Annotated in this window: 58 protein-coding genes and 4 tRNA genes (1 of these 62 cut by a window edge); 23 read left to right on the top strand and 39 right to left on the bottom strand. The window is 40.5% G+C overall.

Annotated features, from left to right (window positions below):
* The 26 genes from rplP to ACXIUD_RS01785 form a co-directional block, all read right to left on the bottom strand.
* Window positions 1-291, bottom strand: the 5' portion of a protein-coding gene (gene rplP / locus ACXIUD_RS01910) for a 50S ribosomal protein L16 (protein WP_189585965.1). It extends 129 nt beyond the left edge of the window; 291 of the gene's 420 nt are visible here — the first part of the coding sequence; it begins with the start codon at window positions 289-291; its stop codon lies off the left edge, out of view.
* A gap of 23 nt (window positions 292-314) precedes the next feature.
* Window positions 315-1,055, bottom strand: coding sequence for a 30S ribosomal protein S3 (gene rpsC, locus ACXIUD_RS01905; protein ID WP_189585963.1), 741 nt, complete (start codon window positions 1,053-1,055; stop codon window positions 315-317).
* Between the two features lie 13 nt (window positions 1,056-1,068).
* Window positions 1,069-1,455 (bottom strand): 50S ribosomal protein L22, encoded by a 387-nt coding sequence (gene rplV, locus ACXIUD_RS01900; RefSeq protein ID WP_458050928.1) that lies wholly within the window; start codon window positions 1,453-1,455, stop codon window positions 1,069-1,071.
* Between the two features lie 2 nt (window positions 1,456-1,457).
* Entirely contained in the window at window positions 1,458-1,736 is a 279-nt protein-coding gene (rpsS, locus tag ACXIUD_RS01895; RefSeq protein ID WP_009034213.1) for a 30S ribosomal protein S19, read from the bottom strand.
* A gap of 2 nt (window positions 1,737-1,738) precedes the next feature.
* Window positions 1,739-2,563, bottom strand: coding sequence for a 50S ribosomal protein L2 (gene rplB / locus ACXIUD_RS01890; protein ID WP_189585957.1), 825 nt, complete (start codon window positions 2,561-2,563; stop codon window positions 1,739-1,741).
* A 17-nt stretch (window positions 2,564-2,580) separates the two neighbouring features.
* Entirely contained in the window at window positions 2,581-2,868 is a 288-nt protein-coding gene (rplW, locus tag ACXIUD_RS01885; protein ID WP_189585954.1) for a 50S ribosomal protein L23, read from the bottom strand.
* 6 nt (window positions 2,869-2,874) lie between these two features.
* The gene (gene rplD / locus ACXIUD_RS01880) at window positions 2,875-3,501 is read right to left on the bottom strand and encodes a 50S ribosomal protein L4 (RefSeq protein ID WP_458050927.1); all 627 of its coding nucleotides are present in this window, start codon (window positions 3,499-3,501) and stop codon (window positions 2,875-2,877) included.
* Window positions 3,502-3,505: 4 nt separating this feature from the next.
* Complete coding sequence (rplC, locus tag ACXIUD_RS01875) at window positions 3,506-4,138, bottom strand: 50S ribosomal protein L3 (protein ID WP_189585948.1); 633 nt, start codon at window positions 4,136-4,138, stop codon at window positions 3,506-3,508.
* Window positions 4,139-4,386: 248 nt separating this feature from the next.
* The gene (rpsJ, locus tag ACXIUD_RS01870; RefSeq protein ID WP_009183381.1) at window positions 4,387-4,692 is read right to left on the bottom strand and encodes a 30S ribosomal protein S10; all 306 of its coding nucleotides are present in this window, start codon (window positions 4,690-4,692) and stop codon (window positions 4,387-4,389) included.
* Window positions 4,693-4,705: 13 nt separating this feature from the next.
* Window positions 4,706-6,826, bottom strand: coding sequence for an elongation factor G (fusA, locus tag ACXIUD_RS01865; RefSeq protein WP_458050926.1), 2,121 nt, complete (start codon window positions 6,824-6,826; stop codon window positions 4,706-4,708).
* Between the two features lie 6 nt (window positions 6,827-6,832).
* Complete coding sequence (gene rpsG, locus ACXIUD_RS01860; protein WP_189585942.1) at window positions 6,833-7,300, bottom strand: 30S ribosomal protein S7; 468 nt, start codon at window positions 7,298-7,300, stop codon at window positions 6,833-6,835.
* Window positions 7,301-7,319: 19 nt separating this feature from the next.
* Window positions 7,320-7,727, bottom strand: a complete 408-nt coding sequence (rpsL, locus tag ACXIUD_RS01855; protein ID WP_189585939.1) for a 30S ribosomal protein S12 — start codon at window positions 7,725-7,727, stop codon at window positions 7,320-7,322.
* 101 nt (window positions 7,728-7,828) lie between these two features.
* Complete coding sequence (locus ACXIUD_RS01850; protein WP_236139544.1) at window positions 7,829-8,146, bottom strand: DUF3467 domain-containing protein; 318 nt, start codon at window positions 8,144-8,146, stop codon at window positions 7,829-7,831.
* 63 nt (window positions 8,147-8,209) lie between these two features.
* Window positions 8,210-12,520, bottom strand: coding sequence for a DNA-directed RNA polymerase subunit beta' (gene rpoC / locus ACXIUD_RS01845; RefSeq protein WP_458050925.1), 4,311 nt, complete (start codon window positions 12,518-12,520; stop codon window positions 8,210-8,212).
* 47 nt (window positions 12,521-12,567) lie between these two features.
* A complete protein-coding gene (gene rpoB, locus ACXIUD_RS01840) occupies window positions 12,568-16,443 on the bottom strand; it encodes a DNA-directed RNA polymerase subunit beta (protein WP_458050924.1) in 3,876 nt (1,291 codons plus the stop codon).
* Window positions 16,444-16,601: 158 nt separating this feature from the next.
* Window positions 16,602-16,982: a 50S ribosomal protein L7/L12 gene (rplL, locus tag ACXIUD_RS01835; protein ID WP_189585928.1), complete on the bottom strand. Its 381-nt coding sequence runs from the start codon at window positions 16,980-16,982 to the stop codon at window positions 16,602-16,604.
* A 53-nt stretch (window positions 16,983-17,035) separates the two neighbouring features.
* Entirely contained in the window at window positions 17,036-17,572 is a 537-nt protein-coding gene (gene rplJ / locus ACXIUD_RS01830) for a 50S ribosomal protein L10 (protein WP_189585925.1), read from the bottom strand.
* 2 nt (window positions 17,573-17,574) lie between these two features.
* Entirely contained in the window at window positions 17,575-18,273 is a 699-nt protein-coding gene (gene rplA, locus ACXIUD_RS01825; protein WP_458050923.1) for a 50S ribosomal protein L1, read from the bottom strand.
* Between the two features lie 10 nt (window positions 18,274-18,283).
* Window positions 18,284-18,727 carry a 50S ribosomal protein L11 gene (gene rplK, locus ACXIUD_RS01820; protein ID WP_458050922.1) on the bottom strand — a complete coding sequence of 148 codons (444 nt, stop codon included), beginning with the start codon at window positions 18,725-18,727 and terminating at the stop codon, window positions 18,284-18,286.
* A gap of 3 nt (window positions 18,728-18,730) precedes the next feature.
* A complete protein-coding gene (gene nusG / locus ACXIUD_RS01815; RefSeq protein ID WP_189585916.1) occupies window positions 18,731-19,288 on the bottom strand; it encodes a transcription termination/antitermination protein NusG in 558 nt (185 codons plus the stop codon).
* Between the two features lie 17 nt (window positions 19,289-19,305).
* On the bottom strand, window positions 19,306-19,494 hold the full coding sequence (secE, locus tag ACXIUD_RS01810; protein WP_189585913.1) for a preprotein translocase subunit SecE: 189 nt from the start codon (window positions 19,492-19,494) through the stop codon (window positions 19,306-19,308).
* 16 nt (window positions 19,495-19,510) lie between these two features.
* Window positions 19,511-19,581: transfer RNA gene (locus ACXIUD_RS01805), tRNA-Trp, on the bottom strand.
* 112 nt (window positions 19,582-19,693) lie between these two features.
* Window positions 19,694-20,881 carry an elongation factor Tu gene (gene tuf, locus ACXIUD_RS01800; RefSeq protein WP_189585910.1) on the bottom strand — a complete coding sequence of 396 codons (1,188 nt, stop codon included), beginning with the start codon at window positions 20,879-20,881 and terminating at the stop codon, window positions 19,694-19,696.
* A 60-nt stretch (window positions 20,882-20,941) separates the two neighbouring features.
* Window positions 20,942-21,013: transfer RNA gene (locus ACXIUD_RS01795), tRNA-Thr, on the bottom strand.
* Window positions 21,014-21,042: 29 nt separating this feature from the next.
* Window positions 21,043-21,115: transfer RNA gene (locus ACXIUD_RS01790), tRNA-Gly, on the bottom strand.
* A gap of 26 nt (window positions 21,116-21,141) precedes the next feature.
* Window positions 21,142-21,224 (bottom strand) — tRNA-Tyr (locus ACXIUD_RS01785).
* 323 nt (window positions 21,225-21,547) lie between these two features.
* Between ACXIUD_RS01785 and ACXIUD_RS01780 the strand changes: the two genes are divergently transcribed.
* Together ACXIUD_RS01780 and ACXIUD_RS01775 are read left to right on the top strand one after the other, a co-directional pair.
* The gene (locus tag ACXIUD_RS01780) at window positions 21,548-22,312 is read left to right on the top strand and encodes an SDR family NAD(P)-dependent oxidoreductase (RefSeq protein WP_458050921.1); all 765 of its coding nucleotides are present in this window, start codon (window positions 21,548-21,550) and stop codon (window positions 22,310-22,312) included.
* A gap of 6 nt (window positions 22,313-22,318) precedes the next feature.
* Window positions 22,319-23,080 (top strand): M15 family metallopeptidase, encoded by a 762-nt coding sequence (locus tag ACXIUD_RS01775; RefSeq protein WP_458050920.1) that lies wholly within the window; start codon window positions 22,319-22,321, stop codon window positions 23,078-23,080.
* A 113-nt stretch (window positions 23,081-23,193) separates the two neighbouring features.
* On the opposite strand, the gene ACXIUD_RS01770 is transcribed toward ACXIUD_RS01775, so the two are convergent.
* The 3 genes from ACXIUD_RS01770 to ACXIUD_RS01760 form a co-directional block, all read right to left on the bottom strand.
* On the bottom strand, window positions 23,194-24,246 hold the full coding sequence (locus ACXIUD_RS01770; protein WP_458050919.1) for a sensor histidine kinase: 1,053 nt from the start codon (window positions 24,244-24,246) through the stop codon (window positions 23,194-23,196).
* A 3-nt stretch (window positions 24,247-24,249) separates the two neighbouring features.
* Entirely contained in the window at window positions 24,250-24,939 is a 690-nt protein-coding gene (locus ACXIUD_RS01765; protein WP_189579690.1) for a response regulator transcription factor, read from the bottom strand.
* A 149-nt stretch (window positions 24,940-25,088) separates the two neighbouring features.
* The gene (locus tag ACXIUD_RS01760; RefSeq protein ID WP_458050918.1) at window positions 25,089-25,877 is read right to left on the bottom strand and encodes a DUF3108 domain-containing protein; all 789 of its coding nucleotides are present in this window, start codon (window positions 25,875-25,877) and stop codon (window positions 25,089-25,091) included.
* A gap of 162 nt (window positions 25,878-26,039) precedes the next feature.
* Here ACXIUD_RS01760 and recA point away from each other — a divergent pair, with 162 nt between their 5' ends.
* Entirely contained in the window at window positions 26,040-27,071 is a 1,032-nt protein-coding gene (gene recA, locus ACXIUD_RS01755; protein ID WP_458050917.1) for a recombinase RecA, read from the top strand.
* 79 nt (window positions 27,072-27,150) lie between these two features.
* On the opposite strand, the gene ACXIUD_RS01750 is transcribed toward recA, so the two are convergent.
* The gene (locus tag ACXIUD_RS01750) at window positions 27,151-28,395 is read right to left on the bottom strand and encodes an ABC transporter permease (protein ID WP_458050916.1); all 1,245 of its coding nucleotides are present in this window, start codon (window positions 28,393-28,395) and stop codon (window positions 27,151-27,153) included.
* A gap of 127 nt (window positions 28,396-28,522) precedes the next feature.
* Between ACXIUD_RS01750 and queA the strand changes: the two genes are divergently transcribed.
* The 5 genes from queA (at window position 28,523) to ACXIUD_RS01725 (ending at window position 33,094) form a co-directional block, all read left to right on the top strand.
* Entirely contained in the window at window positions 28,523-29,572 is a 1,050-nt protein-coding gene (gene queA / locus ACXIUD_RS01745) for a tRNA preQ1(34) S-adenosylmethionine ribosyltransferase-isomerase QueA (RefSeq protein ID WP_458050915.1), read from the top strand.
* A gap of 109 nt (window positions 29,573-29,681) precedes the next feature.
* Window positions 29,682-30,362, top strand: a complete 681-nt coding sequence (locus ACXIUD_RS01740; protein WP_458050914.1) for a 2-C-methyl-D-erythritol 4-phosphate cytidylyltransferase — start codon at window positions 29,682-29,684, stop codon at window positions 30,360-30,362.
* Between the two features lie 119 nt (window positions 30,363-30,481).
* A complete protein-coding gene (locus tag ACXIUD_RS01735; RefSeq protein ID WP_458050913.1) occupies window positions 30,482-31,279 on the top strand; it encodes a LiaF transmembrane domain-containing protein in 798 nt (265 codons plus the stop codon).
* 65 nt (window positions 31,280-31,344) lie between these two features.
* Window positions 31,345-32,400: a sensor histidine kinase gene (locus tag ACXIUD_RS01730; RefSeq protein WP_458050912.1), complete on the top strand. Its 1,056-nt coding sequence runs from the start codon at window positions 31,345-31,347 to the stop codon at window positions 32,398-32,400.
* The gene (locus ACXIUD_RS01725) at window positions 32,375-33,094 is read left to right on the top strand and encodes a LytR/AlgR family response regulator transcription factor (RefSeq protein WP_458050911.1); all 720 of its coding nucleotides are present in this window, start codon (window positions 32,375-32,377) and stop codon (window positions 33,092-33,094) included. The genes ACXIUD_RS01730 and ACXIUD_RS01725 overlap by 26 nt, the downstream gene beginning before the upstream one ends.
* A gap of 31 nt (window positions 33,095-33,125) precedes the next feature.
* Here the strand turns inward: ACXIUD_RS01725 and ACXIUD_RS01720 are convergent, their stop codons facing one another.
* Entirely contained in the window at window positions 33,126-33,347 is a 222-nt protein-coding gene (locus tag ACXIUD_RS01720; RefSeq protein ID WP_008625540.1) for a DUF2795 domain-containing protein, read from the bottom strand.
* Between the two features lie 76 nt (window positions 33,348-33,423).
* On the bottom strand, window positions 33,424-34,671 hold the full coding sequence (locus tag ACXIUD_RS01715) for a DUF349 domain-containing protein (RefSeq protein ID WP_458050910.1): 1,248 nt from the start codon (window positions 34,669-34,671) through the stop codon (window positions 33,424-33,426).
* A gap of 130 nt (window positions 34,672-34,801) precedes the next feature.
* Here ACXIUD_RS01715 and ettA point away from each other — a divergent pair, with 130 nt between their 5' ends.
* On the top strand, window positions 34,802-36,481 hold the full coding sequence (gene ettA / locus ACXIUD_RS01710) for an energy-dependent translational throttle protein EttA (RefSeq protein WP_458050909.1): 1,680 nt from the start codon (window positions 34,802-34,804) through the stop codon (window positions 36,479-36,481).
* A 177-nt stretch (window positions 36,482-36,658) separates the two neighbouring features.
* Entirely contained in the window at window positions 36,659-36,844 is a 186-nt protein-coding gene (locus ACXIUD_RS01705) for a hypothetical protein (protein ID WP_458050908.1), read from the top strand.
* A gap of 107 nt (window positions 36,845-36,951) precedes the next feature.
* Here ACXIUD_RS01705 and ACXIUD_RS01700 read toward each other — a convergent pair whose 3' ends face one another.
* The 3 genes from ACXIUD_RS01700 to ACXIUD_RS01690 are packed head-to-tail and all read right to left on the bottom strand — an operon-like array spanning window position 36,952 to window position 38,296.
* Entirely contained in the window at window positions 36,952-37,686 is a 735-nt protein-coding gene (locus tag ACXIUD_RS01700) for a hypothetical protein (protein WP_458050907.1), read from the bottom strand.
* A gap of 39 nt (window positions 37,687-37,725) precedes the next feature.
* On the bottom strand, window positions 37,726-37,926 hold the full coding sequence (locus ACXIUD_RS01695) for a helix-turn-helix transcriptional regulator (RefSeq protein ID WP_458050906.1): 201 nt from the start codon (window positions 37,924-37,926) through the stop codon (window positions 37,726-37,728).
* Window positions 37,916-38,296 carry a hypothetical protein gene (locus ACXIUD_RS01690; RefSeq protein WP_458050905.1) on the bottom strand — a complete coding sequence of 127 codons (381 nt, stop codon included), beginning with the start codon at window positions 38,294-38,296 and terminating at the stop codon, window positions 37,916-37,918. Before ACXIUD_RS01690 ends, ACXIUD_RS01695 begins: the two co-directional genes overlap by 11 nt.
* A 187-nt stretch (window positions 38,297-38,483) precedes the next feature.
* Between ACXIUD_RS01690 and ACXIUD_RS01685 the strand changes: the two genes are divergently transcribed.
* A complete protein-coding gene (locus ACXIUD_RS01685) occupies window positions 38,484-38,678 on the top strand; it encodes a hypothetical protein (protein ID WP_458050904.1) in 195 nt (64 codons plus the stop codon).
* A gap of 66 nt (window positions 38,679-38,744) precedes the next feature.
* The gene (locus ACXIUD_RS01680; RefSeq protein WP_458050903.1) at window positions 38,745-40,046 is read left to right on the top strand and encodes a pyridoxal phosphate-dependent aminotransferase; all 1,302 of its coding nucleotides are present in this window, start codon (window positions 38,745-38,747) and stop codon (window positions 40,044-40,046) included.
* Between the two features lie 357 nt (window positions 40,047-40,403).
* Here the strand turns inward: ACXIUD_RS01680 and ACXIUD_RS01675 are convergent, their stop codons facing one another.
* Window positions 40,404-41,384: a zinc dependent phospholipase C family protein gene (locus ACXIUD_RS01675; RefSeq protein WP_458050965.1), complete on the bottom strand. Its 981-nt coding sequence runs from the start codon at window positions 41,382-41,384 to the stop codon at window positions 40,404-40,406.
* A gap of 431 nt (window positions 41,385-41,815) precedes the next feature.
* Between ACXIUD_RS01675 and rpsT the strand changes: the two genes are divergently transcribed.
* From rpsT to ACXIUD_RS01630, 9 genes are all read left to right on the top strand, one after another.
* Window positions 41,816-42,070 (top strand): 30S ribosomal protein S20, encoded by a 255-nt coding sequence (rpsT, locus tag ACXIUD_RS01670; protein ID WP_189582508.1) that lies wholly within the window; start codon window positions 41,816-41,818, stop codon window positions 42,068-42,070.
* Window positions 42,071-42,187: 117 nt separating this feature from the next.
* A complete protein-coding gene (radC, locus tag ACXIUD_RS01665) occupies window positions 42,188-42,886 on the top strand; it encodes a RadC family protein (protein WP_458050902.1) in 699 nt (232 codons plus the stop codon).
* 3 nt (window positions 42,887-42,889) lie between these two features.
* On the top strand, window positions 42,890-43,510 hold the full coding sequence (locus tag ACXIUD_RS01660; protein ID WP_458050901.1) for a DUF1684 domain-containing protein: 621 nt from the start codon (window positions 42,890-42,892) through the stop codon (window positions 43,508-43,510).
* 119 nt (window positions 43,511-43,629) lie between these two features.
* Window positions 43,630-46,041, top strand: a complete 2,412-nt coding sequence (pheT, locus tag ACXIUD_RS01655) for a phenylalanine--tRNA ligase subunit beta (protein ID WP_458050900.1) — start codon at window positions 43,630-43,632, stop codon at window positions 46,039-46,041.
* Between the two features lies 1 nt (window position 46,042).
* Window positions 46,043-46,327: a hypothetical protein gene (locus ACXIUD_RS01650; RefSeq protein WP_458050899.1), complete on the top strand. Its 285-nt coding sequence runs from the start codon at window positions 46,043-46,045 to the stop codon at window positions 46,325-46,327.
* Window position 46,328: 1 nt separating this feature from the next.
* Window positions 46,329-46,613, top strand: coding sequence for a cell division protein ZapA (locus tag ACXIUD_RS01645; RefSeq protein ID WP_458050898.1), 285 nt, complete (start codon window positions 46,329-46,331; stop codon window positions 46,611-46,613).
* Window positions 46,614-46,685: 72 nt separating this feature from the next.
* Window positions 46,686-48,254 (top strand): ribonuclease Y, encoded by a 1,569-nt coding sequence (rny, locus tag ACXIUD_RS01640; protein WP_458050897.1) that lies wholly within the window; start codon window positions 46,686-46,688, stop codon window positions 48,252-48,254.
* Window positions 48,255-48,432: 178 nt separating this feature from the next.
* The gene (locus ACXIUD_RS01635) at window positions 48,433-48,894 is read left to right on the top strand and encodes an antitoxin Xre-like helix-turn-helix domain-containing protein (RefSeq protein ID WP_458050896.1); all 462 of its coding nucleotides are present in this window, start codon (window positions 48,433-48,435) and stop codon (window positions 48,892-48,894) included.
* A gap of 5 nt (window positions 48,895-48,899) precedes the next feature.
* Entirely contained in the window at window positions 48,900-49,355 is a 456-nt protein-coding gene (locus tag ACXIUD_RS01630) for an RES family NAD+ phosphorylase (protein WP_458050895.1), read from the top strand.
* Between the two features lie 16 nt (window positions 49,356-49,371).
* On the opposite strand, the gene ACXIUD_RS01625 is transcribed toward ACXIUD_RS01630, so the two are convergent.
* Together ACXIUD_RS01625 and ACXIUD_RS01620 are read right to left on the bottom strand one after the other, a co-directional pair.
* Window positions 49,372-51,006, bottom strand: a complete 1,635-nt coding sequence (locus ACXIUD_RS01625) for a transcriptional regulator (protein WP_458050894.1) — start codon at window positions 51,004-51,006, stop codon at window positions 49,372-49,374.
* Window positions 51,003-51,410, bottom strand: a complete 408-nt coding sequence (locus ACXIUD_RS01620; protein ID WP_458050893.1) for an EVE domain-containing protein — start codon at window positions 51,408-51,410, stop codon at window positions 51,003-51,005. Before ACXIUD_RS01620 ends, ACXIUD_RS01625 begins: the two co-directional genes overlap by 4 nt.
* A gap of 149 nt (window positions 51,411-51,559) precedes the next feature.
* Here ACXIUD_RS01620 and ACXIUD_RS01615 point away from each other — a divergent pair, with 149 nt between their 5' ends.
* Together ACXIUD_RS01615 and ACXIUD_RS01610 are read left to right on the top strand one after the other, a co-directional pair.
* Window positions 51,560-53,221 carry a PHP domain-containing protein gene (locus ACXIUD_RS01615; protein ID WP_458050964.1) on the top strand — a complete coding sequence of 554 codons (1,662 nt, stop codon included), beginning with the start codon at window positions 51,560-51,562 and terminating at the stop codon, window positions 53,219-53,221.
* On the top strand, window positions 53,218-53,505 hold the full coding sequence (locus ACXIUD_RS01610) for a hypothetical protein (protein WP_458050892.1): 288 nt from the start codon (window positions 53,218-53,220) through the stop codon (window positions 53,503-53,505). The genes ACXIUD_RS01615 and ACXIUD_RS01610 overlap by 4 nt, the downstream gene beginning before the upstream one ends.
* A gap of 164 nt (window positions 53,506-53,669) precedes the next feature.
* Here the strand turns inward: ACXIUD_RS01610 and ACXIUD_RS01605 are convergent, their stop codons facing one another.
* A complete protein-coding gene (locus ACXIUD_RS01605) occupies window positions 53,670-54,809 on the bottom strand; it encodes a 6-bladed beta-propeller (protein WP_458050891.1) in 1,140 nt (379 codons plus the stop codon).
* Window positions 54,810-55,372: the final 563 nt, after the last annotated feature.

Below are 55,372 nucleotides of genomic sequence, written 5' to 3'. Positions count from 1 at the left end.
GATTACTGCAACCCAGTATTCAGGAGCACCTTTACCTTTACCCATACGTACTTCTGCAGGCTTCTTAGTGATTGGTTTGTCAGGGAAAATTCTGATCCAAACCTGACCTTCTCTTTTCATTGCTCTTGTCATGGCAATACGAGCGGCCTCAATCTGACGGGAAGTAATCCAACCTGCCTCTAGGGACTTGATACCAAAGTTACCGAACGAAAGAGTATGACCTCTTTGAGCGATTCCTTTGATTCTGCCCTTATGCATTTTTCTATATTTTGTTCTTTTCGGCTGTAACATGATTTCTCACTAATGGTGATAAATTAGTTATTTCTCTTTCTTCTCTTTGGACCGCCTTCTCTGCGCTTGCCTCTGTTGGCTTGATTACCAGCATTAGACTTGCTCTCAGCAGCACCAATATTAGGAGAAAGGTCTCTCTTTCCGTATACTTCACCCTTGAAGATCCATACTTTGATACCAATGATACCATATACAGTCAAGGCTTCAGATACTGCATAATCGATGTCTGCTCTCAATGTATGTAAAGGAATTCTTCCTTCTTTGTACATCTCAGAACGTGCCATCTCAGCACCACCTAATCTACCGGAAAGTTTGATTTTGATACCTTCAGCACCCACTCTCATGGTAGCAGCAATTGATTGCTTCATCGCTCTTCTGAAGGAAATACGCGCTTGTAATTGTTGTGCGATAGACTCACCAACCAATTTCGCATCCAATTCTGGACGCTTAATTTCAAAGATGTTGATTTGAACATCTTTGTTGGTAAGTTTTTTCAACTCTTCCTTCAATTTATCAACTTCAGCACCACCTTTACCGATTACCACGCCTGGTCTAGCAGTGTGGATAGTCAAGGTGATTCTTTTCAAAGTTCTTTCGATGATAACTTTAGAGATACCTCCTTTTGGAATTCTAGCGTTGACATATTTTCTGATCTGCTGATCCTCATATAGTTTATCAGCGAAATCCTTGCCACCGTACCAGTTAGAGTCCCATCCCTTGATTACACCAAGTCTAAAACCAATTGGGTTGATTTTTTGTCCCATAGTCTGATTTTAATTAGTTGTTTTCTGTTGTTTCTACTTCATCAGCGGTAACACCTGCGTTGACTGCATCAACGATCAAGGTTACATGATTTGATCTTTTACGGATTCTGTGAGCTCTACCTTGTGGGGCAGGTCTTAGTCTTTTCAACATACGACCTTCGTCAACAAAGATAGTTTTCACATATAAATCTGCGTCTTCCAGCTTTACATCTGGGTTTTTCGCTTGCCAATTGGCTACAGCAGAAAGAAGAAGCTTCTCTAACTTAATGGAACCGTGGTTCGGAGTAAACTTCAATATGCTTAGTGCATGTCCTACTCTTTTACCTCTCACGAGGTCAGCTACCAAACGCATTTTGCGTGGAGAAGTAGGAACGTTGTTTAATCTTGCTATTGCTTCCATGATTATCTCTTTCCTTTATCTTTTTTGGCAATGTGACCTCTGAAGTTTCTGGTAGGTGCAAATTCACCCAATTTGTGTCCAACCATGTTGTCAGTTACAAACACTGGGATAAACTTGTTTCCATTATGCACAGCAAAGGTGTGGCCTACGAAATCCGGGGAAATCATTGATCTTCTGGACCAGGTTTTGATCACAGATTTTTTCCCTGATTCGTTCATGACATCCACTTTCTTAGCCAAATGGTGCTCTATATAAGGACCCTTTTTTAATGAACGTGCCATAATTATTTCGTACGTCTACTGATAATGAATTTATTTGAATACTTCTTAGGTGATCTAGTTTTCTTACCTTTAGCAAGTAAGCCTTTTCTAGATCTTGGATGTCCACCGGATGAACGACCCTCACCACCACCCATTGGGTGATCTACTGGGTTCATCGCCACACCTCTGGTTCTAGGTCTTCTTCCCAACCAACGGTTTCTACCGGCTTTACCTAACCTAACATTCATATGGTCAGCATTGGATACAGTACCTACTGTAGCCAAACACGCACCAAGGATTAATCTCATTTCGCCAGATGGTAATTTTACGGTTACGTATTTACCTTCTCTCGCTACAATCTGAGCATAGCCGCCCGCACTACGTGCTAAAGCGCCACCTTTTCCTGGCTTAAGTTCGATGTTATGAACAATTGTACCTAAAGGCATATTGGTCATGTGCATCGCGTTGCCCACTTCTGGAGCAACACTCTCACCGGAAATCACTGTTTGTCCAACTTGCAAACCTTCCGGGGCAATAATGTAGGTTTTGGTACCATCTGTGTAGTACAACAAAGCAATACGAGCGGATCTGTTTGGATCGTACTCTACTGACTTCACTACCGCAGGAATACCAAATTTATTACGCTTAAAATCGATGATTCTAAGTCTTCTCTTGTGACCACCACCGATATAACGGGAGGTCATTTTACCTGCATTATTTCTACCACCTGTCTTTTTCAACGGGGCCAACAAAGATTTCTCTGGCTTTGATGCAGTAATTTCATCAAATACAGGAGCCACTCTAAATCGGGTACCCGGGGTAACAGGCTTTAACTTTTTAACTGCCATTGTTATCTATGATTCAATTAAATTTCTCCGTAAAAATCGATCACTTCACCTTCAGCAACTTTCACGATTGCCTTTTTGTAAGGCTTAGAAAATCCTGAAACTATTTTTGTTTTGGTGTATCTGGTTTTTGGCTTACCTGGCATTCTCAAGGTACGCACCGCTTCCACTTTCACACCGTACATTTTTTCGATGGCTTCTTTAATTTCTGGCTTAGTAGCTGTTTTCTCAACTACAAATCCATAAACGCCTTTTTCGTTCATGGCAGAAATCTTCTCCGTAATCAAAGGTCTCTTTAATATCTGCATGACTTCTTACGATAAAATGTTTTCTAATTTACTTACAGAGCCTTCGCACAATACCAAGCTGTCAGCATTCAACAGCTCATAAGTATTCAAAGAGTCAACCGTTACCACTTTTGCCTTAGGAAGGTTTCTGCTGGATAGGTATACGTTTTTGTTTACTTCTGGAAGTACCAACAAGGTTTTCTTGTCAGCAAGTGAAAGACCATTCAAGAAAGCGATATAGTTTTTAGTTTTTGGAGTATCAAAGCTGACACCTTCCAATACTAACAAGCTATTCTCTTTTACTTTATAAGACAAAGCAGACTTACGAGCCAATTGCTTCAATTTCTTGTTCAATTTGAAGGAATAGTTTCTTGGCTTTGGACCAAATACTCTACCTCCTCCTCTAAACAATGGAGATTTCAAAGAACCTGCTCTGGCACCACCGGTACCTTTTTGCTTTTTAATTTTCTTGGTTGAACCAGCTACCTCATTTCTTTCTTTAGACTTGTGAGTGCCTTGTCTCTGGTTAGCCAAAAATTGTTTGACATCTAGGTAGATCGCGTGATCGTTAGGCTCTATTGCAAAAACCTCATCTGAAAGCGTGATTTTTCTACCTGTATCTTCGCCGTTATGTTTTAATACTGCTAATTCCATTTTCTTACTTCTCTAGAATAACGAAAGAATTTTTTGGACCAGGAACCGAACCACTCACGAGTAGCAAGTTCTTTTCAGGATAGATTTTAAGGACTTTCAGGTTGACAACTTTCACTCTGTCACCACCTGTTCTTCCCGCCATTCTCATACCTTTGAATACTCTTGAAGGCCAAGAACAAGCACCGATAGAACCTGGGTGTCTTTGTCTGTTGTGCTGACCGTGAGTTTGACCACCCACACCGGCAAAACCATGTCTTTTTACAACCCCTTGGAAACCTTTACCTTTGGAAGTACCGATCGCATCTACGAAGTCACCTTCTACGAATACCTCATCAGCAATTACTGATTTACCAAGTTCAACCTGACCTTCGAATTCGACTCTAAAGTCTCTGAATTCAACAACTTTCTGCTTTGGCGTCGTACCGGCCTTTTTAAAATGACCGATCAATGGCTTAGGAGTATTTTTCTCCTTACGCTCACCGAATGCCAATTGAACAGCGTTGTACCCGTCTGTTTCAACATTTTTTACTTGCGTCACTACGCAAGGACCAGCTTCTATTAGCGTGCATGCGACATTACGTCCATCGGCACTGAAAATGCTAGTCATTCCTACTTTTTTACCTATTATTCCAGACATCTTCTGTTATATAATAATCTTGAAACCCAAGAGCTTACGCACAAGGGTGCTTTTTAAGGACTGCAAAGTTATTAATTTAAATTCACCAAGCAAAACCCAACTTCAATATTTTCAATTATTTACCAAAATAAATTTGGTGAAAGCAAACAATTCTTACTCGCTTAACCGAAACTCATCTACAAAAAGCCTCAAAAAACAAAACCTGCAACGAAAACGCTGCAGGTTTCAGTAAGGGATAATGTATACCGTCAGACTTTGATTTCTACATCAACTCCACTAGGAAGTTCAATTTTCATCAAGGCATCAACAGTTTTAGAGCTATTGCTGTAGATGTCAACCAATCTTTTGTACGTACAAAGCTGATATTGATCTCTGGCTTTTTTGTTTACGTGTGGCGACTTCAATACAGTAAATTTCTCCTTCTTAGTAGGCAATGGGATTGGCCCTACTACAATGGCTCCGGTAGCTTTCACCGCCTTTACGATCTTCTCTGATGACTTATCCACCAAGCTGTGATCGTAGGATTTTAATTTTATTCTGATTTTCTGATTCATTTTCTTTCAGGATTTAGGCTTTTTCACCTTTTACTTTCGCAATCACTTGATCAGCGATATTTGATGGAACTGGCTCGTAGTGAGAGAAGGTCAAAGACGCTGTCGCTCTACCAGAAGAGATTGTTCTCAAATCAGTTACATAACCGAATAATTCAGATAATGGAACACTAGCCTTCACAACTGTAGAAGACCCTTTGGTATCCATACCTTTCATCAAACCTCTTCTTCTATTCAAGTCACCCGTAATAGGACCAGTATATTCATCTGGAGTTACTACATCCACCGCCATGATTGGCTCCAATAATTGTGGTCTACACTTCTTAGCAGCTTCTTTGAAACCAAGTCTAGCAGCCAATTCGAAAGACAATGCATCGGAGTCAACATCGTGGTAAGAACCATGGAACAATCTTACCTTCATAGATTCGATTGGGTAACCTGCCAACGGACCGTTTTTCATAGCTTCAGTGAAACCTTTCTGAACTGGAGCAATGAATTCTTTTGGAATAACACCACCCACGATACCGTTAACGAAATCCAATCCTGGCTTGATTTCGCCAGTTTCAGGATCCGCATCCTTAGGACCTAATTCGAATACGATGTCAGCAAATTTACCTTTACCACCCGTCTGCTTCTTGTACACTTCTTTGTGTTCAACAGAACCAAACAAAGCTTCTTTGTAAGCAACCTGAGGAGCACCTTGGTTGATTTCAACCTTAAATTCTCTCTTCAGACGGTCAATGATAATTTCTAGGTGAAGCTCACCCATACCTCTCAAGATAGTCTGACCAGTTTCGTGATCTGTATTTACTTGGAGTGTTGGATCTTCTTCCACCAACTTAGCAATCGCCATACCCAATTTATCAACGTCTGCTTGAGTCTTAGGCTCAATAGCATATCCGATAACCGGCTCAGGGAATACCATTGACTCCAATACTACTTTACGCTTTTCGTCACAAAGAGTATCTCCAGTCTTGATATCTTTAAAACCTACTACCGCACCGATATCACCGGCTTGTAGTCTTGGGATTTGGTTTTGCTTGTTAGCATGCATTTGGAATACCCGGGAGATACGCTCCTTATTGCCAGAACGGCTGTTGAATACGTATGAACCAGACTCCAATACACCTGAATATGCTCTTACGAAACACAATCTACCTACAAATGGGTCAGTTGCGATCTTGAAAGCCAAACCGGTAAATGGTTCGGATTCATCCGGAGCAATTCTTACTTCTTTATTTTCGTCGTTTAGATCAGTTGCGATGATATCATCCTTATCCAATGGAGAAGGTAATAATTCCATCACCAAGTCCAACATGGTTTGTACACCTTTGTTTTTGAAAGATGAACCACATACCATAGGTACGATTTTCATACCGATAGTAGCTTGACGAAGTGCAGCTAAAATTTCAGCTTCTGTGATTGAATTTGGATCCTCGAAGTATTTCTCCATCAAGGTCTCATCAAATTCAGCAACAGACTCTAGCAAGTGCTCTCTCCACTCAGCTACTTCTTCTTCCATGTCTTCTGGAATAGGAATAACTTCATACGTCATCCCCATGTCAGCCTCATTCCAAGTGATCGCACGGTTGTTGATCAAATCAACTACACCCTTGAACTTGTCTTCGGCACCGATCGGAAGCTGCAATGGTACTGCATGGCTTCCCAACATTTCTTTTACTTGTTTACAAACTTCAAGGAAGTTAGCACTGGATCTGTCCATTTTGTTAACGAAACCGATACGGGCTACTTTATAGTTATCAGCTAATCTCCAGTTAGTCTCAGACTGTGGTTCCACACCGTCAACTGCACTGAAAAGGAATACCAAACCATCCAATACTCTCAAAGATCTGTTTACTTCTACGGTGAAGTCAACGTGTCCGGGAGTATCAATGATGTTGATTTGATATTTGTTATCTCTATAATTCCAGAATACTGTAGTGGCAGCTGAAGTGATGGTAATACCTCTCTCCTGCTCTTGAGCCATCCAGTCCATGGTGGCCGCTCCATCGTGCACCTCACCAATTTTGTGGGAAACACCGGAGTAAAAAAGGATACGTTCAGTAGTCGTGGTCTTACCGGCATCAATGTGCGCAGCAATACCAATGTTCCTAGTAAATTTTAAATCTCTTGACATTATCAATTAAAATCTAAAGTGTGAGAATGCTTTATTGGCTTCAGCCATTCTGTGAGTGTCATCTTTTTTCTTAACTGCCGCACCTTCACCTTTGGATGCGGAGATGATTTCACCTGCTAATCTATCCATCATAGTTTTCTCACCCCTTTTTCTGGCATAATTGATCATCCACTTGATGCCTAGGGACAATTTTCTTTCAGGTCTAACTTCCATTGGGACCTGGAACGTAGCACCACCAACTCTACGACTCTTCACCTCTACAGCTGGAGTAATATTGTTAAGCGCTTTTTTCCAAACCTCAAGACCGTTCTCACCTACTTTTTGTTCAACCTTCTCGATTGCATCGTAGAAGATTTTGTAAGCAATACTCTTCTTACCATCTACCATTAGACAGTTAACGAACTTTGTTACCAAAGTATCATTGAACTTCGGATCAGGAAGAATATATCTCTTCTTTGGTTTCGCTTTTCTCATTTCTTTGTAATGTTTTTAATTATTTCTTTTTGCCTGTTGCAGCAGCTGGAGCTCCTGGCTTAGGTCTCTTAGCACCGTACTTGGAGCGACCTTGCTTACGGTCTTTTACTCCTGCAGTATCCAATGCACCTCTGATAATGTGGTAACGTACACCTGGAAGATCCTTCACACGACCACCTCTGATCAATACGATCGAGTGTTCTTGCAAATTGTGACCCTCTCCTGGAATGTAGGCATTCACCTCTTTACCATTCGTCAATCTAACCCTGGCCACTTTTCTCATCGCTGAGTTTGGCTTCTTAGGGGTGGTAGTGTACACTCTGGTACATACACCACGTCTTTGAGGACATGCATCCAAAGCTTTTGACTTGGATTTGGTCTCTAGGACGTTTCTACCTTTTCTTACTAACTGTTGTATAGTAGGCATTAACTGATAGATTTATAAATACTTCCTTTAAACTTGTAAATTTTGGACTGCAAAGGTAGGGAAATCAGTAAAACAAACAAAATTAAGCTGTTATATTTTTACTAAGCCTCCCCAAAGTTCCCCCCAAAATTCATGGGGAATCCTGGTGCTTCCTGTCCTGTGGGTATCTTCCCAAATGCTTCTTCGTACTTGGCAATATTATCTTTTAAAGCTGCAAGTAACCTTTTGGCATGATCGGGGGTCATAATAATTCGTGACTTTACCTTGGCTTTAGGCACACCTGGCATCAAGCGGATAAAGTCAATAACAAATTCTGAATTGGAATGAGCGATCATAGCTAAATTAGAGTAAATACCCTCAGCTACCTCTTCGGTCAACTCTACATCTATTTGTTGATTCGGTTGATTATTTTGATCCATATCAATTAGGGATTAAAAAAGGCCTGTACGTGAATACAGGCCTTTCAATAATTAGACGTTTATTTATTTGACAGCCTCCTTTGATTTTCTCGCTGAACGCTCTCTTTCAGTAGACATACGCTCCATGTCTTCCAAGGAACCAACGATCATGCTTTGGAACTTGCGCTGACCCGTACCTGCAGGGATCAAGTGACCTACAATTACGTTTTCTTTCAGCCCCAATAGTTCATCGCGCTTACCTCTGATAGCTGCCTCGGACAATACTTTCGTAGTTTCCTGGAATGAAGCAGCAGAAATAAAGCTTTCTGTACCCAAAGATGCAGCAGTAATACCTTGTAAGGTTGGCTTAGAAACCGCAGTTTCAGCATCTCTCACTTGTACCAGTTTCAAATCCTTACGCTTCAAGCTGGAGTTCTCATCTCTCAACCTTCTTGCAGTGATGATCATTCCTGGCTTCAAGGTAGAAGAATCTCCTGCATCCATGACAACTTTCTTATCTAGGATATTGTCATTCTCTTCTCTGAATGCCCACTTGTCAACCACTTGATTTTGCAAGAAATTGGTATCACCTGCATCCAAGATCTCCACTTTCTGCATCATTTGACTTACAATTACTTCAATGTGCTTATCGTTAATCTTCACACCTTGTAATCTGTATACCTCCTGAATCTCATTCACCAAGTACTCCTGCACTGCAGTAGGTCCTTTGATGGATAGGATATCATTTGGAGTGATTGCTCCATCAGATAATGGCTCACCAGCTCTGATAAAGTCATTTTCCTGCACAAGAATATGCTTAGAAAGAGAAACCATGTAACGCTTCTTCACACCATCTCTGGATTCAATGAAGATTTCACGGTTACCACGCTTGATACCTCCGTAAGTTACCACACCGTCGATTTCAGAAACCACAGCCGGGTTGGATGGGTTTCTAGCCTCAAACAATTCAGTTACTCGTGGAAGACCACCCGTAATATCTCTTGTCTTACCAACAGAACGAGGGATTTTAACCAAAATTTGTCCAGCTTTTACTTTTTCACCAGCTTCAACTGCTAAGTGAGCACCTACTGGAATATTATATCCTTTAGACTCCTCACCATAGTTTACAACTACCGCAGGGTTTTTGGTTTTATCCTTTGTATCGATGATTACCTTCTCTCTAAAGCCTGTTTGATCATCGGCAACTTCTTTGAATGTGATTCCTTCGATGATTGCATCGAATTCAACTGTACCATCAAACTCCGAAAGGATAACCGCATTATATGGATCCCAAGTACATAACGAATCACCTTTAGTGATTTTCTGTCCATCTTGTACATTCAACACCGCACCGTAAGGAACGTGGTTGGATACAAGTGTTTTACCGGACTTGGCATCGTTGATCTTAATTTCACCAGATCTACCCATAACAATGGATACTTTCTCTCCATCTTTATTGGTAGTCTCAATCCATCTCAATTCTTCTTCAAATTCTACAACCCCGTCAAATTTCGCATTGATGCTTGCTTCAACAGAGATGTTGGAAGCAGTACCACCCACGTGGAATGTTCTCAAGGTCAACTGTGTACCTGGTTCACCAATAGACTGCGCTGCAATGACACCTACAGACTCACCAGACTGTACCATTGCGCCGGTAGCCAAGTTACGTCCATAACACTTCGCACATACACCTCTTCTGGTTTCGCAGGTCAGTACCGATCTGATTTCAACTTCGTCAATAGCTGACTCATCTACTTTCTTAGCAATCTCTTCTGTGATTTCGATTCCTGATGGAATCAATAATTCTTCAGAAATAGGATCGTACACATCATGTACAGATACTCTACCCAAGATTCTTTCAGAAAGTGGCTCTACGATTTCGTCATTGTCTTTCAATGCAGACACTACCAAGCCTCTCAAGGTACCGCAATCTTCCTCAGAGATAATCATATCCTGAGCAACGTCCACCAAACGACGAGTCAAGTAACCCGCATCGGCAGTTTTCAAAGCGGTATCTGCAAGACCTTTACGGGCGCCGTGTGTAGAGATAAAGTACTCCAATACATCCAAACCTTCTTTGAAGTTGGAAAGAATTGGGTTTTCAATGATCTCACCTACGGAACCTTGCAAGTTTTTCTGTGGCTTAGCCATCAAACCTCTCATACCACCCAACTGACGGATTTGTTCTCTCGAACCCCTTGCACCGGAGTGCATCATCATATAGATGGCGTTGAAGCCTTGCTTATCCTCTTCCATTTGCTTCATCAAGATGTTGGTCAAATGGGAGTTGGTTCTGGTCCAAATATCAATTACCTGGTTGTATCGCTCGTTATCTGTGATAAGACCCATGTAGTAGTTGCTGGAGATTTGCTCCACCTCTTCTTTGGCCTTATTTACCAAGACATCTTTATCTTCTGGAATAATAACGTCGTTCAAACCCATGGACAATCCACCTTGATAAGCCATTTGGAAACCTAGATGCTTGATATCATCTAAGAATTGAGCTGTACGGGCAATTCCACAGATTTTTACAACTTCGGAAATGATTTGCTGAAGTTTTTTCTTTGTCAACAATTCATTAACGTATCCTACTTCTTCAGGAACGAATTGGTTAAAGATCAAACGACCTGCAACCGTATCGATGATTTTCTCTTCGATTGTTCCATCTTCGTTTCTGACTTTCACTTTACACTTGATGTGCGCGTGCTTAGAGATTTCACCTTCATTCAAGGCAATAATCACTTCTTCTTCCCCGTAGAAAGTCATTCCTTCACCTGCAACAGGCTCTTCCGGAGTTGACTTTTTACCTTTGGTAACGTAGTAAAGACCCAATACCATGTCTTGAGATGGTACTGTAATCGGCGCTCCGTTGGCAGGGTTTAAGATGTTATGAGCAGATAGCATCAAAGTAGAAGCTTCCAAAATAGCCTCATGTCCTAGTGGAACGTGAACGGCCATTTGGTCACCGTCAAAGTCAGCGTTGAAAGCGGTACACACTAATGGGTGCAACTGAATCGCTTTACCTTCGATCAACTTTGGTTGGAAAGCCTGTATACCTAATCTGTGAAGCGTTGGAGCACGGTTAAGCAACACAGGGTGTCCTTTCAACACGTTTTCCAAGATATCCCACACTACAGGATCTTTTCTATCTACAATTTTCTTAGCGGATTTTACTGTCTTAACAATACCCCTTTCTATCAACTTTCGGATGATGAATGGTTTGAAAAGTTCAGCAGCCATGTTTTTAGGCAGACCGCACTCATGCAGTTTCAATTCTGGACCTACTACGATAACAGAACGACCAGAGTAATCCACACGCTTACCAAGCAAGTTCTGACGGAAACGACCTTGCTTACCTTTCAACATATCAGAAAGGGACTTCAAAGCTCTGTTACCATCTGCTCTTACAGCGTTTACTTTTCTTGAGTTATCGAAAAGGGAGTCTACAGCTTCCTGCAACATCCTTTTTTCATTTCTCAAGATTACTTCTGGAGCTTTGATATCGATTAGACGCTTCAAACGGTTGTTACGGATGATTACCCTTCTGTACAAATCGTTCAAATCGGAAGTAGCAAATCTACCCCCATCCAAAGGAACCAAAGGTCTCAACTCTGGTGGAATCACAGGAACCATACGTACAACCATCCACTCCGGACGGTTTTCAATACGCGTTCTAGCATCTCTGAAAGCTTCAACCACTTTCAATCGCTTCAATGCCTCAGCTTTTCTTTGCTGAGAAGTATCAGTAGCAGCCTGATGTCTTAAACTGTACGAAAGATCATCTAAGTCTAAGCGAGCAAGCAACATTTCGATTGCTTCTGCTCCCATCTTAGCGATGAATTTGTTTGGATCGTCATCGTCAAGCATGTGATTTTCCTTCGGAAGCTTGTCCATGATATCCAAATACTCATCTTCAGTCAAAAAGTCTAGATACTGAACACCGTCCTCAGCCTTGATGCCAGCCTGAACAACAGCATATCTTTCATAATAAACAATTTGATCCAATTTCTTGGTAGGCAAACCTAGCAAGTAACCGATTTTGTTAGGAAGTGACTTGAAGTACCAGATATGCGCTACAGGAACCACCAATTCGATGTGTCCCATACGTTCTCTACGTACTTTCTTCTCAGTCACCTCAACACCACAACGGTCACAGATAATGCCCTTATATCTTATGCGCTTGTACTTACCACAATGACACTCCCAATCTTTCACAGGACCGAAAATACGCTCACAGAACAAACCACCCATTTCAGGCTTGTACGTTCTGTAATTGATTGTTTCGGGCTGCGTTACTTCACCGTGTGAACTATCCAGAATGGATTCTGGAGAGGCCAAACTAATGGTGACTCTGGAGAAGTCGTTGTTTAGTTTTTTATTTTTTCTGAACGCCATAATTGTTGAAGAGTATGTTAAGGGCCTTACGGCCCATTATTTTTGAATTAATCTAAGGTGATTTCAAGAGCCAAGCCTCTCAATTCATGAACCAATACGTTGAATGATTCAGGAATATTCGGCTTCGGAAGGTTTTCACCTTTTACGATAGCCTCATATGCTTTCGCTCTACCTACCACATCATCGGATTTCACGGTCAAGATCTCCTGCAATACGTGGGAAGCACCGAAGGCCTCCAAAGCCCACACTTCCATTTCTCCAAATCGCTGACCACCAAATTGAGCTTTACCACCCAATGGTTGCTGCGTAATCAAGGAGTATGGTCCTATGGATCTTGCGTGCATCTTGTCATCTACCAAGTGACCCAATTTCAACATGTAAGCAATACCTACAGTAACCGGCTGATCAAACATCTTTCCAGACAAACCATCGTATAGATATGTTCTTCCGTAAGCTGGCAAGCCAGCGGCATCCAATTCAGCAGCCACTTCTTCCATAGTCGCACCATCGAAGATTGGAGTAGCATATTTCTTACCTAGTTTGTAACCAGCCCAAGCTAGAACTGTTTCGTAGATCTGACCGATGTTCATTCGGGAAGGTACCCCAAGCGGATTCAATACGATATCCATTGGTGTTCCGTCTTCCAAGAATGGCATATCCTCATCACGTACGATTCTAGCCACAATACCTTTGTTACCGTGACGACCCGCCATCTTATCACCTACTTTTAGCTTACGCTTCTTAGCGATGTATACTTTGGCCAATTGTACGATACCTGCTGGCAATTCATCACCTACCTCCAAGGTAAATTTATCTCTCTTGAATCTACCTGAGATTTCATTTCTAGAGTTCACGTAGTTTTTAACCAACTGCTGAACCAATGAATTTACTCTTGCATCTTCTGTCCAATCATCCAAGATGATATCGGAGATCAAGTTTGCTTCCTCAGGGACGTTATAGTTAGACTCATCTCTGTATGGGTTCTTCGCAGGGAACAAGTTTTGCTCAATGTTCTTCGCATTAAACTTCACACCTTTAGAAATGATCTCATCACCAAATTTATGCCTTACTCCACTGGAAGTCATACCATCCAACAACGTAATCAATTTGTTGATCATGCGAGCACGGATGCCTAGCAAGTCTTTTGCGTACTTGCTCTTCAACTTCTCAACCTCAGCTTTCGCCTTTGCACGTAGATCTTTGTCTTTTTTAGGTCTGGAGAACAATTTGGTCTCAATCACTACACCATTCAAAGATGGAGAAGCTTTCAAAGATGCATCCTTCACATCGCCTGCCTTATCACCGAAAATTGCGCGAAGCAATTTCTCTTCTGGCGTTGGATCAGTCTCTCCTTTTGGAGTGATTTTACCGATGATGATATCGCCTTCTTTTACTTCAGCACCTACACGGATGATACCATTTTCATCCAAGTGCTTCACTGCTTCCTCCGATACGTTCGGGATTTCAGAAGTCAATTCTTCCTCACCTCTCTTGGTATCTCTTACTTCCAATTGGAATTCTTCGATGTGAATAGAAGTGAAGATATCTTCACGTACTACACGCTCGGAGATTACAATCGCATCCTCAAAGTTATATCCTTGCCAAGGCATGTAGGCAACTCTCAAGTTCTTACCCAAGGCAAGTTCACCTTTATTTGTAGAATAACCTTCTACCAATACCTGACCTTTGGTCACACGGTCGCCTTTGAGCACCAACGGCGTCAAGTTGATCGTAGTATCTTGGTTAGTTCTTCTAAATTTGATCAGGTTGTAGGTTTTGTATTCATCACTGAAGTTGACCAACAACTCATCATCTGTCAAGTCATACTTGATGGTGATTTTGTTTGCATCCACATATTCTACCACACCGTCAGCTTCCGCCAATACCAATGCTCTAGAATCTCTCGCAGCTTTACCTTCCAAGCCAGTACCTACATAAGGAGATTCTGGTCTCAATAATGGCACCGCTTGACGTTGCATGTTAGATCCCATCAAAGCTCTGTTCGCATCATCATGTTCCAAGAAAGGAATCAAAGAAGCTGCAACAGATACAATTTGATTTGGTGCTACATCCATATAATTGATCTCTTGTGGAGTCAATACTGGGAAGTCACCCTCCAAACGTGCTTTTACGCGCTCATTAATAAAGTTACCATTGTCATCTAATGGCGCATTTGCTTGAGCAATATTATTATTATCTTCCTCCTCGGCGGTCAAGAATACGATATCGTTAGCATTCATGCTTACTTTTCCACCCTCTACTTTTCTGTAAGGAGTTTCCAAGAAGCCCATGGAGTTAACTTTCGCATGCACACATAAGGAAGAAATCAATCCAATATTTGGACCTTCTGGAGTTTCGATGGTACACAGACGACCGTAGTGTGTGTAGTGTACGTCACGAACCTCGAAACCAGCTCTTTCACGGGAAAGACCGCCTGGACCCAAGGCAGACAATCTTCTCTTATGAGTCAATTCAGCCAATGGGTTGGTCTGATCCATAAATTGAGAAAGCTGATTGGTTCCAAAGAAAGAGTTGATTACAGAAGAAAGTGTACGAGCATTGATCAAGTCTACTGGTTTGAAATCTTCGTTGTCACGTACGTTCATACGTTCACGGATAGTTCTGGACATTCTCGCCAAACCTACACCAAACTGACTATACAGCTGCTCACCTACTGTACGAACCCTTCTATTGGAAAGGTGATCAATATCATCAACTACTGCTTTAGAATTGATCAATCCGATCAAGTACTTCACGATACTGATGATATCCTCGGTAGTCAAAACAATTTTCTCAGGATCAATATCCAATCCTAATTTTTTGTTGATTCTGTAACGACCAACCTCTCCCAAATCATACCGCTTATCGGAGAAGAACAATCCGTGGATTACTTCTCTTGCGGTAGCTTCATCAGGCGCTTCAGTATTTCTCAATTGACGGTAGATTACCTCAACCGCTTCTTTCTCAGAGTTAGAGTTATCTTTTTGAAGCGTATTATAGATAATGGAGAAATCAGCCACATTCACGTCTTCTCTGTGAAGGATGATGGACTTAGCTCCTGAATCTAAAATCAATTCTATATCTTCTTCGGTCAAGATGGAGTCTCTTTCCAATAGAACTTCATTTCTATCAATAGAAACCACCTCACCTGTATCTTCATCTACGAAATCTTCCACCCATGTTTTCAACACACGAGCAGCAAGTTTTCTGCCGGCAATTTTCTTCAAACTTGATTTGTTTGCCTCAATCTCTTCTGAAAGACCAAACAAATCCAAGATTTCTTTATCAGAACCATAACCAATAGCTCTTAAAAGCGTGGTTACTGGGAATTTTTTCTTACGATCAATATATGCATACATGACATTGTTGATATCTGTAGCAAATTCGATCCAACTCCCTTTGAAAGGAATAATTCTGGCAGAATAAAGTTTGGTTCCATTGGTATGCTTGGATTGAGCAAAAAATACACCAGGAGATCTATGCAACTGAGAAACGATTACACGTTCTGCACCATTGATCACGAAAGAACCTTTTTCAGTCATGTAAGGAAGATTACCCAAGAATACTTCTTGTTCGATAGTTTCGAAATCTTCATTATCCTCATCATGACAAAGCAACCTAAGTTTAGCTTTTAAAGGCACTGAGTAAGTCAAGCCTCTATCTATACACTCTTCTACAGAGTATTTTGGTGGATCTACCGCGTAGTCAATAAATTCAAGGGTAAAGTTTTCTCTTGAGTCACTTATTGGAAAGTTCTCAGAAAACACCTTAAATAAACCATCCTGTCTTCTTCTTTCGGCAGGAGTATCCAATTGGAAAAAATCTTTGAAAGATTGTAACTGGATATCTAGGAAATCAGGATAGTCTTTGACTACCTTAATAGATGAGAAACTTTTCCTTTCGGTTTGATTCTGGATAGCCAAGGCAGTTTTTGTTTTAGTGATAATTTTTAACCAAATACGACAATTGTCGCTAGAAATAGTGCAATTTTAATCCTGAGCACAAACAGGAAAAGACCTGACTAAACAAGTCAGGTCTATCCTCATAACCTTAACCTACAATCAGGCAAAGGTTAATCAAATTATTTTACTTCTACTTCAGCTCCAGCTTCTTCTAGAGACTTTTTCAAAGCATCAGCTTCGTCCTTAGCAACGCCTTCTTTCACAGCTTTAGGAGCGCCATCAACTAGTTCTTTTGCTTCTTTCAAACCAAGACCAGTCAATTCTTTCACAAGCTTCACTACTGCTAGTTTCTGAGCACCAGCAGATTTCAAGATAACGTCAAATGAAGTCTTTTCTTCAACTTCAGCAGCAGCACCACCACCAGCTCCAGGAGCAGCAACAGCTACAGCCGCAGCAGCTGGTTCGATACCGTAATCTTCTTTAAGGATATCAGCTAACTCTTTTACCTCTTTTACAGTCAAGTTTACCAACTGATCAGCAAGTTGTTTAAGATCTGCCATTGTATTAAATATTTAAATTGTTGATTTTTTTACTAATTGATTTTATAATTTGATTATTCTCTTTCAGAAAGTGTTTTCACAAGTCCTGCGATAGTATTTGGCCCACTCTGTAGAGCTGAAACCAAGTTGGTCATTGGAGACTGTAGCAAGCCGATAACATCACCAATAAGTTCATTTTTAGACTTAAGGTTCGATAACAACTCTAAATTTTCCTCTCCAACAAATACATCTGAATCGATGTAAGCACCTTTAAATACTGGACGCGTTTCCTTCTTACCACGTTTCTTTCTGAAATCTAAAAGAACTTTTGCAGGAAGATTACCTACCTCTTTTGAAAACAAAATACCGGATGAACCCTTCAATACTTTTGCAGCGAAATCGCTGTAATCGCCTTCTAAGTTTTCCAATGCTTTTGCTATCAAGGTATTTTTGTACACTTTGTACTCAATTCCTTTCTCGTAACAAGTTCTTCTGAAAGCATTAACGTCAGCTACTGAGAATCCTGCTGCATCTGTAATGTAGAAGTAAGGAGTCTCTTTGAACTTCTCGGTAAGACCTTCGATTATTTGTAATTTCTCTTCTCTAGTCATGATTAAATACCTTGAATGCTACCCTTATCTACTTTAACACCAGGAGACATTGTACTTGATAAGTGAATGCTCTTGAAATATGTTCCTTTTGAAGAAGCAGGCTTCAACTTAGAAATAGTGGCGATAAGCTCTTTTACATTGTCCTGAATTTGCTCAGGAGTAAAGGATACTTTACCAATACCGGCGTGGATGATACCAAATTTATCAACTTTGAAATCAATCTTACCAGCTTTAACTTCTTTCACCGCTTTACCAACCTCTAAGGTTACAGTACCTGATTTTGGGTTAGGCATCAAACCTCTTGGACCCAAAACTCTACCTAGTCTACCGACTTTTGCCATAACGTTTGGCATGGTGATGATAACATCAACATCTGTCCAACCACCCTCAATTTTGGCAATAAAATCATCTAGACCAACATAATCTGCACCAGCTTCTTTTGCTTCTTGTTCCTTGTCAGGTGTACAAAGTACAAGTACTTTTACATCCTTACCAGTTCCATGCGGAAGAGCTACCACACCTCTCACCATTTGATCTGCTTTACGAGGATCAACGCCCAAACGAACGTCTACATCCACGGAAGCATCAAACTTAGTCAATGTGATATCTTTTACGATTTGAGAAGCATCCTCTAAGGAGTACTGCTGGCTTGGGTCGTACTTAGAAAGAGCTTCTTTTTGCTTTTTTGTTAACTTAGCCATAGTGTTTTATTTATTCCTCCCAAGGGGCTTTTCCAGAAACAGTGATACCCATACTTCTAGCGGTACCTGCAATCATTTTCATGGCAGATTCCACTTTGAAAGCGTTTAAGTCAGGCATTTTCACTTCAGCAATCTCTTTTACTTGATCCCATGTTACGGAACCTACTTTTTTTCTGTTTGGCTCAGCAGAACCAGCTTTTACTTTCGCAGCCTCAATCAGCATATTAGCAGCTGGAGGAGTTTTTACTACGAACTCAAAAGATTTGTCAGAAAAAACAGTAATCAAGACAGGCAATACCTGACCCATTTTTTCTTGGGTACGGGCATTGAATTGCTTACAGAACTCCATGATGTTCAAACCCTTGGAACCAAGAGCAGGACCTACTGGAGGTGAAGGATTAGCCTGGCCACCTTTCACTTGTAATTTCACATAACCAGTGATTTCCTTAGCCATTTCTTAATCTTGTTTTTCTACTTGTATAAAGTTTAATTCGACTGGAGTATTTCGTCCGAAAATCTTAACCATAACGTTAAGCTTTTTCTTATCTTCAAATACTTCCTCAATTGTACCAGAGAATCCACTAAAGGGACCGTCCATTACTTTTACGGTTTCCCCGACTATAAATGGAGTATCTAATTTCTCAGCAAACTCATCAATCTCCTCAACACGACCTAAGATCCTGTTGACTTCAGATTGTCGTAATGGTTCAGGGGTTTTGGAAGCTCCCCCCTGGTTTGAACCAAGAAATCCGATTACACCCGGTATGCTTGTAATTACGTGATTAGCCTCACCATAAGCAAGATCCGCATGAACCAAAACATAGCCAGGAAAGAAGTTCTTCTCTCTGACTCGTTTTTTTCCATTACGCATTTCGTAAACTTTCTCGGAAGGAATCAAAACCTCGGGAATATAATCCTCGAGTTTGTTGCGGACAATTTCATTATCCAAGTAGGACTTGGCTTTTTTCTCTTGTCCAGCTACCACCCGTAGTACGTACCACTTATGTTCAGCCATCAGTAAATTTTATGCGATTAGAATAAATCGTAAAACCACTTCATCAAATTTTCGAAGCCAAGATCAATTACACCTATAACTAAGGCAAAGATCAATGAGGCTACCAGTACCAAAACAGCACTGTTCTGTAGAAATGAATAAGAAGGCCAAGTGACCTTATTTTTCATCTCATCTATCGATTCTATGACAAAATTTTTAACGTTCATGGTTTTACTCTATTTGCACGGGCAGAGAGATTCGAACTCCCATCAACGGTTTTGGAGACCGCTATTCTGCCATTGAACTATGCCCGTAGATTATTTATAGCCCAAAAGGGACTGCAAAAGTATTGATAATACCTTTAAGAAACAAATGCGATCCCAAAAATTTTCAGGATCGCATTTGAAATTTATGCTTAATTATGGATTAGTCCAAAATTTCAGTTACCTGACCAGCACCTACAGTTCTACCACCTTCACGGATAGCGAAACGTAGACCTTTTTCCAAAGCAACTGCATTTAGCAAGTTCACTTCGATTGTAACGTTATCACCTGGCATAACCATTTCTACGTTCTCAGGAAGTTTGATCTCACCAGTTACGTCAGTAGTTCTTAAATAGAACTGTGGACGGTATTTGTTAAAGAATGGCGTATGACGACCACCTTCTTCTTTAGAAAGTACGTAAACCTCAGCATTGAAGTGAGCGTGTGGCTTCACAGAACCTGGCTTACAAATAATCATACCTCTTCTGATTTGAGACTTTTCAATACCTCTCAACAACAAACCAACGTTGTCACCAGCTTCACCTCTGTCAAGGATCTTACGGAACATTTCAACACCAGTTACGGTTGACTTAAGGCCTTGAGCACCCATACCGATGATATCTACAGGGTCACCAGAGTTGATAACACCTCTTTCAATTCTACCAGTAGCTACAGTACCACGACCAGTGATAGAGAACACATCTTCTACAGGCATCAAGAAATCCTTGTCTACCAAACGCTCAGGAAGTGGAATGTGCGTATCCACAGCATTCATCAATTCCATGATTTTCTCTTCCCACTGAGGCTCACCGTTCAAACCACCAAGGGCAGAACCAGCAATTACAGGAATATTGTCTCCGTCGAAATCATAGAAAGAAAGCAATTCTCTAACTTCCATTTCAACTAGTTCTAATAACTCAGGATCATCAACCATATCCACTTTGTTCAAGAACACAACAAGTGCAGGTACACCTACCTGACGAGCAAGAAGGATGTGCTCTCTTGTTTGTGGCATAGGTCCGTCAGTTGCAGCTACTACTAGAATAGCGCCATCCATCTGAGCAGCACCAGTTACCATGTTCTTAACGTAGTCAGCGTGACCAGGACAGTCTACGTGAGCGTAGTGTCTAGACTCAGTTTGATACTCTACGTGAGAAGTGTTGATTGTGATACCTCTTTCTTTTTCTTCTGGAGCGTTGTCGATAGAAGAGAAATCTCTTAGTTCAGAAAGACCTTTTTTGGCCAATACTGTTGTAATGGCAGCAGTCAAAGTTGTCTTTCCATGGTCTACGTGACCAATCGTACCTACGTTAACGTGTGGTTTGGAACGGTCAAAGGTTGCTTTTGCCATGTGTGAAAATCCTCTGTTTTAGTTAAAGATATAGATAAGTAAATTTTTCTATGTTTTCAGAGCCAACGACGGGATTTGAACCCGTGACCCCTTCCTTACCAAGGAAGTACTCTACCCCTGAGCTACGTCGGCTTAAACTTAGATACGCTATAAAAGCATAGAGCGGGAGACGAGGCTCGAACCCGCGACCTGCAGCTTGGAAGGCTGCCGCTCTACCAACTGAGCTACTCCCGCTTTTAAAATAATCATCAATTATTTTGTGGGGGAAACAGGATTCGAACCTGTGAAGACATAAGTCAACGGATTTACAGTCCGTCCCAGTTGGCCGCTTTGGTATTCCCCCAACTGATTTCGTTAAGATTTCATTGTTTTAGATGTCTTAACGGATGGCAAAATTATACCCTTTTCTTAAACATTCAAAATTCTATCAAAAATTTTCAAATGAATTTTCTCTTAACACTAATAAGTGATACAAAATCAGCTCATTAATTTTTAAAATGCGGGCAAAAACATTCAAAATCAAGACTATTGAATCCACATTTAAGGAACTTCCCTTACGAAAAAGGAAGAATTACAGTGCCACTTTTAAATCCTTCGATATTTTTGTACATTACTTCGTTTATTTTAAATTTTCGTACGCAAATAAATTTCACTAGTCTATATATCATGTCTAGAAAAATCGCACTTATTACAGGAGCAACTTCTGGTATCGGTTGGTCAACTGCCCTATCTCTTGCACAAATCGGTTATAATATCATCGCTACTGGCAGACGTCTCGAACGCCTCCAGGAATTGGAGAAGGAACTCCGATTGGCAGGTACTGATTGCATCAAGCTTTGTTTTGACGTGCGGGATAAAGGCGATGTAAAAGAAGCCTTGGCAACATTGCCCGATCATTGGAAGGCAATAGATGTATTGGTCAACAATGCAGGAAATGCCCATGGACTAGATCCCATCCATCAGGGGAGTTTAGAAGATTGGGATGCAATGGTGGATATCAATGTCAAAGGACTCCTATATGTATCCAAAGAAATCATGCCATGGATGATGGCCCGTCAACAAGGCACTATCGTAAATATTGGTTCTATTGCCGGAAAAGAAGTCTATCCCAATGGCAATGTATATTGTGCTTCCAAACATGCAGTTGATGCTATTACCAATGGTATGCGTATGGATTTAAATCCTTTCGGAATCCGAGTGATCGGCGTTCACCCAGGTTTGGTGGAGACAGAGTTCTCTCTAGTCCGCTTTAAAGGTGATAGCCAGCGTGCCAAAACCGTGTACCAAGGATACCAACCCCTAAGCCCCGAAGATATCGCCGAAACCATCGCTTTTGCAGTAAGCAGGCCTCCGCATGTGGTTTTAGCAGATATTGTTATGCTACCCACAGCGCAAGCTTCAGCCACTGTAATCAAAAAAAACCTTTCCTAAGACCTTATGAAGAATTCTTTCCTTATTATCCCACTTCTTTTCCTAACGGTTATCCTTGCTTGTGAAAGCAAAATGACCGAAACCACCGCCACCGGTGTAGACTTCAATGATTTGGTTAGCATCGGTGATGAGCAGTTTCAAATTATTGATCAAGTGGGAGATCTCGAACAAAGCCTGATTGAGGCAGGCTTGGTGGACGTAGAAGCTGTTATCCCCGGTATTTATGTAGACCTTAAATATTCAACAGAGGATAATTTCTTCGGTCAAGATGTCTATGGAGACCTATATCGTTGTTATGTACAGCCTATCGTCGCTGAGATGTTAAAGAAAGCCCACCAAAAATTGAAAGAAGGTCATCCAGAGCTCACCTTTTTGGTTTATGATGGTGTTCGTCCAGTAAGAGTACAGCAGATTCTATGGGATAACTTAGACAAACCTGACAGCATCAAGCCTTTATACGTAGCGGACCCCAAAATAGGAGGTTTACATAATTATGGAGTGGCTGTAGACCTGACTTTAGCCTATCAAGAGACCGGAGAAGCCCTAGATATGGGTACCCCTTTTGACTTTTTTGGATATCCCGCTTATCCTGACCGTGAACAACAAATGCTCCGTGAAGGCAAAATCAGCCAAGAACACATCTCCAACCGAGAAATCCTCCGCAAAGTCATGAAGCATGGAGGATTTACTGGTATCGGCTCCGAATGGTGGCATTTCAATGCGTTTTCGAGAAAAGAAGCGGCGGAGAAATTCGGACTCGTTCAGTAAGCTTTTCAACAAGCTCAGAGACTAAAGCTAGAACGAGATGCGGGATGAGAGTTTCTATTGATTCTTACCTCTGTCTATTCGACCACAAATCCAATAAAGTGTAAATTAAGATGCTAGCCTCTAACCTCTACTTTTTCCAGGGGCAATTCAAAACTAAATAGCGACCCTTTACCAACTGTACTGCTCACAGAAATCTTACTTTTATGTCCTTCTAAAATATGCTTAACGATCGCTAATCCCAAGCCTGTCCCGCCAGCTTCACGGTTTCTACTTTTCTCAACCCTATAAAATCGCTCAAAAATGCGCTTAATATCTTCCGGTGGAATACCTTTTCCATTATCCTTGATTTCGACGGAAATATGATTCTTATGTGCTTTGAGATTCACCTCTACTTCTCCCCCATCATTATTGTATTTGATGGCATTATAAATCAGATTTTGACAAACACGAAATATCTTATCCTTATCTGCCTTTGTCATAAATTCTTTTTCCTTGTCGTAAAAATAGCGGATCAGCACATCTCTTTTATTCGCCTTTTGTTCTAGCTCTTCAATTACCTCATGCAATAATTCCTTCATGTCAAAAATCTCAAAGTTAAATTTAACCACCCCACTCTCCATTTGGTTAAGGGTAAGAAGATCATGAACGAGTTTATCCAAAGCATTCAAACTCTTGGCTGCACGTTTCAAAAATTTCAAACGGACTGACTTGTCTTCCACTGCACCGTCAAGCAGGGTATGTATGTATCCCAAAGCCGCAAAAATCGGTGTTTTCAATTCATGGGAAATGTCTGCAATAAAATCTTTCCTAAATTCTGCATTCTTTTTTAGCGTCTCAATTTCTTGATTTTTGGCCTGTGCATAGGAATTAATTGTCTTATTGATTCGCTTCAAAGGAGAAATTGATAATCCGTCAAATTTTTCAGAAGCTATGGAGTAATCCTTTTTTTGAATCTTCTCCAATACCGAGTAGATATTGCTGATTTCCTTAAAAATCAAAAACTCCAAGGTAACATTGATCAATATATAAGAGACCGAAAAAGAAATACCACCCGCTACCAATAGTAAGGTAGGAGTGGCACTATCGATTAAGGATATAAACGCAACAGTTAAGGCAGAAATCGCTAATCCTAAAATAAAGGATATCCCTCGGGATGTTGTAAACATAGTTTAATTCAAATCGAACTTATAACCTACTCCTTTCACAGTAGTGATATAGTCTTCGCCAATCTTTTCACGTACTTTTCGTATATGTACATCCACTGTACGGGCTAATACATACACATCTGCACCCCAAATATTCTGCAAGAGATCATCTCTACTGAACACTATATTAGGGTTTTTGGCTAAAAAATACAACAATTCGAATTCTTTCTTAGGCAAGGTGATGATTGTACCACGCTGATCGATGGTATAACTCGTGCGGTCAATAATCAAATCCTTGATCTTGATTTGCGTAAACTCCTGCTCCTTTTTAGATTCTCTGCGGAACAATGCGGCAATCCTACTCATCAATGCTCTTGGCTTGATTGGCTTCGTAATATAATCATCCGCTCCCACATCAAAGGCTGCGACTTCTGAGTATTCTTCCGAACGGGCAGTTAGAAAAATAATAAATGTATTCTTCAAGTCAGGAATTTCCCGCATTTGTCTGCAGGTCTCAACCCCGTCCTGATTGGGCATCATAATATCCAATAAGATAACGTCAGGTACAAACTTGCTAGCAACTTTTACAGCCTTGATTCCATCCTCGGCAGACTCTACTTCGTAGCCTTCCTTTTTCAGGTTATATGTCAGCAAATCGACAATGTCCGGCTCGTCATCGACAACGAGTACTTTCACTTTTGGTTTATCGCTCATGTAGAAATAGCGTTTTTAGCAGCGCTAAGATATTGCTAAGTTAAAAAAAGACTCTTGATAAAAATAGAATTAACATTTTTTGCCGCAAAAGACAACATTAAATTTTTATTAAGCTCGCAAATATTAAGCTATTGTTACGTAGATATCATCTAATTATTACGCAAGCCTTTTACCTCCATTACTTCCATATCCAAGGAGCCAACCATCAATTTTGCTTTAATTTTCAAGGGTATTTTATTTTGATCATTGGAAACCCATACCGTCACCGGCTGTTCTCCTCTAAACAATTTGTTTTTGGGTATGATAGGTGACAATTTGAAAGTTTCAAACTTTCCCAAGTTGGTATCAATCATTTCTTTTCCTTGAAAAACCATCCGTAAATTATATACTTCTTTATCAAAAAAACCTGTCAATAGAATCGTTTCCCCCTTTTTGAGTTTGCTGAGATCCAAGGTTCTCAAATAATAAAAACCACTTACAATATCCTGCACATTAGCTGGGACTGTATAATCCTTCGTACTGACCACCTCCCTATTTTCTCTGTCAAAAAGCTTTACATGAGCATTTTTCTTTTGATGATCAAAAAAGACATGCTCATGTTTACGATAACTACCCTCCTCAATATGTCTATATGATTTATGAGGGATCATCTTGGCAGTATCTATATAACTACCCCAGTTATCATTGACTTTGAATAACTTGAACACGCCTAGGGTAGATCCAAACACATCCATTTTATACGTTGGTCTGTTATTCATGGTGGTGACTTGCGGGGCTATAATCATTTTTGCTTCGGCTGCATTCAAAAAACTATAGCTGACTTTAAATGTCAATTCCTCCCCTGGTTTGAAGGCAGTATTTTTTTGTCCTATGCTTGGAAAACTTAAGCAAAAGAAACAAAGCGTGACAATTACTGACATTAGTCGACTATTTTTCATGAAAATCATGGTTACTCTGAGTGCATTTCAAATCTTATTCCAATATTAGCAGATAAATTAAAGATTCGAGAAACAATTACGTAAACTCTCGGATTATCGTTGAAGGTTCAAGTATGAATCTTTATTTTCAATCATGCAAATCATTGAATTGTTAACACAGATATGAGCGCCAATACTGAAAAATTAAAAGCACTCCAGTTGACCATAGACAAGCTGGAAAAGACGTACGGAAAAGGTACTGTCATGAAGTTGAGCGATAACAAAGTGCAGGATATACCGGCTATTTCAACTGGTTCTTTGGGCTTGGATATGGCTTTAGGAATAGGAGGAATTCCTAGAGGTAGGGTAATAGAAATCTACGGACCTGAATCTTCTGGTAAAACAACCTTGACCATGCATTGTATAGCAGAAGCTCAAAAAGCAGGAGGACTGGCAGCCTTTATCGATGCAGAACATGCTTTTGACAAAACTTATGCAGAAAAATTAGGCATTGATACCGAAAACTTATTGATTTCTCAACCTGATAACGGGGAGCAAGCCTTAGAAATTGCCGAACATTTAATCCGCTCGGGAGCCATAGACATTATCGTCATTGACTCTGTGGCAGCCTTAGTTCCCAAAGGCGAATTGGAAGGAGATATGGGAGACAGCAAAATGGGTTTACAAGCCCGATTAATGTCCCAAGCCTTGAGAAAATTAACAGGTGCTATCAATAAAACCGGCTGTGCTTGTATTTTCATCAATCAGTTGCGTGATAAAATCGGAGTGATGTTCGGAAGCCCTGAAACAACCACCGGTGGTAACGCTTTGAAGTTCTATGCATCCGTTCGTCTAGATATCCGTAGAATCGGCCAAATCAAGGAAGGTGCTGACAATGTTCTAGGAAATAGAACAAAAGTAAAAGTGGTCAAAAATAAAGTGGCCCCTCCTTTTAAAGTGGTAGAATTTGATATCATGTATGGTCAGGGAATCTCCAAAGTAGGTGAAATTATTGACTTGGGAGTGGAGTTTGAAATCATCAAAAAGGCAGGATCTTGGTTCTCTTATGAAGGCAATAAACTGGGACAGGGAAGAGATTCCGTAAAAAATTTGTTGCTTGATAATCCAGAATTGATGGATGAATTGGAGAAAAAGATCAAAGAAAAATCAGGCCTTATGGTTAGTGGCAGCCCAACTCCGGAATTAGAAGATTAAGATTTCATAAGTACACAACAAAAAAGCAGCTGAGTTCCCTCAGCTGCTTTTCTATTTTATTACAGTTTCAATCTAAGTTTTAGACAGCACGAATCGCTTCTACAGGGTCCATTCTTGCTGCCAAGGTGGCCGGTACAATTCCGGATGCAATTCCAATAACAGAAGAAATCCCTAAGCCAAGAACCAGATTCTTAAAGGACAGCACCAATTCCAAACTACCTAATGGAATAAATGTCAATCCAAACACAATTATAATTCCTGCTATGCCTCCAATCATGCTCAAAAACATAGCTTCAAACAAAAACTGAAAGAGAATAAAGTAATTTTTTGCTCCCAAGGATTTTTGGATACCGATGATACTCGTCCGCTCTTTAACAGATACAAACATGATATTTGCAATTCCAAATCCTCCCACCAAGATGGAAAACCCTCCAATCACCCATCCAGCTGTACTGATTACATCAAAGATGGACCCAATGGTATTCATCAAAAACTCAGACTTATTTAAAGAAAAATTATCTTCCTGAGTTGGCTTCAAACCTCTTTTAGCCCGTAGTAGGCCAATCAACTCATTTTCCAATTCCACCAATCCAATGTCTGTTTCCAAGCCTTTGACTGCAATCGAAGGCTCTATCCCATTAGGACCAACATAATAGAGTTTGGTAAAACTTCCATACGGAATCATAACCGCCTCATCCTTAGAAGAAATCTCCAAAAGTCCCTCTCCTTCTTCCTCAAAAAGCCCAACGACCACAAACTTAGACCCTTTGATTTTTAATTCTTTGCCAAGTGGATCGGCATTGGGAAAGAGTGTACTGGCAACTTTCACCCCAATCATGGCTACGTTTCGGGAAGCATTTACCTCTTGTTCCGTAAAATACCTACCAGCTTCCAAAGAAATATCATAGACATCCTGATAAGAAAAAGTTACCCCTGTAATGTTGGTGCCACGGTAGGCATTACTGCCTGCCTGCACAGTCCCATTAGCGTCTGCAGAAAAAGCCACACCTTCTGCATTTCGCAGTTTATCTCTTAAGAATTGATACTCAGAAAAAGTATTGTAAGGTCGGCGGAAGTACTTCCACCAAGGATAATCAGGTCCTCCGACGAAATTGAAGCGATTTACGGTAACTACATTGGTGCCCAGAAAGCTAAAACTAGATTTGATGTTTTTTTCCAAAGAATCAACGAGGGTGAAAACAGCAATGATGGCAAAAATACCTACAGTTACTCCCAATAAGGAAAGGATGGTTCGGGTCAAGTTAGATTTGAGTGCCTGCATGGCAAATCGAATACTTTCCCAGATTAATTTCAGATAGAGCACGGCTTCAACTAGTTGGTTTAAAACAAAAATGCAATATAGATAGATTTCGGGAATTTTATTTTGTATCTTTGCACTTTTTACAGAGTAATTCAAACTCAAAAAAAAGCGAAAATTCTATTCATTCTATATGAAGTTATCAGACTTTAAATTCGACATCCCCAAAAAATTAATTTCCTTATACCCTACAGACAATCGTGACGAGTCCCGATTGATGGTAGTCAATAGAAAAACCGGTGAAATTGAGCACCGAATTTTCAAGGATATTATTGAGTACTTTGGAGAAGGAGATGTATTTGTCATCAATGACACAAAAGTGTTCCCAGCCAGACTGTATGGAAACAAAGAAAAAACAGGTGCAAAAATTGAAGTTTTCCTGTTAAGAGAGTTAAACCAAGATTTGCGTCTATGGGATGTGCTGGTAGATCCTGCCAGAAAAATCCGTGTTGGCAATAAATTATACTTCGGAGATTCAGACTTAGTTGCTGAGGTAATCGACAACACCACCTCTAGAGGACGTACTATCAGATTCTTATTTGATGGTTCAGATGAGGAGTTTTACAAAACAATTGACTCTTTGGGTGAAACACCTTTATTGAAAGAGTATATCGAGCGTAAAGTAGAATTAGAGGATCGTGAGCGTTACCAAACTATTTTCGCTAGCCACGTGGGTGCAGTTGCAGCTCCTACCGCAGGTTTGCACTTTACTCCTCACTTATTAAAGCGACTGGAGTTAAAGGGTGTGGAAGTCAGTCCTATCACCTTGCATATTGGATTGGGTACTTTCAGAAAAGTCGACGTAGAAGATTTGACCAAGCACAAGATGGATTCTGAAAATTATGATATCCCTACCAAAACCGTCAATCTTGTCAATGAGGCATTAGATAATAAAAAGCGTGTCGTTGCAGTGGGGACTACGTCCTTGAAGACAATCGAATCATCGGTAACCGCTAATTCCCGTCTGAAGGAAAGTAGTGGCTGGACAGATAAATTTATCATTCCTCCTTACGAATTTAAAATTGCTAACGCATTGATCACCAACTTCCACTTACCTGAATCTACGCTATTGATGACAGCTTCAGCATTTGGAGGATATGACTTGATCATGAAAGCCTATCAAGAGGCCATTAAGGAAAAATACAGATTTTTCTCTTATGGAGATGCGATGTTAATCCTTTAATCTCTTAGAAACCTCAACGGAGACCTGCTTTAACCAAAGCAGGTCTTTTTATTTATTCCTTTTCTGGATATACAATAAGCCTTATTTTTGAGGACCTAATCGACATGATATGAAAAAGTATGCATTGATAGTAGCGGGTGGAAGTGGAACACGTATGGGAAGTCCTATAGCAAAACAATACCTTCCTATTGGAAACAAGCCAGTCCTGATGCATACCTTACAGAAGTTTCATGAGTTTGATACTCAAATGGACTTGATTTTAGTCATTCCGGGATCTGATGTGGATTATTGGAAGAGTCTTTGCAAAGAATATGATTTTCATATTCCCCATCAACTCGTATCAGGAGGACAAACCCGCTTCCAATCAGTCAAAAATGGTCTCAATGCCATTCAAAATCTAGATGGTTTGGTGGCAATCCATGATGGGGTAAGACCATTTATTCACTCAGAGGTCATCCATCAGAGTTTTCAGACAGCAGCCTTGACGGGAAGCGCCATCGCAGTGGTAGAGTTAAAAGACTCCATCCGAAAAGTGGAAGAGAATGGAAGTTCCTCCTTTCAAAATAGGGCTGCTTACCGATTGGTCCAAACGCCCCAAACTTTTCAATTGACCAAAATCAAACAGGCATTTGAGACGGAAGAATCTCCTGCTTTTACGGATGATGCGACTGTTTACGAACATCAAGGATGGCAAGTAAGTCTTATCCCCGGCAATCTGGAAAACATCAAACTGACTACACAGGACGACCTCCGATTTGCAAGCTTTCTGCTCGGTGAAAAAACAAGCTGAAATTCACCGATAAAAAACTGCCATTCACCGAGAATTGTCCGCTAATAGCCTATTCTTCTTCAGAAAGCCTATCTGCCTATCTTATTTTTGAATCATCAAACACATTCAATCATACGACAATGGCAACTAAAAACATCAACTCCGGAAACTCTGACCTGACAGCAGGTTTGATCGTACTTTTGGTAGGTGTAGTACTCCTGCTAAAGGCCCTGGGCTTTGTATTCCCATTTTGGTTAATTTCTTGGCCAATGCTTTTGATAGCTATAGGCTTAGTGATATTGGCAAGACATAACTTCCAAAATGGCTTTGGTATCTTCTTAGTAATATTTGGAGGGGTAATGCTTGTAAGTAAATACTTCAGCTTACCCTTCGAACTTAAACCATTCATCATTCCCGGTGGATTAATTCTCTTCGGTTTGTATCTTATGTTGAAAAGAAGTAGAGACAACCAAAAATTCAATGAGGATTTCTTTCGAAACTATAATGCTCCAAAAAAAGAAACACCTGAACTAAGCGAAGTGCCTATTATTCCTGAGACTGGCGAGTCTAAGCAAAACTTCTCTGGCTTCGATCATGCAGAAGTCTTGAATGCACAAGCACTATTTACAGGAATCCAACGCAGAATTTTCTCTAAAAACTTCAAAGGAGGTAAGGTTTCCGCTACATTTGGAGGCACAGAAATCGACTTTTCCCAAGCAGATATCGAAGGTGAAGCTGCAATCAATTTGGAAGTAGCATTTGGTGGTGTCAAATTAGTTGTGCCTCCACATTGGGATGTGCAAGTAAATATTGGGACAGTCTTCGCAGCTGGTGTAGAAGACAAGAGATTTTATAACCCAACAAAAGTAGACAAGACAAAAGTCTTGAAAATATATGGTTCAGTAGTATTTGGGGGACTTGAAATCAAATCCTTTTAGTAACTTAAGCGACCCTAGGAATTTGTTGATCAACATCCTAGGGTTTTCACCAACTCAAGCAAGCTATGCACCTTTTTCAACAAGGAATCAAAACCCATTGGATGGTCATACTCCTGATTGGGAGCAGCTGGACTATTGCAGTAGCTACTTTGTTACACTTTTATAGCCTGGGCTTATCCCAGGCTTTGATAGAGTCTTGCTTGCAGACCATGAGTATTTTGACAGGTGCTTGGTTACTTGGGAATATTTTCAATTTCTACATTCCTCAGAAGGGACAACTTTGGATTGGCATTGCACTACCTCTAGTATTTTCAACAGGTTTTACTGCCATAGGGTATGGAACAATCTCCATGATAAGCCCAAGCCAAGAAGTCTATATTCAATTTCTCAAAAACAGTAGTTATCTAAAGGGTACCTACCTCTATCTACTCTTCCAATTTTGGACTATACTATTACTCCTTGCTGGGAAATTAGAGGATCAGCAAAAGATCAAAGAAACAGAAGCCAACTCAATGAGGCTCGCCAAAGAAGCAGAGATGTATCATTTGAGACAGCAATTACAGCCTCATTTTCTTTTCAACAGTCTCAATTCTATATCAGCCCTTGTAAAGTCCCAACCAGAACAAGCCAGAGAGATGGTTGTAGAATTAGCTGACTTCCTCAGAGGAACTATTCGAAGAGATGGAAATCAATGGATCAGCATGGAGGAAGAACTTTCCCAAATAGAAAAGTTTTTGTACATAGAAAAAGTACGGTTTGGAAGTAGGCTTTTGGTAACGATCACCCAGGATGAAGCTTCAAAAAAACTAAAGATACCCCAACTGATGATTCAGCCTTTATTGGAAAATGCCATCAAGCATGGTCTTTATGGGATGACTGGAGAGGTAACTATTTCAGTTCAGATTTCAGAAAAAAATGGCAACCTTATCGTCTATATTCAAAACCCATTTGACCCTCAGGCAGGTCAGGCCAAAGGCAGTGGATTCGGTTTAGAAGCAGTAAATCGACGCCTGCAATTACTCTTTGGTAGAAGTGATCTCCTAAAAATCCAACAAAGCACCAATACATTCTCCGTAGAACTAACCATCCCACATTATGCAACTGAAAACAATCATCATTGACGACGAACCTTTGGCGACAACTTTGATTCAGGAATACCTTTTGGACTTTCCAATGATAGAAGTCTATGCAGTTGCCCATAATGGCTTTGATGGGATGAAAGCCATACAAACACATCAGCCTGATTTCGTCTTTCTGGATATAGAAATGCCTAAAATCAATGGACTCGAGCTACTGGAATTACTTGACAATCCTCCAGCAGTGATTTTTACAACCGCATACGAACAGTACGCTGTAAAAGCTTTTGATAATGCGGCTGTGGATTATCTATTAAAACCCTTTTCCAAAAGCAGATTTGCAAAGGCTATCGAAAAACTGCAAAGCAATATCAAGCAAGCTACCGGGGGAACCGATATTCAAGAAGAATTCCTCAGCAGAATCGTATTGAAAGAAAAAGGAGAAATCATCATCATTCCGGTCAATGAAATCCGTTACCTAGAAGCTAATGATGATTATGTAAACATTTACAGCACGCAGGGAAAACACTTAAAAAATAAAACACTCAGCTTCTATGAAAAAGGATTGGCTCCTTTAGAGTTTGTGCGGGTGCATCGGTCTTTCATTGTTAAAGTTTCAGAAATCACCAAACTTGAATCCTACGAAAAGGACGCTTATATTGTACTTTTAAGTAAAGGAGAAAAAATTCCAGTAAGCAAAACAGGATATATCAAGCTCAAAAACGTGCTTGGATTATAAAACGAAAAGCCTCATTACTGAGGCTTTCATATTAATATTCATCTTCGTTAAAGAAGAAATCATCTTTCGTGGGATAATCAGGCCAGATTTCTTCGATATTCTCGTAAGGCTCGCCATCATCCTCGAGTTCTTGGAGATTCTCTACTACCTCCAATGGAGCACCTGAACGGATTGCATAATCAATCAACTCGTCTTTGGTTGCAGGCCATGGTGCATCTTCTAAATAAGATGCTAGTTCTAGTGTCCAGTACATAGCTTATTAATTTTTTGTTTGTGCCTCAACGGCTTGCAAAAATAGAAATTGTTTTAAATATTCAACTGTTAACCAATTATTTATTTGAAAGTTCCTTCAAGATCTGATTTTTTACATCAACCTTTCTTTTGAAGGCACTTATTTTTCTTCTAAGCATAATCTCGAAATCTGGTTCGTTGGTTTGAACCTTCTCTGCATTATCACGGATAGTAGCCAATTCTGTTTCATCCCGATGAATCAAATCTCTTAAAATAGACGATTTGATCTTTTTCTGTTCTGAAATGTCTTTTTGTCTAAAATCTGCGTACTTGCCATTTGCAAGTTTATCCAAGAACTGCTTTTCAAATACCATTTCAGAGAAGAATGTAAAAGAACGCATCAATAGATTTGCATCCTTTGGCTTTCGCTGTGGTAATCTCTTCCAATCAGCTTGTAATTTCTTCGCAGACGAAACAACAGCAAAACTTGTTTCAGCATGAGCCAATTTTTTTATTTCTTCCAGCATGGATTCCATTTTCTTCATCAATTCCCATGGACGCATTTCAGGCTCTGTCTGCATAGAACGCTTAAATCTGCTAAAAATCCGGTTATTTAATTTAGAAAATTCATCCCATAGTGGCTGCCTTCTTTCTGCAGGAACTTTTCCGGCCGCTTTCCACTCTTTTTGAATTCGTTTGGAAATCTCAAAGGATAATTTTGGATCCTGCATAGCAAATGCATCTCTCGCCTGCTGTACAAGGGATTCGTAAACTTTAATATTCTCCTCGGCCTGTAAGGCTAAGCCTTCGAAGAAATTTTTCCTGTTTTCAAAAAAACCATCTACAATGGCATTAAACTCCTCCTCCATGCTAGCTTCCAGCTCTTTCTCTACAGGCCCTGTTTTGATCCAACGCATCTTCAGATTTTTAAATGCCTCAGAGGTATTTTTCCAATCCGTATCGTGTTGCATGGATTGAGCCTCTAAAATCAGCCCTTTCTTAATCTCCAGATTTTTCTCCCTGTTTTTCTGAATAATATCTTCCAGGTAGTTCTGAACCTTTTCCAAATCCTCAATCAATGGAATAAAATCTCCCAACGCATCGTATTGGTACAAGGAATCCTTTAAATGTAACAGCTTCATCAAAAAGGAACCCTTGTTTTGATTCTCTTCTATATCTTTTTTAAGCTGATTTATTTTTTCGATAAGCGTTACAAATCTATCCTCAAAATACTTGAGTGTACTTGCTTCGTCTTCTTTTACTTCTCCAATCACCCGATCTGGCTGATTCAAAAATCCTTTGAGATAAACCTTGTTATCTTTGATGTACCCGTATGGATGCTCCATGATGATTTAATAGGTTGGTTGCGTGGTAGCCAATTCTTAATTTTCTGCAAATTAATTAATTCAAAAGCATTTATCCTAAGAAAGCTATTTTTTTGGCATCTTTGCGTTTTAGCAAATCTAAGAGTAAACCATGAGCGGAGAAAAAATTATATTTTCAATGGCCGGGGTATCCAAAATTTATCCCCCACAGAAAAAAGTATTAAAAGATATCTACCTGTCATTTTTCTACGGAGCCAAGATCGGAGTCCTAGGTCTTAACGGTTCGGGAAAATCCTCTTTGTTGAAGATCATAGCAGGACTAGACAAGGATTTTATCGGCGAGGTAGTATGGTCTCCAGGGTACACCGTAGGCATGCTAGAGCAGGAACCTAAATTAGACCCTACCAAAACCGTTAAGGATATCGTAGAGGAGGCTGTTGCGGGTACAGTGGCTTTGTTGAAGGAATTTGAAGAAATCAATGAAAAATTCATGGATCCTGCCCTGATGGAGGACCCGGACGCCATGGACAAACTGATTACCAAGCAGGGAGAGGTTCAAGAGAAATTAGACGCAGCTAATGCGTGGGAATTGGATACTATGCTTGAAAGAGCCATGGATGCACTCCGTCTACCGCCAAGTGATGCACTGATAGAAAACCTTTCCGGTGGTGAAAAAAGACGCGTAGCCTTGTGCAGACTTCTTTTACAAGAGCCAGATGTATTATTACTGGATGAACCTACCAACCACTTGGATGCAGAATCCGTGCATTGGTTAGAGCAACATTTGCAGCAATATAAAGGAACTGTTATTGCAGTAACCCACGACCGTTACTTCTTGGATAATGTGGCTGGTTGGATTTTGGAGCTGGACAGAGGGGAAGGTATTCCATGGAAAGGCAACTACTCTTCTTGGTTGGATCAAAAGCAGCAACGCCTGAAGCAGGAAGAAAAGACAGAATCCAAAAGACAGAAAACCTTAGAACGTGAATTGGAATGGATTCGAATGTCACCCAAAGCCCGACAGTCTAAAGGAAAGGCCCGTCTATCTGCTTACGACAAATTGGTGTCCGAAGAATCCAAAGAGAAAGAAGCTAAATTAGAATTGTTTATTCCTCCGGGCCCACGATTGGGAGCCAAAGTCATTGAGGTGAATGGAGTTTCTAAAGCCTATGGTGACAAGCTCTTATTTGAAAATCTCAGCTTTAGTCTGCCACAAGGGGGAATTGTAGGAATCATTGGACCAAATGGTGCGGGTAAATCTACGCTCTTTAAATTGATTACCGGTCAGGAAAAACCGGATGCTGGTAATTTTGAAGTGGGTGATACGGTGAAGCTGGCTTACGTAGATCAAGAACACGATAACTTAGATCCGAATAAATCTGTTTATCAGGCCATCAGCGAAGGCAATGAGCTGATGAAGTTGGGCAACAAAGAAGTGAACGCACGCGCTTATGTGAGCAAGTTCAATTTTGGGGGATCGGATCAGGAAAAGAAGCTAGGCGTACTCTCCGGTGGTGAGCGAAACAGAGTTCACTTGGCTATGACTTTAAAAGAAGGCGGTAACTTGCTACTTCTCGATGAGCCTACCAACGACTTGGATGTAAACACACTAAGAGCCTTAGAAGAAGCATTGGAAAACTTTGGTGGATGTGCAGTGATTATCTCCCACGATCGATGGTTCTTGGATAGAATCTGTACGCATATTTTGGCGTTTGAAGGAGATTCTCAGGTGTATTGGTTTGAAGGCAACTTCTCGGACTACGAGGAAAACAAGAAGAAGCGTCTAGGGGATTTGACTCCGAGAAGGATAAAGTATAAGAAGTTGAGATAGGTACATTGTACCAAGTACCAAGTACCAAGAACCAAGTACGAAGTACGAAGTAGGGATTTGTTGTGTAGAAATAAGACGCTAGACATAAGATATAAGACTCGGGGCGAGTGTGGTCCCGAGTCTTTCTTTTATAAACAGATTTATCGAAAAACCTTATATTTAAAGAAAAATCAAAAGATGAGCTGGGGATTGAAACATCGTGTGGTATTACTCTTTGCATCCATCTTACTGGGCGTTTTAGCATTGCTAAATCAAAGCTGGATGACTGCTGTTGCCATGTCCTTGGTGATGACATCTTTAATACTTCAAGTAGCCCATGAACGGAAAATTGAAAAGGAGTCGAAAAACAGACAGGAGGATTAAAATTGAAGCGTACTTTAAGCATACGCTTCATTTATGTTTTTTTTCTTTGGCTTTTTTTATTTTTTGACGCGAAATTTCAACGTGATTTACTTGAACCTATTTACCCACTAGTCTTTCTTATAAACTCGCCAAAAATCCCTGCTTTCGCTAGACTCCTCAAGGGCAATTCCTTGTTCCGCTAATTCTGCGAGCACACGATCTATTTTTCTGATGTCTGAAAATGTGAGGTACAAAGGTTGATTGCTCTGATCAGAAGTTGTAGAAAAATGGGCTTCTGGAAATAAGTCTTCCAATTCTTTCTTTACCTCATTCAAGGTATACCCAAACAAATTCATGCTGTTATTTTTCACTTCCCGATAGGTTAATACCCCTGGACCCATTTCCTTTTTTGCATCAGTCGCTTTATCCCAATCCACCACACTAAGTTTTTGGACGGAAACAATTTTCTCCTCCTTTTCAACCAACAAACCCATTTTATCCAACACCAACGCAGCAATTTCACCTTGTAAAAGTTTCAACGGTTTACTGGTTTTGATATCCGCATTGTATTGCCGCTCATCTTTAAATTTCAATTCAATATTGCCCACATCCATCAATACTCCCAAAACCTCCTTCAAGTCTCCAGATTTTTGGAGCATCTGAGGTCCTACAGCAAATCCTTGATGCGATGTCCCAGTGATAAACCGCTCCCGATAAACAGCTACCTGAAAGTCTTCATTCTTTTCCTCAAATACCAATTCCTGTCTTGGTCCTTCTAATTTGAGTAATTCAAATTTCCATACGAAGGACATTATCCCTAGAGAGACAATGCCCATAAAGCCGAGCATTTTCAATTTTCTCATACCTTCAAAATTTTAGAGTTTATACATAGATTTAATTCCTCAATCACCTTCTTCCAGCTCAAAAATCGCCTCCACAGCTTGTCCAAAAAGCTTGGCAATTTTCAATGCAAGCACCGTAGAAGGTACATATTTTCCTGCTTCAATGGAGTTGATCGTCTGACGACTGACTTGGATCAACTCCGCCAGTTCCTGTTGCGTCATGTTCTTTTTTGCCCGTTCTACCTTGATGCTATTCTTCATGATCCAATCGATAAATTTTATAATAGAAGACCAGCAAATAAATCCCTATAAACAGTATCCCCGCTAAAACTGCCGGAATTGGCAAATTGACCAAGCCTTCTCCTTTCCAATCATCCAACACCGAAAAAGCCAATATGAAAAGTACTTGGGCAAATACGGAAGTTTGTAGGGAACGGAGACGGATGCTTTGAATCATCTCGTCTTCCACTTGCTGCCTGGATGATGCGACAATAAACAAACCCAACAGAGCCAGTGATAAGAAAAGCAAGAAGTAATAAAATCCAAAAATCAAATGACCAAGTACGCCCGAGCCAAACAAGACCCAGCCTATCCATTTGAAATAATGAGGAAATAAGAAATTTGGAATCATGTGTCAATTATTTTTTACCAAATGTAAAACAAACTTTACATTAAGTCAAAACATTTTGACATTTAATTTTTTATCAACAAATAGAAATTCGATCGATACCCTTCAAACTCGTTCATTATAAACATAACTAATGAGCGCAACTTAAACAATAAACTTTCGTTAACCATAACAAATAACCCATAAAACTATGATACAAAAACATGTGCCCATTGCCTATCATGCGGTCTTCATTTTATTGGGTATAACTTTGGTAGTAAAATTCATGGGATGGATAGATATCCCATCCATAATAAATGCTATTTTAATAGTTCTTGCATCGGTTCTATTTTTTTGGAATGCCATGCTGACAAGAAAAGCGAGAGAATCAAAAACTGAAAAGTAATTTTTAAAAATCTTCAAAAAAAAGGTCTGTTTTTTGTTCCTTTACCAACGAAACACAGGCCAGCATATGAGAAATTTACTTTTACGCCCGGGAGCGGAAGAACTTTCCTACGAAATCAGAGGCATTGTCAAAAAAGCCAGAGAAATTGAAGCCTTAGGATATCCCATCACTTGGGAAAATATAGGGGACCCTATTCAGAAAAACAATGTAATTCCGACTTGGATGAAAGGGATTGTTTCGGAGTTGGTATTGAATGACAAAACTTACGGTTATGCGGATTCAAAGGGGGTATTGGAGACCAGGAGATTTTTAGCAGGTCTCAACAATGAGAAAAAAGGAGCCCAAATAACGGTTGATGATATTTTGTTTTTCAATGGGTTGGGAGATGCCATTGCTAAATTATACCAATTTCTAATCCCTACTGCCCGGATCATTGGCCCCTCCCCCGCTTACAGCACGCATAGCTCGGCAGAGGCAGCGCATGCGAATACCGCCCCAATCACCTACAAACTAGACCCTGATAATCAATGGCTACCGGATATGGAAGACTTGTATAATAAAGTGAAATACAATCCTTCCATTGTCGGGATTCTGATCATCAATCCTGATAACCCTACCGGGATGGTTTACCCAGCAGAAGTATTAAAGGGCTTTGTTGATATCGCTAGGGAGTTTAAACTCCTGTTGATTGCAGATGAAATTTATCAAAACATCACCTACAATGGCGTACAGGCGGTGGCATTGGCTGAAGTCATCGGAGATTTGCCTGCGATTTCCTTAAAGGGTATTTCTAAAGAATTCCCTTGGCCCGGTTCACGTTGTGGTTGGATGGAATTTTATAACCGGACAGCTTCTAAGGAATTTGCAAAGCTCTGTCAAACCCTAGAAAATGCCAAGATGATTGAGGTATGCGCTACTATCCTGCCTCAACTTTCGATTCCCAAAATCATGCAGCATCCCGCCTATCAAGACTACCGATTAGCTGAAAATGAAAAAATCGGTAAGCGAAGTCGCATCATGGCAGAGATTATGGGAAAAATCCCTGGCATCAAATTCAATCCTACCCAGGGAGCTTTTTACAATACCATTGTTTTTGAGGAGGGTGCGCTAAAGGAAGGACAATCCTTGGCAATAGAAAATCCTGCTCTCCGTGAAAAATTGGAATCTTGGTTAGAGCCTGATATGCCTTTGGATAAGCGTTTTGTGTATTATTTATTGGCTGCTCATCAGATTTGCGTGGTACCGATTTCTTCCTTTTGCTCCGATCTCAGAGGGTTCCGAGTGACTTTACTCGAAGAAGATGAACAAACCTTCCGCCATACCTTCGAACGTCTAGGCGCTGCAGTAGATGAGTATCTCAAGAGTTAGAAAATTAATGGGAGTTGATTAGGTGATTGGTTATTGAGTTGATTAGGTGATTGGTTATTGAGTTGATTGAGTGATTGGTTATTTAATTGATTAAGTGATTGGTAATTAGGTGTTTAGCAATTAGGTTAATTAAGTTAATCGTTCTTACGACATGAATCTAATATCCATCAATATCCAATATCAACTAATATCCCGAACCTTATTTCAACCTTATTCCCACTCATTTCTTCGAACTACCCCAAAAAACATCTCCACCCAGCAATATCTCAATATCTAATATCAACCAATATCCCCTTCCTTATTTCAGGCATCTAACCCAAAGAATCTATCCTTTCCACAATATCCTAATATCCAATATCAACCAATATCTTCTTCTTCCCGCGAATTCAGCGCATTCAGCGAGAACTCCAATCCGTTTTCATGTTCCCGCACAGGTAATGGATCTTTGGTGTCAAATTTTTCCTCAGGCAACTGTTCTTTGATATCCAATAAATCTTGCAAAACCGGTTGGCCTGCATCTATCCATGCGGTGTACCAAAAATCAGCCACCAATTTGATGGCTGCCCGCATCTGCCGCTCCACTTGCCCGTCAAGCATTTCATGATAAGCCATGGTAAATGGCCGGGAATGCAAACGGGTATTGATACCTCCCCTTTCTTCATAAGTGAATTTTTTATCTTCATCAAAACGATCCGAAAGCTCCCGTTCAAAACGGAGTACGGAATCCAAAGCAGCATGAGCACCCTCAACTGCCGACCAAATTGCGAGCTGAGGTCTTTCTATGTATAGCGCCTGACCAACAAAAAAATCATACTCATCCACCAAAAGTTCGGGAATCCTACTTTCCCAAAACGCATGAATTCCATGTTGATTGGTCAGTTGCCCATTATAATTTTGTGTAGTATGCAATGGCACATGCATATCCGCTATGTAATGTCCCAAATCCGCCGATAATCTTAAAATCGCTTTTTTATCCTTCTTCAAAAAAGCATTGGTCAGTTGTAATTTGACATGATAGACATTCCAAGGCCCAATTCCATGTGCTCTCAGGTAGGACTCCTCAAAGACTTCCAAAGCCTGATGCCAATAGCGGGGAAGCTTGTATAACGCACTGTCACCATACGCCTCTATATCAATATAATGTTTTTCTGCCTCTCCCAAGACTGCATACCTCCTTCGATCAGGGTTGATGGCATTCTCCGTAATAAAGTCTATGTGATATTTAAAAAAACCAAACATCTCCGGAGGTAAAGAAAATACGGCCTGTCTATTGATCCTTCGATGTGCAAAAAAGCCCCAAGCATACCCCTCCCCAACATTCACCAACAGCAAAGCCATCAACAAAGCTTGTTTTAGAAATCTTTTCCAACGATTTTTCATAGACAGGCAGTACCAACGTTAAACCAGGCAATCATGAAAGTTAAAGCTACGGGAATACAACAGAGATTCCTTAAAAACCACGGAAGTTAAACGTTTATTTAATCGACTAATTAGCAATACCTTACCATTTCACCCCCTTTTAACCCAAGGCTAATCGGTCAATTTGCAGGAAATACGGTGGGACTTTTAAATTTTATGAATAGAAGATTGCTTGAATCCCTTGAAAAGTACTACCTTTGCAGTATTCGGCGGGAATACTAGAATCACATATGATTTTCATACTCAACAAGGTTTTGTTTGAAAATCCCTTTGCAGTTAAAAATATTTGTATTAGTTTTGCACTCCGTTTAGAATTGGGGTGTATCAAAAGAATTTAAGTAAATTAAGATATGGCAAATCATAAATCCGCACTAAAGAGAATCCGTGCAAACGAAGCCAAGCGATTGAGAAACAGATATCAGCACAAAACGACTCGTACGTTTATCAAAAGGCTGAAAAATGTTACTGATAAAGCTGAGGCTCAGGAGTTATTGAAAACAGTAACATCCATGATTGACAAACTTGCTAAGAAGAACATCATTCATAGGAACAATGCATCTAACAAGAAGTCTAAATTGACTAAAATGGTCAATGCATTAGCCTAATACAAACTTAAACGTTTAAATTGCCCTGTCAGAGATGTCAGGGCTTTTTTATTTTGAGCCCAGTTAATACTTTTATCCAATAGCTTTTTTGATTTTTCATCAAAACCACTTGGGCTTATGGAAGCATATAATTCGATCAAAATCGCTCTTTTAGCGGAAGATGACCGTCCACGGGAAAAACTATTACTTCGTGGCAAAGCACATTTGTCTGATGCAGAGCTTTTGGCCATTCTCATTGGTTCGGGCACCAAATCTCTGAGTGCGGTAGACTTAGCCAAGTACATTCTTAAGCATTGTAACTATGACTTATCTGAATTGGCTAAAAAATCAATCACAGATCTCAAAAAATTCAAAGGCATAGGGGAAGCAAAAGCCATCAGTATCGTTTCGGCACTTGAACTGGGCAGGAGGCGTAAACTAATTACCGAGCAATCCAAACGTTTCAAAATCTCCTCTTCTTCGGATGTTTGGCAATTGATGAAGCCTGATTTGCTGGACGAGCCCATAGAGCATTTTTATGCTTTGTATCTGAACCGCAATAATTATGTCATTAAAAAACAGCTGATAAGTTCGGGAGGCACCACCGGAACGGTAGCAGATCCTAAAATCATCTTCAAATATGCCTTGGAATGCACGGCTAATGGTATGATTTTGGTTCACAACCATCCATCAGGCAATGTTAAACCTTCCGAACAGGATCGTCGTTTGACACAGAAACTGGTTGATGTAGGCAAAAATCTGGAAGTATCCGTACTCGATCACCTGATATTCACAGATGTTGCCTATTTTAGCTTCGCAGATGAAGGATTACTATAACTCATGACAACCCGAACTATCATTTTATTTGGAGTATTGGCGGTGATAGCCATGGCTTTTGCATACATGTTGACTGGTGTAGACAACGAAGATGTCTATATAGACAAAATTGAGCGAGAGCGGGATAGACAGTACAAATACCTCCGCTTCAATGCAGAATCTCCACTGACAGAAGAGCAAAAAAAGGCTTTGGGTGAACTGGATTTTTTCCCCATAGATCCCTCCTACCGTATTCGAGCAAAAATGGTCCCCGTAGAAGATCGCAAAATGCTGGAAATCCCTATGACAGATGGCAGTGTTGAAAAATACCTCAAGCACTCTTATGCTGAGTTTCAGATTCAGGGTCAACAAGTGCGACTTTTACTCTTACAAGCCGCACGAGAAACGGATAAGCGGAATTTTTTCCTTGCCTTTGCAGATGCCACTAGTGGAGAAAGCACCTATGGTGCAGGTCGCTACTTGAACTTAAAACAGGACGGTAAAAACAGCATCACTATAGACTTCAACTTAGCATACAATCCATACTGCGCATATAACCCAGAATATGCCTGCCCCCTCCCGCCTAGAGAAAATATCTTGGAAATAGCTATTGAAGCTGGTGAAAAAGATTATGTGAAAGGCTAAACACTCAGATTTTGCGCCTTTCTACCCTTCTGCTTTCAAATTCTACACTTTTTCGGCTCAAGGCTTCCTGCCTACAGCTTTTATCTTAAATTTGTGCATCATTTTGAAAAGCAGAACAAATGAAAATTTCATATAATAGACTCAAAACCTACATTGCCATTCAAGAAAGTCCTGAGGAAATCGGGGCTCTGCTTACGGGAAGTGGACTGGAAGTTGAAGGAATTGAGCAATTTGAATCCATCAAAGGCGGTCTCAAAGGTGTAGTCATAGGAGAGGTACTCACCTGTGAAAGACATCCCAATGCCGATAAGCTAAGCGTAACCACCGTAGATATTGGTTCGGCGGTAGTCCCAATTGTATGTGGCGCTCCTAATGTAGCACAAGGACAAAAAGTAATTGTTGCCACAGAAGGCTGCACATTATACCCTGTTACGGGAGATTCTTTCGAAATTAAAAAAGCTAAAATCCGTGGGGAGGTTTCCCAAGGAATGATATGTGCTGAAGATGAAATAGGCATCGGTGAAAGCCATGCAGGTATCATGGTGTTGGATACAGATCTACCCAATGGAACACCTGCAGCTGAGTATTTCAATATTGTCAATGATTATATTTTTGAAATAGGTCTGACACCTAACCGAGCGGATGCTGCCTCTCACCTAGGCGTGGCACGTGATCTCAAAGCACTTTTAAGAAGGGAAATCTGCATGCATTCTGTGGATGGTTTCAAGCATGACAACGAATCACGCATCATCCCTGTTGAAGTGGCAAATGCAGCTGATTGCCCTCGCTATGCAGGGTTGACGATTTCTAATGTAAAGGTGGGTCCTTCTCCTGAATGGTTACAAAACTACCTGAAAGCCTTGGACCTGGATCCTATCAATAATATTGTCGATATCACCAATTTCATTTTGCATGATTTGGGACAGCCTTTACATGCTTTTGATGCTGATAAAATTCAAGGAGGGAAAATCATCGTCCAAAAACTAGCAAAGGACACTCCTTTCTTGACTTTGGACGAGAAGGAACGGAAACTATCCGGTGATGAATTGATGATCTGTGATGAAAAAGGAGGCTTGTGTATTGCTGGAGTATTTGGAGGAAAAGGCTCTGGTGTCACAGATGAGACTAGCAGTATTTTCCTAGAGTCCGCTTATTTTTCTCCTGACATCATCCGAAAGGGCTCTCAATTTCATGGCCTGAAAACAGATGCTTCTTTCCGCTTCGAACGCGGCACTGACCCGAATATGCCGGTATATGCATTAAAGAGAGCTGCGATGCTCATCAAAGAACTCGCAGGTGGAGAAATCTCTTCACCGGTTATTGACCTGTATCCACAAGCAGTCGAGGACCGTATTATTGAGGTTAGTTATGCCAACATTGATCGCTTGATTGGCAAAAAACTAGAAAAATCAACCATTCGGGAGATTCTCGAGTCCTTAGAAATTAATTATATTGGGGAAACAGAGAAAAACATTACGGTGAAGGTAAAGCCTTACCGAGTAGATGTAACAAGAGAGGCAGATGTCATCGAAGAAATTCTACGAATCTATGGATTTGACAATGTAGAGTTAAGCGAAAACCAACAATCAGACTACCTAGCTGAGCATCCAAGCAAAGATCTTAATAAGCTCCAACTACGCTTAAGTGAATTATTGGCTTCAAGAGGATTTCACGAAATCATCACCAACTCCCTGACCAAGCCAACCTATGTAGAAAAATCAGGCTTCTTAAATCCAGCTCAGAATGTAGAAATCCTCAATAAATTGAGTGAAGATCTAGGTGTAATGCGCCAAACTTTACTCTTTTCAGGACTGGAAGTCTTGGCACATAACATCAACCGTAGACAAAAAGACCTCAAAGTATTTGAGTTCGGTACTGTCTATGCCAAAGCTTCTGAGGCTTATGCAGAGGGAAGAAAAATTGCCCTGTTTATGACGGGTGATAAAGCTGCAGAAAGTTGGCTAGAACCTTCGAAAAAATTGAGCTTTACTGACCTGTATGCAGCCGTGGAGCTTTTGCTAGAAAAACTAGGTATCAGCAATGCAAGCACGGAAATCATTCACGAAGTGCCATTTGACTATGCCCTGCAGTTGAAACTTGGAGAAAAAGTATTGGGGACTGCGGGTTTGGTACAGGAATCCTTAGCTAAGCTAGCGGAAGTAAAACAAGAAGTTTGGTACGCAGAATTGGATTGGGACTTGTTAGGTAAAAAAGCAAGTGGGATGAAAAAATTCCAAGAAATTTCTAAATTCCCAGAAGTAAGAAGGGACCTTTCTTTGGTGATTGACCGAGAGGTTTCCTACGATCAGATTAAAAAGGTAGCTTTGAAAGCTGGAGGGAAGTTATTGCAGCGCATGGGTGCTTTTGATGTATATCAGGGAGATAAAATCGAGGCTGGAAAAAAGGCGTATGCATTGAGCTTTTACTTGCAGGACACTGAGCAGACCTTAACAGACAAAGTAATTGAAAAGACCATGTCCCGATTGATTCAAAGTTTTGAAAACGAGGTAGGGGCATATATCCGAAAATAATATGATTCACGAATCACTCCAACGTACCGAGAAGCTCGTTCAGCAGCTGGGCAAGAAAATTCAGCAGGCTCAAAAAGACAATGAAACTTTGCAGTCTGAGTTAGTTTCCTTGAGAAATCAACTGGAAGCGAAAGAACGTACCTTGGAGGATTTTAAAAATCAAATTAAAATCGCTAAACTTGTAAACAGCATACCGGTAGAGGACTTAGAGTCTGCCGAATTGAGAGAAAAAATCAATAATTATATACAGGAAATTGACAATATAATAGCCTATTTGTCTGAGTGATATGGAAACACTTTCAATACGAATCAAAATCGGGGACCGAGAGTACCCCATGAAGGTGAAAGCAGAGGATGAAGCAAAAATCAGACATGCAGGCAAGTTGATTAACGATAAAATCAAAAGATACCGCGATGAGTTTGGCTTGGATGATAGACAGGACTTGTTAGCCATGGTAGCATTTGACGCAGTTGTCGAGTCCATGGAACAGAATCTCATCAATAGTGAAGACAGTGAATTGATAAAATCCAACGTAGAACGCATCAATCAACAGCTCGAATCTCTTTTATAATTATCGTACCGACCTCAATTGGTGGTAGATTTTTAAGCCCCTGAAGGTAGCGTAATAAACTATATATTACCTATGGGAGCAACCGTATTATTTATTATCCTGGCAGGCTTGGTTGGCCTAGCTGTAGGAGCTGGTTTAGCCAGTGTACTTGTAAAAAACAATAGTAAAAAAATCGAGGATGAAGCACGAGACAAAGCTAAAAGCATTGTCCGTGAAGCTGAAATCAATGCAGAAGCATTGAAGAAGGATCGTATTCTGGAAGCCAAAGAAAAGTATCTGAAGCTGAAGTCGGAGTTTGAGGAGGAGATGAATAAGAAGAAAAACATCATCATCACCAACGAAAACAAAATCAAGCAACGTGAGCAGGTACTCTCCAAAGAATTGGAGCAAATCAAGCGGAAAGAAGCTGAACTGGATTCCAAAAAAGAAAATCTACAAGCTCAATTGCATTCGGTGCAAATAAAAAAGGAAGAATTGGACCGAGTGACCAGTCAGCGGATCGCAGACTTGGAAAAGATCGCAGGGCTGACCAAAGAAGAAGCCAGAGAACAATTGGTGGAAATGCTGAAAGATGAGGCACAGACCAAGGCTTCTTCCCACATCAAAGACATCTTGGACAATGCCAAACTTACAGCGACTAAGCAAGCCAAAAAGATCGTTTTGGACACTATTCAACGTACAGCAACAGAGCATGCCATTGAAAACTGTGTCTCCGTATTCAATATTGAATCAGATGATATCAAAGGTAAAATCATCGGTAGAGAGGGTAGAAATATCCGTGCTTTGGAAGCAGCTACAGGTGTTGAAATCATTGTAGATGATACGCCTGAGGCAATCATTATTTCCGGATTTGACCCTGTGAGAAGAGAGGTAGCGAGACTTTCCCTCCACCGTTTGGTTCAGGATGGACGTATTCACCCTGCTCGAATCGAGGAAGTAGTTCAAAAGACCGAGAAAAACATCGAAGAGGAGATTGTAGAGATCGGAGAAAGAACCTGTATAGAATTAGGCATTCATGGCTTGCATCCTGAGCTTATCAAGATGGTAGGCCGTATGAGGTTCAGGTCTTCTTATGGTCAAAACTTATTGCATCACTCCAAGGAAGTGGCCCGTCTGTGTGCTACCATGGCAGCTGAAATGGGCCTAAATGCCAAGCTGGCGAAAAGAGCAGGTCTCTTACACGATATTGGGAAAGTATATCCAGAAGAAGCGGAACTACCTCACGCAATCTTGGGTATGGAGCTCGCTAAAAAGTACAAAGAGCATCCAGAAGTATGCAATGCCATTGGTGCTCACCATGACGAAATCGAGATGACAACGATGATTTCCCCAATCGTACAGGCTTGCGATGCTGTATCCGGCTCCAGACCAGGCGCGAGAAGAGAAATCATGGATAGTTACATCAAGCGTCTGAAGGAACTGGAAAATCTAGCCTTGAGCTTTGACGGCGTAAACAAATGCTTCGCCATGCAGGCCGGTCGCGAATTGCGGGTAATGGTAGATGCCGACAATGTAGATGATCAAACAGCAAGCAAACTTTCTTTTGACATCTCTCAAAAGATTGAAAAGGAAATGCAGTATCCAGGCCAAATCAAGATTACTGTCATTCGAGAAATGAGAGCAGTAAGCTACGCCAAGTAATAGATCTTACATCTAAATACACATCCCCAAGCACTTTTGCTTGGGGATTTTGCATTTAAAAGGTCTTCATAGAATTTATCTCTCAGTCAACAGTTAGAATTTTTTAAAAAAATCAATTAGATGAAATCATTTTTGGACAAATTACGTTATATTAGAGGACAATTTACCGATTAATGTCATGGCCAAAAAATCTCCCAAAGTTAGCGAGCCTGCAGTAGCTGCTTATGGCAAAGCTGTTTTTTCAATAGACTCCATTCTCAATATGGACAGTGGCTTTTTTGACGAGCCATTGACCCGTGTTGACACCTTTCGAGATGGGCTCCGCAAGGAATCTTTCGAAAGCCTCAAAGCAATCGCAGGTTTGGATTACAATACCTTAGCAGCAGCATTGGGCATTTCTGCCAAGACCATACAGCGCAAAGAAGTATTTGATACCATCCAATCAGAAAAGATGTTTGAGTTGGCGGAGTTATACGCTATGGGCATCTCTTATTTTGGCTTGGAAGGTTTCCGCAAATGGATGGAGCGCCCATTATTTTCCATTGGCAATCGTAAGCCCTTGGACTTGATAGACGTATCGGAGGGCTTGGACATCTTAAAGTCCGAGATCATGCGCTTGCAGCATGGCATAGCCGTGTGATGCTGATGAAGGCCTATAGAATCGCCTTGACCAAATATGCTGATACGAGTGGTGAAGGTGCCAAACGTTATGGTGGAAGATGGAATTTACCCGGAACTCCTGCTCTGTATGCAGGCGCTAGTCTCTCAGTAGCTTTATTGGAAAGACTAACAATTGATCCGGAGCTTTTCTCTTCAGAGCGACATATACTCTACACTGTAATCGAGTTTGATTTACCTTCCGAACATATTTTTATACCGAATCTTTCAGAACTACCTATTGGATGGAATAGCCTACCTGCAATACAGGCTTCTATGAATTTTGGTAATAAGCTATTGACTGCAGGAAGATTGGGGTTTGCTGTGCCTTCTATTGTAGACCCTACTTCTCTAAATCTGGTAATCAACCCGCAAGCAGATCTATTTCCTTCCCTAACAATAAAATCGTATCCACTCAACCTGGATAGCCGAATTATTCGGTGACACTAGATGGGCATTCTTATTTTGCATTACGAAGCATCCTAGACTTTTGCTCTCCCGTGAAAAGATCTCCATCCACTCTAATTTTTGTCAAAAAGTAGACGTCCCTAGTAGCCTCTCTCATATTTTCATCCATGTACCGTACTTTTTGCTTCCCCGAAAGCAGAAAAAAATCATCGTACCAATAACGAAGTTCCAAGGATTCTTCTTTTGTTTCCCGAATCCGGGCATTTTCATCCATCAGTTGAATTTCAAATTCCTCATTCAAAAACTTCATTTCTCCATCCTTTAAATACGTCGCCAAGATTTTCACTCCATCCAAATGGAGGAAATGCAGTTTGCTCCCATCGAAATGTACCTCTCCGTATTTTCCGGGAATGATACGGGTATGATTGAATAAATTGATGGCATTATCCCACAAAACACGTCCATCCCGGTGTATATAAATCATATAGGCAGCATGATAACGGTACTCGGTAGGAGTCATTGCATTCATCGTGCGGAACCCTGGATTTCGGACTCCCCAAGGTCCTCCCATAAAATTCGGGTCATAAAACATGCGCTGATTTGCATTTACTTGAGGAGAATACATCCCATCACGGGCTGCATACCGAGGATTATTGATGGTTAGATTTTCGGTATAAATCAAAAATCCCTCTTGAGTAGGAATAATCTCCCGAAGCGTAAAGACTGGTCTAATGGTAGGGATTTTTCCTTTTTCAATAGTTTTTTCTATAGCTCGAATCTTTTTTAGCTCTTGCTTTTCGGTAAGGTACGCGTAATAATTGGGGAAGTCTTCCAAGGTATACTTTTTCATTTCATACTCCCCAAATTGATTGATTTCTGAAATGTACAAGCCTCGATAAGCTTCTCTCCTTCGTAAGCCAAAGGTTCCCAACATGTGTTGTTGGTAATCCTGAATCCCTGTCAGCACCCCTTCTACCAATTCATTTTCCCGATCTTCGGAATCCTGCATCAATATATCCCGCATCTTGTTCCCCTGATTATCAAAGCTCAATAAAGTGAGTTGCTTTTCTTTGAAGCGATTACGCTTAGATACCAAAATATCTAGCAAGCCTAATTCGGAGTCTTTTCTTACTTGCAAAATTTTACTATCACGGAAATAAATTCCTTCTAAGGTAAAAATACTCCCATCTTCCAATCGGAAGAGCTGAACTGCCGGTCTATTTTCAATCAAACCCATAAGCGCAACACTCCCATCAAAAACGACAAACTCCTGAAGCTCCATGCCCAACAATTTGCTCAGGTCAACTTCCGTAGCTTCCTTACTTTGCAGGTCTATCGCAATTAAATATTTGTCTGTACTAAGTGTTGTCCCTTTTTGCAGTAAGACATAAAATATCCCTTCATCAATATCATATCCAAGCAAATCAAAATTATCCTTAATTCCCACCTCATGAATAGGTTCGGAGTTCAATTCTTGGTCAGCCACGAAAAATTGTAATTTGGTTTTAAGATTAAATCCACGCTCTGGCAAAGTCCGAAAACCAACGACGCGCTCTCCATCAATCATCAACATGAAATCATTCTCCATGAATTTGATCTCTACCTCATGCCTATTAAGAAAGGTGATTTGTGCGTGGGATAAAAAAGCCATGCCAATCAAAATACATGTCAATGCAAACTTCTTCATCCTCCTTGAGCTACAATGTAATCAAATACTTCTTTGTCGACTGGCATGACGGATAGTCTGCTTTGCTTGAGTAAGGGAAGACTGTGGCAGTGCGGATCTTCTTTGATCGCAGCCAAGGTAAAAGCAATTGCAAACTCCTTTACTGCTGCCAACCTGACCGCTACCCAACCTTTTCCATCAGTAGCTTTAGGATCCGGAAAGGCTTCCTCCACCACCTTACTGACCCCCACGATGGCTTTTTCTTTCCCACTGTGATAAAACAAAACCAAATCCCCCAATTGCATGGATTTCAAAAAATTGCGCGCCTGATAATTGCGAATCCCATCCCAAACATCATCCTCTTTTTCCATCAAATCTTGGAAACTGTATTCCTCCGGTTCAGATTTTACAAGCCAGTACTGCATATGCATTGATTTTTAAAAATGTAAGATACACTTTCTGAATTTCATTTTAAAACAATAATTGATGACATTTGTCTTACTATTCAAACAACCTTTTTGACATTTTGGACCAGAAAACAATCCTTAGACATCTCAAACTCATCATCAAGCTTATGGAGCTGCATGATGAAAACAGTTTCAAAATCCGAAGCTACCAATCCGCAGTGAATACCATTGACCGAGGGGATGCTTCCATTGAGGGAAAGTCAATCGCCGAACTGCAATCCATTCAAGGCATCGGTAAAAGTATTGCGGAAGTAATCGTGGCGCTTCAAGAAAAAGGGACGCATGCAGTCTTGGAAGACTTGCTTCAGCGTACCCCAGAGGGGATTTTGGAAATTTTGGAGATTAAAGGATTGGGACCAAAAAAGGTAAAAATCCTGTGGGATGAATTGAACATCACCTCCACCCATGAACTCATGGAGGCTTGTCAATCCGGTCAAGTGGCAAAAGCGAAGGGTTTTGGTGAAAAAACGCAGGAAAGCATCATTCAAGCATTGGAATTCAAAGCGGCTAATCAGGGAAAATGGCTCTATGCAGATATAGAGGAAACCGCTGAGAATGTTCTACAAGAATTGAAAGAAAAGCTCGGTATTACCAAGGCTTGCTTCGTAGGAGCATATGCCAGAAAAATGGAAATCATCGATGTGATTGAAGTTTTAATCGGCACCAATGAAGCGAAAGAAGCTCTTAAAAAACTGGAAACCTTGGAAAACTTGGCGAAAGACCAAAAGAGTTCCAGCCCATTCAAATGGAGAGGCAAGGTAATCGAGCCGGAAGTTCAGCTGATCATTCATTTCGCTCCTGAGAATCGCTTTGTTAGCGAAAAAATGCTCCGAACAGCCACCAAAGCTCACTTGCTGTATCCCTTGGCAGAAAACCAAACTTTGGCAGAAATCATCCAAGGGAATCCTGAAGTAGAAAGCGAACAAGTCATCTATACCAAAGTCAACCTTCCCCTTATACCCGAGGAATTACGAGACGGGCTTTTTGAATTTGAACTTGCCCAACAAGGTCAGTTGGATAAGCTATTGACGCTTTCTGATTTGAAAGGGATATTGCATAATCACTCTACGTATTCCGATGGCAAACATAGCTTACGACAGATGGCGGAGCATTGCAAAGCCATGGGTTATGAGTATCTAGGGATTTCAGACCATAGCCGTACTGCTTCCTATGCAGGAGGCTTGGATATAGACCGAGTACAGCAGCAACATCAGGAAATCAACGCGCTCAACAAAGAGTTGGCTCCATTCAAAATCTTCAAAGGAATTGAAAGTGACATCTTATTGGATGGGAGTTTGGATTACCCTACCGAGGTCTTGGCTAGTTTTGACTTCATCGTTTCTTCCATTCATTCGTCCTTGAATATGGACAAGAAAAAAGCCACTGCCCGCTTGCTGAAAGCCATCGAAAATCCCTACACCACCATTCTTGGACATCCTACGGGAAGATTGTTATTAAGAAGAGAGGGCTATCCTATCGATCATAAAGTCATCATTGATGCTTGTGCAGCTCATGGAGTAGTGATTGAAATTAACTCCCATCCTTGGCGGTTGGACTTGGATTGGAGATGGATACAGTATGCGATGGAACAAGGCGTCATGCTATCAATAAATCCTGATGCTCATGAAATGGATGGGTATTTGGATATGAAATATGGGGTTTTGGTAGGTAGAAAGGGCGGACTAACCAAAGAAAAAACCTTCAATACCCTAACTCTCCAGGAAATGGAGCGTTATTTACAGACACGAAAACAACACATCACCCCATGAACTGGAAAGAAAAAGACTCCGGACTCTTATTGCAGCGCTCCTTCTTATTCGGTATTACCGGTATTATCATTTGCTTAATCCCTTTAATCAATAAAAACTTTCTGTTTATGAATTTGCCTATGGGTCCTCTGAATGGTGTAGGCATCCTACTACAATTCTTTGGGCTAAGCATTGCCGTGATGGTCATGCGTCAGCGCAAAGTAGCCGAAGAGCTCCAAGAAAAAGCCAAGAAGATGATTTTGGTATTGGCTGTGGCATTGGTGTTTTTCTTTATGGTGATCTAAGGGAGAATGCCACAAAGGCACAAGGGCACAAAGGAAAAGGTGTCACGCCAAGGCGCAAAGACGCTGTTTTTAGGAGCAGATGAGGTAAATTATATCTGTGTGAAATCAGTTTAATCTCCTGTATCTGTGAGAACCTTTGACTTTTTTATCGAAGCCTAACCTAATCACTTCAGAGATGACAGATCTAAAGAAAAGGTTAATACAAATGCTTTAGCATCTGGATTCGATTGTATGATTGACTGGAGTTGAGATCCTGAAAAGGATTCATCTTGTTGATTTATTTGATCTTTGGAAAGAAAGGCCAAAAATTGATTAGCGTCTACTCCAATAACTTTAGGAAATGGCTGATCAAAACTCAAGTCATTTTTTATAGCATCAAACCTGAGACTAATCCCCGACTCATCATCCACCAAGGCCATTTTAGGTACTTCCTGAATGATATAAAATAGTAAATACTGTTCAGATGTCGCTTCAAAAAGATTGAAAAAAGATGGCTGATAGGACATGGTCTCCATAAATTGATTAAATCCATCTTGATCCAATCTAAAATCTGTTTGAACCGGTGCTTTTACAGCATTTCCTTTATACCAAAAATGCATATATTCCTCAAGTTCACCACGGTCCACCCTGTAAATCGTTGGAGAAAACTGAGTATGGAGCAATATCTTTTGCTCAAATCCATCTAATACCTGATGAAAAGGATTCAGCGGATTCATTAAATACTCTATGGTAAAGGGTAAGTGAAACTGTAACTTTTTACCTTCTTCATTTAAAAAAACTAACGCATACTCCTGACCTCCTCCCGTAAGGCCAACATAGCCTGTTTGGGTCTTGGCAAATTTTCTTAAAGGCACTTCTAAAGGAATTGGACTTCGGAGATTAAAACCATCATCATTCACCTCTATTGGTAAAATTTTTCTCCCAACTCCATCAAGTACAAACAAGATGTCTGAGTCCACCCAAAAGTCTTTAACTTCTCGTACTTCAGATGGGCCCTCACCCCTATTCAGAGGTAAAGAAGCAAGTTGCCCCGTTGACTTTTCAAAAACAATAATTGAGCTTGAAAAAGTAAAGTCTCCCAGAAAAATCCATTTCTCTGTAATTACTAATTTATCCGCTTCAAACGGAACATTCCCGACTTCTCCAAAAAGAGGCACATACTCAACATTTTTGACCAATTCAGAGAGTGACCAAGATTCAGAAGACTCCTCGGGAATTACCAGAGCTTCATGAGATACTTCATTCGATTGGCATGCCAACAAAAATAAACATACAAGATTCTTAAGCGGATTTAACTTATTCATCGATAAATTAGTTTTAAAGAGTTTTTTTTTAACTAAGGCTATAAACAATACTAACGTGCTGATAAATAAAACTGCCTATAAGAACAGTTTGAAGAAAGAAAGAAAGAAAGAAAGAAAGAAACAAGTTTTTAGTTAAAAAAAATTTTTATCAAAAATTCATTAATGAATTAACACGTTTTATACTTGAATATTCATATTTCATGAAACCACAAAACAGATGCGGATAAACTCTATTTTTTTTAATGCTTATAACTTACACAGTAAAAAAGCAAAGGAAATAAAAATGGTGATGTTTTTAAGTTGCATGGAACTAATCAACATCACATCTGTGTAAAATCTTTTGAATCTCCTGTATCAGCGAGAGACTTTCGCCACGAACCTGCCTTGCGGTAGAAAGGGGCACAAGGGCAAAATGAAAGGTGTCACGCCGAGTAGGCAAAGGGGAATCTCACCCCTAAGCCTCTCACAGAACCGTACGTGACAGTCTCCCGTCATACGGCTCTTGTTATTCTTGATAAAGTTTCAACAGTAACCTGTTTGCCAGTGATAAAAGAGACTGGGAT

The sequence above is a fragment of the Mongoliitalea sp. genome, from assembly GCF_054166905.1.
Note: the sequence above shows the minus strand (reverse complement) of the source record. Positions and strands in the feature narration are given on the sequence as shown.

What these genes read in the sequence shown, in the direction of transcription:
- ACXIUD_RS01760 (WP_458050918.1), bottom strand. Translation starts at nt 25,877, where the DNA reads ATGAAAAATAGTCGACTAATGTCAGTAATTGTCACGCTTTGTTTCTTT.
- ACXIUD_RS01625 (WP_458050894.1), bottom strand. Translation starts at nt 51,006, where the DNA reads ATGAAGAAGTTTGCATTGACATGTATTTTGATTGGCATGGCTTTTTTA.
- rpsJ (WP_009183381.1), bottom strand. Translation starts at nt 4,692, where the DNA reads ATGAATCAGAAAATCAGAATAAAATTAAAATCCTACGATCACAGCTTG.
- ettA (WP_458050909.1), top strand. Translation starts at nt 34,802, where the DNA reads ATGAGCGGAGAAAAAATTATATTTTCAATGGCCGGGGTATCCAAAATT.
- ACXIUD_RS01715 (WP_458050910.1), bottom strand. Translation starts at nt 34,671, where the DNA reads ATGGAGCATCCATACGGGTACATCAAAGATAACAAGGTTTATCTCAAA.
- ACXIUD_RS01630 (WP_458050895.1), top strand. Translation starts at nt 48,900, where the DNA reads ATGAAGGCCTATAGAATCGCCTTGACCAAATATGCTGATACGAGTGGT.
- ACXIUD_RS01765 (WP_189579690.1), bottom strand. Translation starts at nt 24,939, where the DNA reads ATGAGCGATAAACCAAAAGTGAAAGTACTCGTTGTCGATGACGAGCCG.
- secE (WP_189585913.1), bottom strand. Translation starts at nt 19,494, where the DNA reads ATGAACGTTAAAAATTTTGTCATAGAATCGATAGATGAGATGAAAAAT.
- ACXIUD_RS01615 (WP_458050964.1), top strand. Translation starts at nt 51,560, where the DNA reads ATGGAGCTGCATGATGAAAACAGTTTCAAAATCCGAAGCTACCAATCC.
- rplW (WP_189585954.1), bottom strand. Translation starts at nt 2,868, where the DNA reads ATGCAGATATTAAAGAGACCTTTGATTACGGAGAAGATTTCTGCCATG.
- queA (WP_458050915.1), top strand. Translation starts at nt 28,523, where the DNA reads ATGAAGTTATCAGACTTTAAATTCGACATCCCCAAAAAATTAATTTCC.
- ACXIUD_RS01685 (WP_458050904.1), top strand. Translation starts at nt 38,484, where the DNA reads ATGATACAAAAACATGTGCCCATTGCCTATCATGCGGTCTTCATTTTA.
- rplK (WP_458050922.1), bottom strand. Translation starts at nt 18,727, where the DNA reads ATGGCTAAGGAAATCACTGGTTATGTGAAATTACAAGTGAAAGGTGGC.
- ACXIUD_RS01780 (WP_458050921.1), top strand. Translation starts at nt 21,548, where the DNA reads ATGTCTAGAAAAATCGCACTTATTACAGGAGCAACTTCTGGTATCGGT.
- recA (WP_458050917.1), top strand. Translation starts at nt 26,040, where the DNA reads ATGAGCGCCAATACTGAAAAATTAAAAGCACTCCAGTTGACCATAGAC.
- rplD (WP_458050927.1), bottom strand. Translation starts at nt 3,501, where the DNA reads ATGGAATTAGCAGTATTAAAACATAACGGCGAAGATACAGGTAGAAAA.
- ACXIUD_RS01680 (WP_458050903.1), top strand. Translation starts at nt 38,745, where the DNA reads ATGAGAAATTTACTTTTACGCCCGGGAGCGGAAGAACTTTCCTACGAA.
- radC (WP_458050902.1), top strand. Translation starts at nt 42,188, where the DNA reads ATGGAAGCATATAATTCGATCAAAATCGCTCTTTTAGCGGAAGATGAC.
- rpsL (WP_189585939.1), bottom strand. Translation starts at nt 7,727, where the DNA reads ATGCCTACTATACAACAGTTAGTAAGAAAAGGTAGAAACGTCCTAGAG.
- ACXIUD_RS01605 (WP_458050891.1), bottom strand. Translation starts at nt 54,809, where the DNA reads ATGAATAAGTTAAATCCGCTTAAGAATCTTGTATGTTTATTTTTGTTG.
- ACXIUD_RS01850 (WP_236139544.1), bottom strand. Translation starts at nt 8,146, where the DNA reads ATGGATCAAAATAATCAACCGAATCAACAAATAGATGTAGAGTTGACC.
- ACXIUD_RS01675 (WP_458050965.1), bottom strand. Translation starts at nt 41,384, where the DNA reads ATGGCTTTGCTGTTGGTGAATGTTGGGGAGGGGTATGCTTGGGGCTTT.
- ACXIUD_RS01645 (WP_458050898.1), top strand. Translation starts at nt 46,329, where the DNA reads ATGGAAACACTTTCAATACGAATCAAAATCGGGGACCGAGAGTACCCC.
- ACXIUD_RS01690 (WP_458050905.1), bottom strand. Translation starts at nt 38,296, where the DNA reads ATGATTCCAAATTTCTTATTTCCTCATTATTTCAAATGGATAGGCTGG.
- rny (WP_458050897.1), top strand. Translation starts at nt 46,686, where the DNA reads ATGGGAGCAACCGTATTATTTATTATCCTGGCAGGCTTGGTTGGCCTA.
- ACXIUD_RS01725 (WP_458050911.1), top strand. Translation starts at nt 32,375, where the DNA reads ATGCAACTGAAAACAATCATCATTGACGACGAACCTTTGGCGACAACT.
- ACXIUD_RS01770 (WP_458050919.1), bottom strand. Translation starts at nt 24,246, where the DNA reads ATGTTTACAACATCCCGAGGGATATCCTTTATTTTAGGATTAGCGATT.
- ACXIUD_RS01775 (WP_458050920.1), top strand. Translation starts at nt 22,319, where the DNA reads ATGAAGAATTCTTTCCTTATTATCCCACTTCTTTTCCTAACGGTTATC.
- ACXIUD_RS01660 (WP_458050901.1), top strand. Translation starts at nt 42,890, where the DNA reads ATGACAACCCGAACTATCATTTTATTTGGAGTATTGGCGGTGATAGCC.
- ACXIUD_RS01730 (WP_458050912.1), top strand. Translation starts at nt 31,345, where the DNA reads ATGCACCTTTTTCAACAAGGAATCAAAACCCATTGGATGGTCATACTC.
- ACXIUD_RS01610 (WP_458050892.1), top strand. Translation starts at nt 53,218, where the DNA reads ATGAACTGGAAAGAAAAAGACTCCGGACTCTTATTGCAGCGCTCCTTC.
- tuf (WP_189585910.1), bottom strand. Translation starts at nt 20,881, where the DNA reads ATGGCAAAAGCAACCTTTGACCGTTCCAAACCACACGTTAACGTAGGT.
- rplC (WP_189585948.1), bottom strand. Translation starts at nt 4,138, where the DNA reads ATGTCTGGAATAATAGGTAAAAAAGTAGGAATGACTAGCATTTTCAGT.
- fusA (WP_458050926.1), bottom strand. Translation starts at nt 6,826, where the DNA reads ATGTCAAGAGATTTAAAATTTACTAGGAACATTGGTATTGCTGCGCAC.
- ACXIUD_RS01695 (WP_458050906.1), bottom strand. Translation starts at nt 37,926, where the DNA reads ATGAAGAATAGCATCAAGGTAGAACGGGCAAAAAAGAACATGACGCAA.
- rplL (WP_189585928.1), bottom strand. Translation starts at nt 16,982, where the DNA reads ATGGCAGATCTTAAACAACTTGCTGATCAGTTGGTAAACTTGACTGTA.
- rplB (WP_189585957.1), bottom strand. Translation starts at nt 2,563, where the DNA reads ATGGCAGTTAAAAAGTTAAAGCCTGTTACCCCGGGTACCCGATTTAGA.
- rplJ (WP_189585925.1), bottom strand. Translation starts at nt 17,572, where the DNA reads ATGACTAGAGAAGAGAAATTACAAATAATCGAAGGTCTTACCGAGAAG.
- ACXIUD_RS01635 (WP_458050896.1), top strand. Translation starts at nt 48,433, where the DNA reads ATGGCCAAAAAATCTCCCAAAGTTAGCGAGCCTGCAGTAGCTGCTTAT.
- nusG (WP_189585916.1), bottom strand. Translation starts at nt 19,288, where the DNA reads ATGGCTGAACATAAGTGGTACGTACTACGGGTGGTAGCTGGACAAGAG.
- ACXIUD_RS01620 (WP_458050893.1), bottom strand. Translation starts at nt 51,410, where the DNA reads ATGCAGTACTGGCTTGTAAAATCTGAACCGGAGGAATACAGTTTCCAA.
- ACXIUD_RS01700 (WP_458050907.1), bottom strand. Translation starts at nt 37,686, where the DNA reads ATGAGAAAATTGAAAATGCTCGGCTTTATGGGCATTGTCTCTCTAGGG.
- ACXIUD_RS01735 (WP_458050913.1), top strand. Translation starts at nt 30,482, where the DNA reads ATGGCAACTAAAAACATCAACTCCGGAAACTCTGACCTGACAGCAGGT.
- ACXIUD_RS01705 (WP_458050908.1), top strand. Translation starts at nt 36,659, where the DNA reads ATGAGCTGGGGATTGAAACATCGTGTGGTATTACTCTTTGCATCCATC.
- ACXIUD_RS01650 (WP_458050899.1), top strand. Translation starts at nt 46,043, where the DNA reads ATGATTCACGAATCACTCCAACGTACCGAGAAGCTCGTTCAGCAGCTG.
- ACXIUD_RS01720 (WP_008625540.1), bottom strand. Translation starts at nt 33,347, where the DNA reads ATGTACTGGACACTAGAACTAGCATCTTATTTAGAAGATGCACCATGG.
- rplA (WP_458050923.1), bottom strand. Translation starts at nt 18,273, where the DNA reads ATGGCTAAGTTAACAAAAAAGCAAAAAGAAGCTCTTTCTAAGTACGAC.
- rplV (WP_458050928.1), bottom strand. Translation starts at nt 1,455, where the DNA reads ATGGAAGCAATAGCAAGATTAAACAACGTTCCTACTTCTCCACGCAAA.
- rpsT (WP_189582508.1), top strand. Translation starts at nt 41,816, where the DNA reads ATGGCAAATCATAAATCCGCACTAAAGAGAATCCGTGCAAACGAAGCC.
- ACXIUD_RS01740 (WP_458050914.1), top strand. Translation starts at nt 29,682, where the DNA reads ATGAAAAAGTATGCATTGATAGTAGCGGGTGGAAGTGGAACACGTATG.
- pheT (WP_458050900.1), top strand. Translation starts at nt 43,630, where the DNA reads ATGAAAATTTCATATAATAGACTCAAAACCTACATTGCCATTCAAGAA.
- rpsC (WP_189585963.1), bottom strand. Translation starts at nt 1,055, where the DNA reads ATGGGACAAAAAATCAACCCAATTGGTTTTAGACTTGGTGTAATCAAG.
- rpsS (WP_009034213.1), bottom strand. Translation starts at nt 1,736, where the DNA reads ATGGCACGTTCATTAAAAAAGGGTCCTTATATAGAGCACCATTTGGCT.
- rpoC (WP_458050925.1), bottom strand. Translation starts at nt 12,520, where the DNA reads ATGGCGTTCAGAAAAAATAAAAAACTAAACAACGACTTCTCCAGAGTC.
- rpsG (WP_189585942.1), bottom strand. Translation starts at nt 7,300, where the DNA reads ATGAGAAAAGCGAAACCAAAGAAGAGATATATTCTTCCTGATCCGAAG.